General features: G+C 73.7%; 44 protein-coding genes and 3 pseudogenes (2 of these 47 cut by a window edge). 23 read left to right on the top strand and 24 right to left on the bottom strand.

Annotated elements, in window-relative coordinates; all coding sequences use genetic code 11:
• Positions 1-479: the 5' end (the start) of a helix-turn-helix domain-containing protein gene (locus IE286_RS02995; RefSeq protein WP_189795114.1), read on the bottom strand. 796 nt of this gene lie to the left of the window's left edge; only the first 479 of its 1,275 coding nucleotides appear in the window; the start codon lies at positions 477-479; its stop codon lies beyond the left edge, outside the window.
• A 333-nt stretch (positions 480-812) separates the two neighbouring features.
• Positions 813-2,447 (bottom strand): acyl-CoA dehydrogenase family protein, encoded by a 1,635-nt coding sequence (locus IE286_RS02990; RefSeq protein ID WP_189794987.1) that lies wholly within the window; start codon positions 2,445-2,447, stop codon positions 813-815.
• Positions 2,448-2,546: 99 nt separating this feature from the next.
• On the opposite strand from IE286_RS02990, the gene IE286_RS02985 reads away from it, so the two are divergent.
• The 4 genes from IE286_RS02985 to IE286_RS02970 all read left to right on the top strand — a co-directional run bounded on the left by IE286_RS02985 (position 2,547) and on the right by IE286_RS02970 (position 7,206).
• On the top strand, positions 2,547-3,737 hold the full coding sequence (locus IE286_RS02985; protein WP_189794986.1) for a YihY/virulence factor BrkB family protein: 1,191 nt from the start codon (positions 2,547-2,549) through the stop codon (positions 3,735-3,737).
• 509 nt (positions 3,738-4,246) lie between these two features.
• A complete protein-coding gene (locus IE286_RS02980) occupies positions 4,247-5,110 on the top strand; it encodes an isocitrate lyase/PEP mutase family protein (protein ID WP_189794985.1) in 864 nt (287 codons plus the stop codon).
• Positions 5,107-5,370 (top strand): hypothetical protein, encoded by a 264-nt coding sequence (locus IE286_RS02975; protein WP_189794984.1) that lies wholly within the window; start codon positions 5,107-5,109, stop codon positions 5,368-5,370. Before IE286_RS02980 ends, IE286_RS02975 begins: the two co-directional genes overlap by 4 nt.
• A gap of 219 nt (positions 5,371-5,589) precedes the next feature.
• On the top strand, positions 5,590-7,206 hold the full coding sequence (locus IE286_RS02970) for a carboxylesterase/lipase family protein (RefSeq protein WP_189794983.1): 1,617 nt from the start codon (positions 5,590-5,592) through the stop codon (positions 7,204-7,206).
• Positions 7,207-7,280: 74 nt separating this feature from the next.
• Here IE286_RS02970 and mmuM read toward each other — a convergent pair whose 3' ends face one another.
• Positions 7,281-8,219, bottom strand: coding sequence for a homocysteine S-methyltransferase (gene mmuM, locus IE286_RS02965; protein ID WP_189794982.1), 939 nt, complete (start codon positions 8,217-8,219; stop codon positions 7,281-7,283).
• 239 nt (positions 8,220-8,458) lie between these two features.
• Between mmuM and IE286_RS02960 the strand changes: the two are divergent.
• A pseudogene (locus tag IE286_RS02960) lies at positions 8,459-8,872 on the top strand (NUDIX hydrolase); the annotation flags it as partial.
• A gap of 79 nt (positions 8,873-8,951) precedes the next feature.
• Here the strand turns inward: IE286_RS02960 and IE286_RS02955 are convergent.
• The 4 genes and pseudogenes from IE286_RS02955 to IE286_RS02940 all read right to left on the bottom strand — a co-directional run bounded on the left by IE286_RS02955 (position 8,952) and on the right by IE286_RS02940 (position 13,347).
• A complete protein-coding gene (locus tag IE286_RS02955) occupies positions 8,952-9,719 on the bottom strand; it encodes a hypothetical protein (protein ID WP_189794980.1) in 768 nt (255 codons plus the stop codon).
• Positions 9,720-9,791: 72 nt separating this feature from the next.
• Positions 9,792-11,198 (bottom strand): prenyltransferase/squalene oxidase repeat-containing protein, encoded by a 1,407-nt coding sequence (locus tag IE286_RS02950; protein ID WP_189794979.1) that lies wholly within the window; start codon positions 11,196-11,198, stop codon positions 9,792-9,794.
• Positions 11,199-11,365: 167 nt separating this feature from the next.
• Positions 11,366-11,990: pseudogene (locus IE286_RS02945) on the bottom strand (TetR/AcrR family transcriptional regulator).
• A 112-nt stretch (positions 11,991-12,102) separates the two neighbouring features.
• Positions 12,103-13,347, bottom strand: a complete 1,245-nt coding sequence (locus tag IE286_RS02940; RefSeq protein ID WP_189794978.1) for an FAD-binding protein — start codon at positions 13,345-13,347, stop codon at positions 12,103-12,105.
• Between the two features lie 278 nt (positions 13,348-13,625).
• Between IE286_RS02940 and IE286_RS02935 the strand changes: the two genes are divergently transcribed.
• Positions 13,626-14,972, top strand: coding sequence for a radical SAM protein (locus tag IE286_RS02935; RefSeq protein WP_189794977.1), 1,347 nt, complete (start codon positions 13,626-13,628; stop codon positions 14,970-14,972).
• Positions 14,973-15,065: 93 nt separating this feature from the next.
• Here the strand turns inward: IE286_RS02935 and IE286_RS02930 are convergent, their stop codons facing one another.
• The 8 genes and pseudogenes from IE286_RS02930 to IE286_RS02895 form a co-directional block, all read right to left on the bottom strand.
• On the bottom strand, positions 15,066-16,151 hold the full coding sequence (locus IE286_RS02930) for a lytic polysaccharide monooxygenase auxiliary activity family 9 protein (protein ID WP_189794976.1): 1,086 nt from the start codon (positions 16,149-16,151) through the stop codon (positions 15,066-15,068).
• Between the two features lie 201 nt (positions 16,152-16,352).
• A pseudogene (locus IE286_RS02925) lies at positions 16,353-17,138 on the bottom strand (GH12 family glycosyl hydrolase domain-containing protein); the annotation flags it as partial.
• A gap of 396 nt (positions 17,139-17,534) precedes the next feature.
• A complete protein-coding gene (locus IE286_RS02920) occupies positions 17,535-18,419 on the bottom strand; it encodes a hypothetical protein (protein ID WP_189794974.1) in 885 nt (294 codons plus the stop codon).
• A 43-nt stretch (positions 18,420-18,462) separates the two neighbouring features.
• Complete coding sequence (locus IE286_RS02915; RefSeq protein WP_189794973.1) at positions 18,463-19,197, bottom strand: hypothetical protein; 735 nt, start codon at positions 19,195-19,197, stop codon at positions 18,463-18,465.
• Positions 19,198-19,278: 81 nt separating this feature from the next.
• Entirely contained in the window at positions 19,279-20,178 is a 900-nt protein-coding gene (locus tag IE286_RS02910) for a hypothetical protein (RefSeq protein WP_189794972.1), read from the bottom strand.
• Between the two features lie 23 nt (positions 20,179-20,201).
• The gene (locus IE286_RS02905) at positions 20,202-23,960 is read right to left on the bottom strand and encodes a hypothetical protein (RefSeq protein WP_189794971.1); all 3,759 of its coding nucleotides are present in this window, start codon (positions 23,958-23,960) and stop codon (positions 20,202-20,204) included.
• A 2-nt stretch (positions 23,961-23,962) separates the two neighbouring features.
• A complete protein-coding gene (locus tag IE286_RS02900; protein WP_189794970.1) occupies positions 23,963-26,398 on the bottom strand; it encodes a hypothetical protein in 2,436 nt (811 codons plus the stop codon).
• 498 nt (positions 26,399-26,896) lie between these two features.
• A complete protein-coding gene (locus IE286_RS02895) occupies positions 26,897-27,244 on the bottom strand; it encodes a hypothetical protein (protein ID WP_189794969.1) in 348 nt (115 codons plus the stop codon).
• Positions 27,245-28,129: 885 nt separating this feature from the next.
• Here IE286_RS02895 and phzG point away from each other — a divergent pair.
• The 3 genes from phzG (at position 28,130) to IE286_RS02880 (ending at position 30,917) form a co-directional block, all read left to right on the top strand.
• The gene (phzG, locus tag IE286_RS02890) at positions 28,130-28,765 is read left to right on the top strand and encodes a phenazine biosynthesis FMN-dependent oxidase PhzG (protein ID WP_189794968.1); all 636 of its coding nucleotides are present in this window, start codon (positions 28,130-28,132) and stop codon (positions 28,763-28,765) included.
• A 224-nt stretch (positions 28,766-28,989) separates the two neighbouring features.
• A complete protein-coding gene (locus tag IE286_RS02885; protein ID WP_189794967.1) occupies positions 28,990-30,390 on the top strand; it encodes a bifunctional transcriptional activator/DNA repair enzyme AdaA in 1,401 nt (466 codons plus the stop codon).
• Entirely contained in the window at positions 30,390-30,917 is a 528-nt protein-coding gene (locus IE286_RS02880; RefSeq protein ID WP_189794966.1) for a methylated-DNA--[protein]-cysteine S-methyltransferase, read from the top strand. The genes IE286_RS02885 and IE286_RS02880 overlap by 1 nt, the downstream gene beginning before the upstream one ends.
• A gap of 72 nt (positions 30,918-30,989) precedes the next feature.
• Here the strand turns inward: IE286_RS02880 and IE286_RS02875 are convergent, their stop codons facing one another.
• Entirely contained in the window at positions 30,990-32,006 is a 1,017-nt protein-coding gene (locus IE286_RS02875) for a helix-turn-helix domain-containing protein (protein WP_189794965.1), read from the bottom strand.
• A 927-nt stretch (positions 32,007-32,933) separates the two neighbouring features.
• On the opposite strand from IE286_RS02875, the gene IE286_RS02870 reads away from it, so the two are divergent.
• Positions 32,934-34,676, top strand: coding sequence for a pyruvate dehydrogenase (locus IE286_RS02870; RefSeq protein WP_189794964.1), 1,743 nt, complete (start codon positions 32,934-32,936; stop codon positions 34,674-34,676).
• A 184-nt stretch (positions 34,677-34,860) separates the two neighbouring features.
• Complete coding sequence (locus IE286_RS02865) at positions 34,861-35,349, top strand: ATP-binding protein (protein ID WP_189794963.1); 489 nt, start codon at positions 34,861-34,863, stop codon at positions 35,347-35,349.
• 123 nt (positions 35,350-35,472) lie between these two features.
• Here the strand turns inward: IE286_RS02865 and IE286_RS02860 are convergent, their stop codons facing one another.
• Together IE286_RS02860 and IE286_RS02855 are read right to left on the bottom strand one after the other, a co-directional pair.
• Positions 35,473-36,516, bottom strand: coding sequence for a DUF2637 domain-containing protein (locus IE286_RS02860; RefSeq protein ID WP_189794962.1), 1,044 nt, complete (start codon positions 36,514-36,516; stop codon positions 35,473-35,475).
• 424 nt (positions 36,517-36,940) lie between these two features.
• On the bottom strand, positions 36,941-37,765 hold the full coding sequence (locus tag IE286_RS02855) for a (2Fe-2S)-binding protein (RefSeq protein WP_189794961.1): 825 nt from the start codon (positions 37,763-37,765) through the stop codon (positions 36,941-36,943).
• Positions 37,766-37,930: 165 nt separating this feature from the next.
• On the opposite strand from IE286_RS02855, the gene IE286_RS02850 reads away from it, so the two are divergent.
• Positions 37,931-38,752 (top strand): GntR family transcriptional regulator, encoded by an 822-nt coding sequence (locus IE286_RS02850; protein ID WP_189794960.1) that lies wholly within the window; start codon positions 37,931-37,933, stop codon positions 38,750-38,752.
• Positions 38,753-38,948: 196 nt separating this feature from the next.
• Here the strand turns inward: IE286_RS02850 and IE286_RS02845 are convergent, their stop codons facing one another.
• A complete protein-coding gene (locus tag IE286_RS02845) occupies positions 38,949-39,857 on the bottom strand; it encodes a helix-turn-helix domain-containing protein (protein WP_267969202.1) in 909 nt (302 codons plus the stop codon).
• Between the two features lie 263 nt (positions 39,858-40,120).
• On the opposite strand from IE286_RS02845, the gene IE286_RS02840 reads away from it, so the two are divergent.
• Complete coding sequence (locus IE286_RS02840) at positions 40,121-40,882, top strand: SDR family oxidoreductase (protein ID WP_189794959.1); 762 nt, start codon at positions 40,121-40,123, stop codon at positions 40,880-40,882.
• Between the two features lie 50 nt (positions 40,883-40,932).
• On the opposite strand, the gene IE286_RS02835 is transcribed toward IE286_RS02840, so the two are convergent.
• A complete protein-coding gene (locus IE286_RS02835) occupies positions 40,933-41,700 on the bottom strand; it encodes a hypothetical protein (RefSeq protein ID WP_189794958.1) in 768 nt (255 codons plus the stop codon).
• Positions 41,701-41,935: 235 nt separating this feature from the next.
• Positions 41,936-43,636: a PucR family transcriptional regulator gene (locus IE286_RS02830; RefSeq protein WP_189794957.1), complete on the bottom strand. Its 1,701-nt coding sequence runs from the start codon at positions 43,634-43,636 to the stop codon at positions 41,936-41,938.
• Between the two features lie 398 nt (positions 43,637-44,034).
• Here IE286_RS02830 and IE286_RS02825 point away from each other — a divergent pair, with 398 nt between their 5' ends.
• From IE286_RS02825 to IE286_RS02815, 3 genes are read left to right on the top strand one after another with little or no spacing between them, the layout of a single operon-like run.
• Positions 44,035-44,925 carry an FAD binding domain-containing protein gene (locus IE286_RS02825; protein ID WP_189794956.1) on the top strand — a complete coding sequence of 297 codons (891 nt, stop codon included), beginning with the start codon at positions 44,035-44,037 and terminating at the stop codon, positions 44,923-44,925.
• On the top strand, positions 44,925-45,464 hold the full coding sequence (locus IE286_RS02820) for a (2Fe-2S)-binding protein (RefSeq protein WP_189794955.1): 540 nt from the start codon (positions 44,925-44,927) through the stop codon (positions 45,462-45,464). Before IE286_RS02825 ends, IE286_RS02820 begins: the two co-directional genes overlap by 1 nt.
• The gene (locus IE286_RS02815; protein ID WP_189794954.1) at positions 45,461-47,884 is read left to right on the top strand and encodes a xanthine dehydrogenase family protein molybdopterin-binding subunit; all 2,424 of its coding nucleotides are present in this window, start codon (positions 45,461-45,463) and stop codon (positions 47,882-47,884) included. Before IE286_RS02820 ends, IE286_RS02815 begins: the two co-directional genes overlap by 4 nt.
• Before the next feature lie 124 nt (positions 47,885-48,008).
• Here the strand turns inward: IE286_RS02815 and IE286_RS02810 are convergent, their stop codons facing one another.
• From IE286_RS02810 to IE286_RS02800, 3 genes are all read right to left on the bottom strand, one after another.
• A complete protein-coding gene (locus IE286_RS02810) occupies positions 48,009-48,812 on the bottom strand; it encodes a type 1 glutamine amidotransferase (protein ID WP_189794953.1) in 804 nt (267 codons plus the stop codon).
• 31 nt (positions 48,813-48,843) lie between these two features.
• Complete coding sequence (locus IE286_RS02805) at positions 48,844-49,284, bottom strand: SRPBCC family protein (RefSeq protein ID WP_189794952.1); 441 nt, start codon at positions 49,282-49,284, stop codon at positions 48,844-48,846.
• A 72-nt stretch (positions 49,285-49,356) separates the two neighbouring features.
• A complete protein-coding gene (locus IE286_RS02800) occupies positions 49,357-50,121 on the bottom strand; it encodes a polysaccharide deacetylase family protein (protein ID WP_189795112.1) in 765 nt (254 codons plus the stop codon).
• Between the two features lie 199 nt (positions 50,122-50,320).
• Here IE286_RS02800 and IE286_RS02795 point away from each other — a divergent pair, with 199 nt between their 5' ends.
• The 7 genes from IE286_RS02795 to IE286_RS02765 all read left to right on the top strand — a co-directional run.
• Positions 50,321-51,283, top strand: coding sequence for a UDP-glucuronic acid decarboxylase family protein (locus tag IE286_RS02795; RefSeq protein ID WP_229861924.1), 963 nt, complete (start codon positions 50,321-50,323; stop codon positions 51,281-51,283).
• Between the two features lie 255 nt (positions 51,284-51,538).
• Positions 51,539-53,176 carry a carbamoyltransferase family protein gene (locus IE286_RS02790; RefSeq protein WP_189794950.1) on the top strand — a complete coding sequence of 546 codons (1,638 nt, stop codon included), beginning with the start codon at positions 51,539-51,541 and terminating at the stop codon, positions 53,174-53,176.
• Entirely contained in the window at positions 53,173-54,228 is a 1,056-nt protein-coding gene (locus tag IE286_RS02785; protein WP_189794949.1) for a glycosyltransferase family 2 protein, read from the top strand. The genes IE286_RS02790 and IE286_RS02785 overlap by 4 nt, the downstream gene beginning before the upstream one ends.
• Positions 54,225-54,839 (top strand): D-glycero-alpha-D-manno-heptose-1,7-bisphosphate 7-phosphatase, encoded by a 615-nt coding sequence (locus IE286_RS02780; protein WP_189794948.1) that lies wholly within the window; start codon positions 54,225-54,227, stop codon positions 54,837-54,839. Before IE286_RS02785 ends, IE286_RS02780 begins: the two co-directional genes overlap by 4 nt.
• Complete coding sequence (locus IE286_RS02775; protein WP_189794947.1) at positions 54,836-55,831, top strand: glycosyltransferase family 9 protein; 996 nt, start codon at positions 54,836-54,838, stop codon at positions 55,829-55,831. Before IE286_RS02780 ends, IE286_RS02775 begins: the two co-directional genes overlap by 4 nt.
• A complete protein-coding gene (locus IE286_RS02770; protein WP_189794946.1) occupies positions 55,828-56,781 on the top strand; it encodes a glycosyltransferase in 954 nt (317 codons plus the stop codon). The genes IE286_RS02775 and IE286_RS02770 overlap by 4 nt, the downstream gene beginning before the upstream one ends.
• A protein-coding gene (locus tag IE286_RS02765; protein WP_189794945.1) for a glycosyltransferase crosses the window boundary here: on the top strand, positions 56,778-57,671 show its 5' portion. 330 nt of this gene lie beyond the right edge of the window; 894 of the gene's 1,224 nt are visible here — the first part of the coding sequence; it begins with the start codon at positions 56,778-56,780; its stop codon lies off the right edge, out of view. Before IE286_RS02770 ends, IE286_RS02765 begins: the two co-directional genes overlap by 4 nt.

The following is a 57,671-nucleotide window of genomic DNA, read 5'->3' as shown; positions in this document are numbered from 1 at the left end:
ACGAAGTGCTCGGCGGCGAACACCTGCACGGGCCGGCCCACCACCGCCACGGTGCCGACGCCGTTGGTGCCGACGACCTCCTCCCGCCAGTCCGCCCCGGGTTCGAAGCCGAGCCGGTCGGCCCGGCGCAGCACCGACGAATGCCCCTCCCGCCACAGCACCCGGCCGTCCTCGTCCGCGACCACCATGATGTGCCGGGCGAGGTCCGCGACCGACAGCAGACCCTGGCGCAGCACCGGCAGCACATGCCGCAACGGCGTCGCGGCGCGCCGCTGTTCCACTTCCTCCCGGCTCAGCGGCCGCGTGTGCGCGTCGCGTTCGGGGTCGACACCGCTGCGCCGCACCCGCTCCCAGGACTGCCCGATCACCGGGCGCGGAGCCCGGCGCGTGCGCCGCCCGTCCAGCGCTGCCGCGCGCACCTCGCTGAGCTCCCGCGCCGCCCGCGCCGTGTCGACGGCGGCCAGCCGCCTGAAGTCCATCGACGCCATCGCCACTGGATCCTCCCCCCTCCGAGCGGCCCGCCGGCGACCGGTTCCACCTGCCCGGTCGTCTGCCGGGGCCGCGACCACTGTCCGGTTCATAGTGCCGTCGGTCGCCGTCCCGGCGACACGGTCCCGGCGTACCGGGAGGCGCGTTGCAACCTGCGCGCAACCCTGGTGAACGACCGGCGGCCGGCCCAGACTTGGCCCCAGTGCCGCCCCGTGCGGCGGTCCTGGCCCGCAACGGGCCGGCCACCGGGGGTGGTGCCGTGTCGGCGCGGCACCACCCCTGCGCCGGGCCCGCTCACCTCCGCCGCGACCGGACCGGCCGGCTCAGGCCACGGGCCGGGCCCGCTCCACCACCGACGCCAGGTCCAGGGTGTGCGGCAGGGTGCCGAAGGTGGGACCCCAGTCGCCGCCCAGCCGGGAGGCGCAGAAGGCGTCCGCGACCTCGGGCGGCGCGTGACGCACCAGAAGCGCGCCCTGGAGCACCAGGGCCAGCCGCTCGGCCAGCCGGCGGGCCCCGGCCTCGGCGCCCTCCAGGTCGGCCAGCGCGGTCAGCAGGTCCCGGATCGCCCGATCGAGCCGGTGGTCGGCGCCGCGCGCCGCGCCCACCTCCCGCAGATACGCGTCGAACGCCCCCGGTTCGCGCCGCAGCGCCCGCAGCACGTCCAGCGCCTGGATGTTGCCCGCGCCCTCCCAGACCGAGTTCAGCGGCGACTCGCGCACCAGGCGCGGCATCCCCGACTCCGTCACATACCCGTTGCCGCCCAGGCACTCGGCGGCCTCCACCACGACCGGCGCACACCGCTTGGTCACCCAGTACTTGGCGGCCGGCACCGCGATCCGCAGCAGGGCCCGCTCCTGGTCGCCGCCGTCGTCGCAGGCGGCCGCCAGCCGCATCGCCAGCGTGGTCGCCGCCTCCGATTCCACCGCCAGGTCGGCCAGGACGTTGCGCATCAGCGGCTTGTCGACGAGCGGGCCGCCGAACGCCTCGCGGTGGGTGCAGTGGTGCACCGCCTGCGCCACGGCCTGCCGCATCAGCCCGGCCGACCCGAGCACGCAGTCCAGGCGGGTCGCCGCCACCATCTCGATGATGGTGCGCACCCCGCGGCCCTCCTCGCCGACCCGGCGCGCCCAGGTCCCGTCGAACTCGACCTCCGCGGAGGCGTTCGACCGGTTGCCCAGCTTGTCCTTGAGCCGCTGGATCAGGAACACGTTGCGGGTGCCGTCGTCCAGCACCCGCGGGACCAGGAAACACGTGAGCCCCTGCGGCGCCTGCGCCAGCACCAGGAAGGCGTCGGACATCGGCGCCGAGCAGAACCACTTGTGGCCGGTCAGCTCGTAGGTGCCGTCCTCGGTGAGCGGCCGGGCGACGGTGGTGGTGGCCCGCACGTCGCTGCCGCCCTGCTTCTCGGTCATGCCCATCCCGAACAGCACCCCGGCCTTCTGGTGCGCCGGGCGCAGCCCGCGGTCGTAGACCATGGACGTCAGCCGCATCTCCCACGCGGCGGCCAGCTCCGGGTCGGTGCGCAGCGCGGGCACCGCCGCGTGCGTCATGGACAGCGGGCAGCAGGTGCCCGCCTCGGCCTGTGTCCACACCAGGAAGGCGGCCGCCCGCCGTACATGTCCCGCCGGGCGGGTCCAGGCCGCGGTCAGGCCCGCCGCGACGCCCTTGCCGAGCAGCCGGTGCCAGGCCGGGTGGAAGTCCACCTCGTCGATCCGGTGGCCGTAGCGGTCATGGGTGCGCAGCCGCGGCGGGTTGTCGTCGGCCTGCGCGGCCCACTCCCGCACCTGCGCGCTTCCCGCGGAGCGGCCCAGCCCGGACAGCTCCTCGCGCACCTCCTGCCGCAGGTCCTGCCCGACATGCCGGTCCACCGCCTCCACCAGGGCGCGGTCGGTGGCGAAGAGGTCGAGGCCGGTCAGCGGCGGGGGCTGATTCGTCACGATGTGCGTGCGGGCTGCCATGCCGTGGAACCTACCCGCTGGTACCGCGCCGGTCACCCGGGGACGGTGCGGGACGCCCCGGCAGCGAGGCGAGGGAACCCGCGGGGTTATTTTTTGGTCGTGCAGCAAGCCAGTGAGCTCCCCGACCACCCGTCCGGCCGTCTCCACCGGGCCCGCGTGCTCTACCGGAACGTCTCCAAGCGCAAGACCGCCTGGCTGCTGCTGAAGGACACGGTCAACTCCTGCATGGAGTACCGGATCCTCGGCCTGGCCGCCGAGGCGGCGTTCTTCTCCCTGCTGTCCGTGCCGCCGCTGCTGCTCAGCCTGATCGCGCTGCTGTTCTACGTGGACGGCTGGACCGGCGCGCACACCATCGACAGCCTCCAGCGCAACCTGCTGGACTTCTCCCGCACCGTGCTGTCCGACCAGGGTGTCGAGGAGATCACCAAACCGATTCTGCAGGACGTGATGAAGGGCGGCCGGCCCGACGTGATCTCCCTCGGGTTTGTCCTGGCGCTGTGGTCCGGCTCCCGCGCGGTCAACGTCTTCGTCGAGACGATCACCGTGATGTACGGCCTGGACGGGGTGCGCGGCATCGTCAAGACCCGGCTGATGTCCTTCCTGCTGTTCGTCGTGGCCCTGCTGATCGGCTCGGTCGCGCTGCCGCTGATGGTGGTGGGGCCGGACGCGGTGCTGCGGGTCGTGCCGTGGTCGACCACGGTGGTGCAGGTGCTGTACTGGCCGGTGGTGATCCTGCTGTCGATCGCCTTCCTGACCACGCTCTACCACGTGTCGGTCCCGGTCCGCTCCCCCTGGGTCGAGGACGTGCCCGGCGCGCTGGTCGCTCTGGCCATGTGGGTGGTGTGCAGCTTCCTGCTGCGCATCTACCTCACCAACACCGTGGAGGGGCCGACCATCTACGGCTCGCTGGCGGCACCGGTCGCGGTGCTGCTGTGGATCGGGGTGTCGGCGTTCGCCGTGCTCGTCGGGGCCGCGGTCAACGCCGCCATCGACCGGGTCTGGCCGGCCGCCGCGACGGCCGCGGCCCGCGAGGCCAACGAGCGGGTGCGCGAGGCGCAGATCGCCGAGTACGTCGCCTGGGCGGCCGCGGTCGCCCGGGACAACGACCCGGACGACCCCGACATGCCGTCGGAGTTCCCCGAGCGCTGGTCCCGCTTCCTGCCCCCGGAGGACGTGGCCGCCCGGCTGCGGGCGCACGCGAAGAACACCCCGCCCAGGCAGGGCGCGGACGGGGTGGCCGCCGAGGCGCGGCACACGGGCCGCGACGGGGCACCGCCGACCGCCCCCTGACCGGACCGGGCCCGGGCACGTGCGGGTGCCCGGGCCCGCGTGTGCGAGGGCCCCGGCCGCGGGCGACGGGGAGGCGCAGCCGGACCGTGCCGTGCTCGTCGGGCGCTGGCGGACGACCGGCGGGCCACGGGACGGCGCGGGGCGGACACCGGCCGCGTCGTGCCCGGGGTCCGGCGGGGGATGCCCGGCCCCGGGCCGGTGCGGCGCCAAGCGCCGCCCGCCACCGCGGTTCCGCGTCGGGCTTGCACTCGCCGGACGACACCCTCCAGCCGCCCCGACCTGCGCCGCTGCGGCGAACGGGTGAGGCGACACGCCGATCAGTGACGTTTCTCCGGTGACGGGGTTGCGCCGCCCGGGTGAGCAAAGCCCGGACCATGCGGACGTATTGCGCAGGTCTAGAGATCCTCTTGTCCTGGCAAAGGACGCGCCGGTGCGGGCGGCAGCGCACCGTCCGCGCACCGCCCCCTTCCGCGCCACGCGCCCGATCCCTCATCCCAAGGAGCCTTGCTGTGACGTACGGAAAGATGCTGCGCGAGCAGATCGCCGCACCAGGTACGACCCCGCTGATCGGCGTGTACGACATGTACTCGGCCTCGATCGCCGCCGCGCACTACGACGGCATGTTCGTCTCCGGGTTCGGCTTCGCCGCGTCGTACTACGGTCTGCCGGACATCGGCTTCATCGCCTGGCCGGACATGGTGGCCTTCGTCCAGCGGCTGCGGGGCGCCTTCCTGGGCCACCATCTCCTGGTCGACATCGACGACGGCTACGTCGACCCCGAGGTCGCCTGCCACGTGGTCAAGGGGCTGGAGCGGATCGGCGCCTCCGGGGTGATCCTGGAGGACCAGAAGCGGCCCCGCCGCTGCGGGCACGCCGACGGCAAGCAGGTGCTGCCGCTGGAGGAGTACCTGGCCAAGCTGGAGCAGGTGCTGGCGACCCGGCAGGACCTGGTCGTGGTGGCCCGCACCGACGCCACCGACGAGGCCGACATCCTGCGCCGCGCCAAGGCGCTCGCGGCCACCGACGCCGACGTGGTCCTCGTCGACGGGATCCGCAGCGTGGAGTGGATCCGCCGGGTGCGCGACGTCGTCGGTGACAAGCCGCTGCTGTTCAACCAGATCGCCGGCGGCAAGTCCCCGCGGCTGTCGCTGACCGAGCTGGCCGAACTGGGCGTGAGCGTCGCCATCTACAGCACCCCCTGCCTGTTCGCCGCCCACGAGGCCATGGACGCCGCGCTCGCCGAGCTGAAGCAGGCCGACGGCCGGCTGCCCCAGGTGGACGCGGACCGCGGCATCGGCGTGCAGGCCTCCACCCGCCTGCTGGAGCGCAACCTGGCGCGCCGTCGGCCCGAGCCGGCCGGAGCGGGCGCATGAACGCGCGCGTCCCCCGGCTGCGGACCGTGACCGCGGTGACGGCGGTGCTGCTGGCCGGCGCCGCCTCCCCGGCCGCGGCCGGCACCGGCAGCCTGATCACCGTCGTCGACAACTCGCACGCGGACTCCATCCTGGAGGTCGACCGCACCGCCAACCTCCAGACCGGCAGCGGCACCGCCGGCAGCGACCACGACGGCAGCGCCGTGGACCTGATGGAAGCCCTGGTGGAGGGGGCCCGGGGCGGGGCCGACGGCGACTGAGCACCCCCGCACGGTCCCGGCCGTCCGCGTGCCGGGGCCGTGCCGGCGCCCGGCAGCCGAGCACCGCACGGGGGCCGCGCACGGACGACTGGGGCGCACCGGGGCACACCTGCCCGGCCCTGCCGCGGCCGTGCGTGCCGGAATACGAGGCCCTCTTGTGGTGCTCCGGTGTCACCGGGTGCGATGGTGCACGAACGCGGTGAAGGGCTGGTGGCATCCATGGCGGAAGATCGGACGGATCCCGTGGTCGGCACGCCGTACGGGGCGGTGCGCGGCAGATACGAGCACGGGGTGGCCGCCTTCCGCGGCATCCCCTACGCCGCACCGCCCTTCGGCCCCCGCCGGTTCCGGCCCCCGCAGCCGCCCGAACCCTGGGACGGGGTCCGCGACGCGGGCGCCTTCGGCCCGACCGCCCCCAAACCCCCGTACTCCGAGGCCTTCGCCCGGTACCTGTCCGACCCCGACGTGCCCGGCGACGACTGCCTCAACCTCAACGTCTGGACCCCCGACCCGAGCCCCGGCGCCCGGCTGCCCGTCCTGGTGTGGCTGCACGGCGGGGCGCTGACCCGGGGCTCCTCGGCCGTCCCGGTGTACGCCGGCCACTCCTTCGCCCGCGACGGCGTCGTCCTCGTCTCCGTCAACTACCGGCTGGGCGTGGAAGGCTACGGCCTCTTCCCGGACGCGCCCGCCAATCCCGGCCTGCGCGACCAGCTCGCCGCGCTGCGCTGGGTGCACGAGGCGATCGAGGCCTTCGGCGGCGACCCCGGCCGGGTCACCCTGTGCGGGCAGTCCGCCGGCGCCATCAGCGTCGGCGCCCTGATCGCCGCCCCGCAGGCCCAGGGACTGTTCCGGCGGGCCGTGCTGCAGAGCGGGCCGCCCGAGGTCCTCGACCGGGGCAAGGTGCGGCGCATGGTGCGCCGGATGGCCGCCCGGCTGAAGGTGCCCGCCACCGCGGAGGCGTTCGCCGCCGTCGACCGGGACCTGCTGCTGCGCACCCAGGCCGAGGTGGGCCGGCTCAGCGGCCCGGTGCTCGGCGGCCCCGCCTTCGGCATCGTCGCCGACGGCGACCTCGTGCCCCGCGACCCGCTGCAGGCCCTGGTGGACGGGGACGCGGCCCGCGGCGCCGACCTGCTGATGGGCTGGACCCGTGACGAGCACCGGCTGTGGCTGGTGCCCGGAGGTCTCCTCGACCACGTCGACCGGCTCGGCCCCGTCGCCCTCGCCGGCGCGATGGCCCGCTGCCGCTGCGGGCCCGAGGTGGTCCGCGGCTACCGGTCCCTGCGGCCGGGCGCCGGCGCCGCCGACATCGTCGGCCAGATGGTCACCGACCACCTGCTGCGCCGCCCCCTGCACCGCCTGGCCGACGCCCGCCCCGGCAGCTCGTACGTCTACGAGTTCGCCTGGCCGTCCCGGCTGCCCGGCCTAGGCGCCTGCCACGCCCTCGAACTCGGCTTCGTCTTCGACACGGGTGACGTCCCCGAGTCCCGGAAACTCGCCGGCGAGGGCGCCCCGCAGCAGCTCGCCGACCGGATGCACGCCGCCTGGGTCCGCTTCGCCACCGAGGGCGACCCCGGCTGGGAGGCCTGGGACGACACGCACCCGGTCCATGTCTTCGGCGACGGTCCCCCGCACACCGTGCACGGGCCGCGGGACGCGGAACTCGCCCTGTGGACGGCGCGCTCCGCGGCGTCCGCAGCGCCCGGCGGAACCTCGCGCCCCGGCACGGCGACCGGTCCGGACGGCGGCGCACCCGAGGGCACGCCCGCGCCCAGGGCGGCGGAACTGCGCGCCGTGATCCGCCGTCTGAGCCGCTCCACCGGGGTGCGCGGAGCCTGACCACGTCCGGCCACGCGCCGGCTCCCGCCCCTGGGAACCGCCCGTCGTTCTCTCCTCAGGGGGCACGGGGCTGCTCAGGAGCAGCCCCGTGCCCCCTGAAGGATGCGTGCGATGTGCGCGATCACGTCCGGCCCCACGCGGCAGCAGCCGCCGATCAGGCGGGCCCCCGCGGCGTGCCAGCGCGCGACCTGATCCGCGGCGAAGGCGGGCCGGCCGCTCCAGGAGCCGGTGCGGGCGTCCCAGGACTCACCGCTGTTCGGGTAGACGACGACCGGTTTGCCGGTGACGCGGGCGGCCGTCGCCACGGCGGCCTCCGCGTCCCGCGGCGCGCAGCAGTTGACGCCTACCGCGATCACCTCGGGGACGTCGGCCGCCAGGGCGAACGCCTCCCGCAGCGGCTGTCCGGCGCGGGTGTGAGCACCGTCGATCGTGTACGACAGCCAGGCCGGCACGCCCAGCCCGCGCACCGCGCGCAGCAGCGCCGCCGCCTCGTCGGTGTCCGGGACGGTCTCCAGCGCCAGCACATCGGGCCGGGCCGCGGCCAGCACCTCCAGGCGAGGCCGGTGGAATTGCTCCAGCTCCGCCACGGTGAGCCCGTACCGCCCCCGGTACTCCGAGCCGTCCGCGAGCATCGCACCGTAGGGCCCGGCCGACGCGGCCACCCACAGCGGCCGGCGGACACCCCGCGCCCGCGCCAGTGCCACCGCTTCCCGCGCCCGTGCCACGCTCGACGCCAGCAGCGCGGCGGCCTCCTCCCGGCCGGTCCCGCGCCGCGCGAACCCCTCGAACGTGGCCTGGTAGCTGGCCGTGATCACCACGTCGGCGCCCGCTTCGAGGTAGGCCAGATGGGCCTCGGTGAGCGCCTCGGGCCGGTCCGCCAGCAGCCGCGCCGACCACAACGCGTCGCCCAGGTCGTGCCCGGCCGCCTCCAGCTGGTTGGACAGGCCGCCGTCGAGCACCAGCGTCCCGGCGGCGAGCGCCTCGGCGAACGTGGGGGAGGTGTCGCTGGTCATGCGACGACCGTAGCCGCCCGCGCGGGGTGCCCGTCCGCCGGGACGGACCGGTCGGCCGGCGGCAGCGGGCCGCACACCCGCCCCGGACGGAGGCCCAGCCCGGAACGCGGCCCTCAGCTGCCCGGAATCAGACGTACCGCGCAAAGGGTACGGAACGTGGCGGCAGGCCCTGGTAGCGTGACCGACTCCCCGGGGTACCAGACACCCTGACCCATCACCGGCGAGGAACCGAGGGAGCCATGGACATGGAGATCCCCGGCGTGAAGCGGCTGGCCGCCGCCGTGGTACGGGACGAGCGAGGCCGGGTGCTCCTGGTGCGCCGCAGTGCACGCGAGCGGTTCCTGCCGCGGGTGTGGGGCGTGCCGTGCGGCAAGCTGGAGGCGGGGGAACTGCCCGCGGACGGCGCCCTGCGCGAGCTGAAGGAAGAGACCGGGCTGCTCGGCGAGGTCGTCCGCAAGGTCGGCGAGTCCTCCTTCGTCAGCGACTACCGCGGCCACGAGATCAAGAACTTCCAGGACAACTTCCTGGTCCGCCCGCTGACCCGGTCGGTCCACCTCCCCGAACCGGACCAGGCCTACGCCTGGCTGGCCCCCTCCGAGCTGACCTTGGTGGACATCGACGCCTACAACCTGGACGTCGTCCGGCAGGCGCTGCGGGCCTGCGGCACCGAGCAGGAGACGCGGGCCGTCCGGCTCGGGCACGCCGACCGTTCCGGGCGGACGAACCCCGCGCTCAGGCTCCGCTGAGCAGCCGCGCGAGCGAGTCCAGCGCCGCCAGGTACTCCGGGACGCCGAGCGGCACCTTCGGCACCGACCGCGGGTGCGGGCCCGCCGTCGTGAAGACGTCGGTGTGGGACCGCCGTCCGGCGCCCGTCTCCAGGAACAGCGTCACCGTCGGCGCGGCCGTGTCGCACCACGCCCGGTGCAGCGTGCGCGCGGGCAGGCCGTAGTCGCTGCCCGCCGCGTACCGTCCCGTGTGGGCCAGCCGCAGCCGCGCCCGGCCCACGGGCTCCAGCCGCCACTGCGCCGCCGGGCCCGGCCCCAGCGACTCCCGGTACCGGACCGCGCGGATCACACCGTCGTCCGGCTCGGGGGTGGCGCCCGGTTCGTCCGGCGCGCAGGGCTCGTGCTCGTACACCTCCATCGACAGCCGCCCGCACACCACGTACGAGGCCAGCGCACACCGGTGGTTGTGCACGTCCTCCGCGCCCGCGTCGCGCGCGCCGGGGTGCCACACATGGGCCCGCAGCATGTGCCGGGTGCCGTCCCGGAGCAGCAGCAGCTTGTCGAAACCGAGCACATGCCGGTACGACAGCCGCGCACACTCCTCCGCGTCCTGCCCGCCCGCGGCCAGCTCCGCGACCAGGTCCCGCAGCCGCTTTCGCGCCCCCAGCGCGACGACCACCGAGCGTGCCGCGGCCACCCGCTCCGTCTCGGACAGCGGGCCGTCCAGTGACCTCGTCAGCAGCCCTCTGGCCGCCGGCACCTGCCGGCCGTCCATCACCGCCCCCTCCGCCTCGCTCCCGGCCCGCCCGCCGCTTCACCGGCCGCCCGGCGGCGGGGACCGGCCCGGTCAGTGGCCCGGCCGGTACATGGATACGGCATGCGCCCGCAGCGCCGAAAGGCCCTGATAGGTCATCCACAGCGGCTGCCGCGGCGCCCCCTGCTCGCCCGGCCCCCAGGTCCAGATGCCGCCCGACTGCCCGGCCCACACCGCCGCCACGGCACCGGCCAGCCGCTCCCGCCAGGCCGCCTCCAGCCCGTCGGCGCGGGCCACCTGACCGGCGGTCGGCGTCAACAGCGCCCGGACCACCCAGGCGGCCGTGAAGTGCCGCACGTACAGCACCTCGTGACGCGTGGGGTCGTCGGCGCGGGGACGGCGCACCTCCTCACGCAGGTGCGCCAGGTCCCCGCACACGTCGTGACGCGGCTCCGGGCAGGCCAGCAGCCAGCGCACGCCGTCCTCGCGCGCCGCCCGTGCCGCCGCGTTCTCCCCGAGCACGCGCCCGGCCCGGTCCAGGGCGACCACCGCCTGCGCGGTGTGCACCGGCGACGGCGGCCCGTACGGCGCCCGCAGCCGGTAGCCCCAGCAGCGCAGATGGTCCCGGCCCGGATCGTCGAGCGCGCCGTCCACCACCGCCTCGCGCAGCTCGGGCAGCAGCGCGGAACCGGGCGCGGCACGCAGCAGCCCGCGCAGCACCGTCGTCACCACATGCACCGACGCCCACCCCGCCGGATCCTGGTCCAAGGTGAACCCGGCCACGCAACGGGCCACTTCCGGCGCGAGCCGGTCCTCGGACACGCCCGCCCGGGCCAGCGCGCCCAGCACCAGCGCGGTGATCTCGGGACGGGCCTGCAGCCCCTGGGAACGCGCCGACCAGCCGCCGTCGGGCAGCCGCAGCCGCCACAGGGTGTCGACCAGGTCACCGGCGCGCAGCCGGCCGTCGGGCACACCGAGGTCGAGCACGATGTGCAGGCCGTAGGCGGTGCCGACGGGGGTGGGCCGGGGCGGGACGGTCTCGCCCAGCGAGTGCGCCCAGCCGGTGAGCCGCCCCAGCTCCGGGTCGTCGACCACCGTCACCTGCTCGGCGAGCGCGCCGTAGGCGTCGTGGCACACCTGCGGCAGAGCGGCCGGCACGGCCGGCGCGGGGGCGGAGCCGGATACGGTGCCGTACGCCGGACGGCCGGCGCGGGCCCGCAGCAGCGCGGCGGCCAGCCAGCCCGCCGCCGCCGTCCCCAGCCCGCTGACGCCCGCGATCAGATACTTCGCGAGCTGCCCGCTCAACGAGTCCGGCAGCACCTCGAACAGGAACTGGAACATCCCGTACCCGGCGGCCGCACCGCCCAGGCCGCCCAGCCAGCCGACGAAACGCGCCGGAGGCGAGGGGGCCGGAGTGCTGCCGCCCGGTCCCGCCGGCTCGGGATGCGGGCCGGGGCCCGCGGCGTGCAGGGGGCCGCTTCCGAGCTGCTGCGAGGACAACAGGCGCTCCCTCCCCCCGAGGCGACACCGGGCGTCCACCGCCCGGTGCGACGAGGCCACCGTGTGGAACGGGTCTCCCTCTCACCGTTCGTACCGCTGTTTCCGCCCCTTCACACCCGCCCGGAGCGGCCGGACCGGCCCCGGCAGCGGTGCCGGCCGACGGCGGCTCACGGGCGCCCGGCGGTGTCCTCGCAGGGGGTGCCGCGGGAGTTCTCGCGCGGCCAGTTCAGCAGGGTGATGTGCAGCGCCTCGACCGCCTTGTCCCAGGACGCCCGCACATCGCGGGGCGCGGCGAAGCCGCCGGCGGCCTCCAGGGCGCAGTAGCCGTGGAAGGTGCTGCGCAGCAGACGCACGGCGTCGGTGAGGTCGGGCTCCTGAAGGCCGTAGGCGCGCAGCATGCCGTAGGTGATCGCGGCGGTGCGCCGCAGTGCGGGGGAGCCGGCGGCGAGGGAGGGGGCGACACGTGTCTGTGTGGCCGCGTACCGCCCCGGATGCCGGAGGGCGTACTCCCGGTAGGCGCCCGCGAACGCGGCCGGCGCGTCCTTCCCGGCCCGCCCCGCCACCGCGTCCGCGATCCGCTCGATCATCTCCGCCCCGGCGAACAACGCGAGACGGGTGCGCAGTTCCCGCAGGTTCTTGATGTGCGAGTAGAGGCTGGCGTCCATCACCTAAGCGGCGGGCCACACCGGAGACGGTGACGTTCTCGAAGCCTTGCTCGTCGGCGAGTTCGGCCGCCGCCGCGACGATCCGCTCGACGGTCAGCCCGGCACGGGGCGTGCGGTGCTCCTGCACTGGGGTGTCCGGCCGGAGACGGATCCTACGGACTCGCCTCCCGGCGCCGCGCGCCCGCCGGACCCCCGGTGACACCCGGTCCTGGGACCTCGCCGACGGGCGACCGTGCCGGTCAGCCGTCCAGCAGGTCCCGCAGGAAGGCGTTGGTGAACTTCCCCGACGGGTCCAGCTCGCGGGCCAGGGCCCGGAAGTCCGCGAGCCGCGGGTACCGGGCGCGCACGGCGGCGGCGGACATCGTGAACACCTTGCCCCAGTGGGGCCGCGGGTCGAAGGCGTCCAGCGCCTCCTCCAGACGCCGCACCACCGGCAGCACCGCCTCGGTGTCCTTCACCCAGGTGAAGTGCAGGGCCACGGTGTCCCGGCCGTGACTCGGGCCCAGCCACTGCTCGTCGGGGGCGACGGTGCGGACCTCGCAGGTCTGCAGCACGGGCGCGACGGTGTCCCGGATCCGGTCCACGGCGTGCAGCGCGTCGAGGGCGTGGGCGCGCGGCAGCAGGTACTCCGACTGGAGTTCGGCGCCGCTGCTCGGGGTGAACTCCGCCCGGAAGTGCGGCAGCCGCTCGTGCCAGGGGCCCGGCACCCCGAACTGCTGCGTGCAGTTCTCCGCGGGCATCCCGGGCACCGGGTGCAGCGCCACGGTCGCCGGCGCCGCCCACGGGAAATCGGGCAGCTCCTGATCGGTGCGCCGCTTGAGCCACACCTGCCGGAAGCCGGGCCTGCGCCAGTCGGTGAACAGGCTGACGCTGTACGCGGCGGCGGCGACCGTCTCGAAGTCGAGCCCCTCCAGGGGCAGCTCCGTGAACAGGTGCTGCTCGACCTCGAAGGCGGGCTCCAGGTCCAGGGTGAGCGCGGTGACGACGCCGAGCGCGCCGAGGGAGGTGACCGCCCCGTCGAAGCGGGCGTCACCCCGGGCTATGCGCACCTGCGAGCCGTCCGCCGTGACCAGCTCCACCTCGCGCACGACGGACGCGAGGGGGCCGTTGGTCACCCCCGAGCCGTGGGTGCCGGTCGCCACCGACCCGGCCACCGAGATGTGCGGCAGCGACGCCATGTTGGGCAGGGCGAGCCCGTGCGCGTGCACCACGCGGGCCAGTGCGGCGTAGCGCACGCCGCCGCCGACACGGACCGTGCGGGCCGTGGTGTCCACGTCGGTTACGGCGGGCAGCGCGTCCAGGCGCAGCAGGACGCCGTCGGGACCCGGGTCGGCGATCTCGTTGAACGAGTGCCCGCTGCCCAGCACGCGCACCCGGGCACTGCGCGCGACCACGTCCGCCAGTTCCCCGGCGGTGGCCGGCCGGTGCACCTCCTTGGCGGTGTAGGTGATGTTCCCCGCCCAGTTGGTCACGGCTGTGCTCATGCCGACACCCCTTCCTCCCGTGGCACCCGGGCCACGTGTTTCCGAGGCGAACCTACCCGACGCCACCGGCGGCCCGGACACGCCCGCCCGCCTCCCCGCCGCCTCGCGACACGCCCGCCCGCCTCCCCGCCGCCTCCCGCGTATCCGGACAGCCGCCCGCCCCTCGGCCGGGCCCGAGCACCCGGCATCGCGCGCCGAGCGGGGACCCGGCACGGCCGGCCGGTGAGCGGGGGCATACGGTGGAAGGCCGAACGTCGAGGCCGGGAGGAGAGAGGCCGATGGGCAGCCGTACCGCGCTGGTCGAAGATCTGATGGAGCGCTTCCCCCACGTACCGCGGGAGGCCGTCTTCAAGGAGGACCTGCTGCGTGGTGGTGTGGCCTTCGACTCGTCCGCGCTCAGCGACACCGCCAACGAGGCGGCCGGCGAGGTCAAACCGAAGTCGTACTTCATCTTCTCCTTCGACCACGGCACCCTGCCGGAGCTGGGCGAGGCCGCGCTGCGCCGCCCGCCGGAGGAGATCGTCCTCACCGGCGGACCGTACGGCCTGCGCCGCACCGTGGTCTCCGTCCGGGTGAACCCCCGCTCGCCCTACCGGGTGGCCGCGGACGACGAGGGGATGCTCGGGCTGTACCTCGACGGGAAGCGGATCGCGGACGTGGGTGTGCCGCCGATGCCGGAGTACTACCGGCACACCCTCGCCAACGGCAAGTCCGTGATGGAGGTCGCCCCCACCATCCAGTGGGGCTACCTGATCTACCTCACCGTCTTCCGGGTGTGCCAGTACTTCGGCGCCAAGGAGGAGTGCCAGTACTGCGACATCAACCACAACTGGCGCCAGCACAAGGCCGCCGGTCGGCCCTACACCGGTGTGAAGGACGTCGAGGAGGTCCTCGAGGCCCTGGAGATCATCGACCGGTACGACACCCAGAAGGCGTCCACCGCCTACACGCTGACCGGTGGCGCCATCACCTCCAAGGTGGCGGGCCGGGACGAGGCCGACTTCTACGGCCACTACGCCAAGGCCATCGAGGAGCGCTTCCCGGGCCGGTGGATCGGCAAGGTGGTCGCCCAGGCGCTGCCGAAGGCGGACGTGCAGCGGTTCAAGGACTACGGCGTGCAGATCTACCACCCCAACTTCGAGGTGTGGGACCGCCGCCTGTTCGAGCTGTACTGCCCCGGCAAGGAGCGGTACATCGGCCGCGACGAGTGGCACAAGCGGATCCTGGACTCCGCCGACGTCTTCGGCGCCCGCAATGTGATCCCCAACTTCGTGGCCGGTGTCGAGATGGCCCAGCCGCACGGCTTCACCACCGTCGACGAGGCCATCGCCTCCACCACCGAGGGCCTGCGGTTCTTCATGTCGCACGGCATCACGCCCCGCTTCACCACGTGGTGCCCCGAGCCCACCACGCCGCTCGGCAAGGCCAACCCCGAGGGCGCGCCGCTGGAGTACCACATCCGGCTGCTGGACGCCTACCGCTCGACCATGGAGGACTTCGGCCTGTCCTCGCCCCCCGGCTACGGCCCGGCCGGTGCCGGACGCGCCGTCTTCTCGGTCAGCTCCTTCATGGACAGCCTCCCGGCCGACGACGAGGCGAAGGAGACCGCGGGCACGGGCGACTGAGCCCGCGGGCATCCGCCGTGCGCGTGTGCCGTGCCGCCCCGCCGGGCTGACGGGACGGCACGGCACACCTGGGCGGTCACCGCTGAGGGGATGTCAGCCCGCGGTGCAGGTGACCGAACCCACCGGGTAGTCGTTGCCCGTGGACGAGGCGGTGAACCCGAACGTCACACTGCCGTCGGCGGGCACCACCGCGTTGTGGTCCACGCTCCTCACCGTGACCGTGCCGTCGTCGGCCGTGGACAGCGTGCCGTTCCAGAGACTGTTGATCTTCGTGCCGGTGCCCGGCTGCCAGGACACGGTCCAGTTCTTCAGCGGAGCCGTGGAGTGGTTCATCACCTCGACGGAGCCCTGGAACCCGCCGGTCCAGGAGTTCTCCACGGTGTACGCGGCCATGCACGAACCGGCCTGCGGGTCCGTCGGCGTGGGCGTCGGGGTCGGCTCCGGGCTGGGCGTCTGCGAGCCGGAGCCGCGGATGCCGGTCACCTCGCCGTGGCCGCCGTCGAAGACGACGTCGGAGCAGGAGAAGAAGTTCTCCTGGCTGTCCGAGCGGACCCACTGGATGAAGATCAGCGCGTCACCGGAGCGGCCGGAGGGCAGCGTCAGGTTCCAGTAGTAGTGACCGCCCTCGGTGCCCGGCGAACCGGTCTGCGGAGGGTCGGTCACCGTCTGGATCAGCTCCAGGTCGTCCCAGCGCAGCGGGGACGTCGGCGACCAGCCCGGCTTGGTCAGGTAGACCCGGAAGTCACCCGGGTGCGCCGCCCAGTTGCTGTACTGCACCTGCAGCGTGCCGCCGGAGGTCAGGTGGGTGCGCGGCCAGTCGTCGCGGGCGGCGTTGTAGGCGGAGAAGTCGTACGGGGAGCGGTCGCCCGCGCTGCACAGGGTGCCGTCGGGCACATAACCCGGGCCGCGGCCACCGGCGTTGGAGTCGAGCACCGCGAACCAGTTGTACAGAGCGGTGGCGCCGCTCTTCGCCAGGGCGTCCCGGCAGGCGGGGTTGGTCGGGTCCAGGCTGCCGGTGGCGGTACGGGCGTCCAGGTAGCACAGGTAGGTGCGCGAACCGGGCAGCATCGCCACCCCGTGCGCCTCGGCACGGCCCTGACCGAGGAAGGTCAGGCCCAGGGCCGTCAGAAAGGTGGCGAACGCCGCCGCCACCGACATGAGTCTGCTGCGTCGTGTCACAGCACGGTCCTTTCTGCTGTCGGAGCCGGTACGTGTGCGGTGCGGTACAGGTGCCGTCCGGCGGGCGCCGCGTCCGGTGCGGGATGCGCGCCGTCCGGCGTCCGCGGGGCGTCGTCCGTCCGGACGTCCATGCCGTACGTCCGTGCCGGAACGCCCCCGCCGAAACGTCCCTGCCGTGCGTCAGGCCGTTCCGCGCGCGGCCGTGCCGCCGGTGCGCACCTCGGAGGAGAACGACGTCACGGCGAGCCCGGCGCCGTTCTGCCAGGGCTCGAAGCCCGCCTGCACGCTCGTCAGATACCAGTCGTTCCCGGCCATTCCCCGGGAGACCGCCTGGCGGACGAAGTCCATGACGTCGAAGCTCCAGCTGCCGATCGCCGAGGGAGCGACGAACGACAGGACGTCGTTGGCGCCGTTGTTGCCGGTCCACACCTGCCAGGTGCGGCCGGCCACCGTGGCCGTGCCGGTCTGCGAGCCGACCGGCTGGACCGGCCCGGCCTTGTTGAACCAGATCATGATCTCGGTCCGGTTCACGCCGTCGGTGCGGGGCGTGGGGTCCAGCCAGATGTCGTAGGCGGCGTCGTAGACCGCGTCACCCACGTAGCTGTAGGAGATGCCGGTCGGCGCGCCGGAGACGGAGCCGAGCCGGGCCGGAAGCACCGTGCCCGGTGAGCAGTTGCCGTAGTGGCAGCCGTAGTAGACGGACGGGTACGCCTTCGGGGCACCGTCGGTGGGCACCGACCCGTCGGCCCGGCTGACCCGGAAACCGGAGTTTGTGACGGTGACGCACTGGGCGGCGTCGGTGCCCCAGCGGTTGTTCTGGACGACGTAGCGGCCCTGGATCGTGGTCCAGCCGAAGGCGTCGCAGATCTCGGTGCCGGCCCGGGCCGGCGGGGCGGCCACTGTGACGGCGGCGACCAGGGCGAACGCCGCGAGCAGGGCACCGAGCAGCCCGCGGGCGGTGTCGATCCGGTGGGACAGCGGTCGCATGGGGACCTCTTCGACGAAGGAACGACTGTGGGGGGAGTGGGGCACTCCTGGCGCGCACCCAATGCTTGGGAGCGCTCCCATGGGTGTGGGACGGACTGTAGGAGTCGTGCATGCTCCTGACAAGACTCTGTGCGCGCACCTGTCGGAAACGGCCGGAAAGCTGCGGCGCCGGAGACGCCATGCCCAGGGTCCTGGCTGTACGAGGCCGCACTGCCGGCTCGACGGTGCCGACCTGGTCGATGTCGCAAGCTGGTGCGGTCGTCACGCGGCCCACGCGTCGAGGGAAGCAGTATGCGGTATGCGGCAGCTCCAGGCGTCGACCCTCACGAGACCGACGGCCGCCGGCGTCCTTCCTGCCCGGATGTGGCAACAGAACCCGCACTGCCGGACGCCGACTCAAAATGGGGTGTCATCGGGATTGCTTTTGAGTCCATGAAATCCTGCGTCATGGAAGCAGGTTGCGCATTGGAACTCGTCTGGTGGCATGCGCGGGCTGAACCTCTTGCATTTGGCCCCACATCCTCCGAAGAAAAGGCACATAGTGGGAAAGACCGGCGATGCAACCTCGAAAACGACGCGAGCATGCGCGAGATCCACATCGTTCGTGTCGAAAGTGTGCGTGAACCGTCTCGAATGCTCCGAGCGTCCTGGACGCAGAGGGTCGCACAGGACGGTAATACCTCCTACGTCGTGAGGGTCGATCGATTCGGGACGTGCGTGGATGATGCAGGGAGAGCTCTCTCCGCCCAACTGTGAACCGGTCAGGTCCGCGATGGTCAAGCGTTCGGTGCCCACGTTGCGGACAGGGATGGAGTGGAAGGATTCTGTTTCCGATCCTTCTAGTCGACGTTGCTGTGCGAACTCTGCCCAGGGCTGGCGGGTCTCGTCCTCGTCGTGCGAGATGAATCCGGCGAACTCCAGCGCTTCTGGATCGTTGTTCCTGATCTGCAGAAGCCATGGGCCGGATGGTGCGCCGTGATGGATGGTGACCAGGTAGGTGTCTATGTCCTCAGCGGTCCGGTGGCATTCGGCTGTTGCCACTGGCGTGCCACTGCTTCCAGGGATGTCGACCGGTTCGGCACCTTCCTCCACGGGCGTCGGGTCGCCCAGTCCTGCCTTGATGAAGAATGTTGGCGGCGCTCCACCCAGGACGACGCCGGGTTCGAAATGCGCGATCGTCCGAAGGAACGTCTGCTGGGCACCCAGCAGTACGACGAACTCGATCGGGGAGCTCATCTCGTTCTCGGTCAGACGGGCCGTCCGGAATGGTTCGAATACCATGATGCGCTTGTCCTTGCCAACGCGTTCAGAATTCGTTCGCCTGTCAGAGCGGGTCGGCGATGATCTCCAGGGCGGCATGGTCCGTTCTGTCGTCATTGGTTGCAAAAGTGTGCTGGAGGACCATGCGGCTGCGGACCTCCCCGCAGTCGAATGCCAGGTGATCGACACCGTGCGGGGCGATCTCCGCCGGACGATGGACGAGGACGACGGGGGAATCCTGCCCTCCGATCGGCGAACCCAGGGAGTCATCGATTGTGAGCGTTCCGGTCCCCCAGTTCCGCACGGTGACGAAGCCGACCCTGCCCCTGCCGACGTCGGGCCTGCTCCTGCCGACGATCGACAGCGGCTGGTCCAGTGCCATCCAGGGTTGAAGCGTGTCGCTCTTGACATTGGAGTTGACCCAGACGAAACGCAGCGTCTGGTCGGCCGTGTTCCTGATGCGCAACTGCCAGGTGGGTTTCGACTCCGTATGGTTGACGACCGTCAGGAGATAGAGGCCATCGGACAGGCGTCGGCAGCTCGCCGACCCTCCGCCCTTCGGGCCTGGGATGCCGACCTCGGTGCCGTCCGCGGCAACCGTGGTGATGAGACCCTCGCCCAGCTTGATCCCGAACCTCGGATCGGCGTCCCCGAGTGGCGTGTTGTCGGTCCACAGAGCGACGAACCGCAGGAACATCGGGATGGGTTCGATCGGCATGTCGAATTCCACCAGGGGGCCGGTCTGACCGGGCGCCAGCGCCAACGGCTCCTCTGAGGGGAAGATCTGGATCACGCTCATCGCACATCTCCTGTTCTCGCGCCATGGGGGAGGGGCCCGTGCGGGACGTCGCGGCAGTCGTCCGTGCCCCATGACGCCGCCCTAGACGTTGCGGTGGTCGGGCGGGACGTCCGAGTGGTGGGCCGCACGGTGCCCGCAGGCCGCGCACGGACCGCCGACGCCGACCGGCGGTGCCACGTAGTCCGGGCACCGCCCGCAGGCTCGGCAGAAGGCCCATTCCTCGTGCATGTCGTACCGGAGAGAACGAGGCAGGACCTCGAACAGCAGGGTCGTGTGCGGGCGGTGCACGTCGTTGGTGTCGAAGGTGTGGCTGAAGCGATCCGTGTAGTGGACCTGCCCGCACTCGACCACCAGCTCGTCCGCGTGGTGCGGTGCGATGGGCGCCGGCCGTCGCAGAAGGACCACCGGCGATCCGTCCGAACCCAGTCGGCTGCCCGGCGGATCGTTGATGATCAGCGGCGCAGTCCCCAGGTTCCGGACCTTGATGGCGGTCTCTGGGGTATCACTGTGCAGCGCCAGCAGACCGTCATGGACGGCGGTGGCGCACTCGAGCGCCATCCAGGGCTGCCGTGTCATCTCCTCGCTGTACGAGGCGACGCAGGTGAACCGCAACGTCTCCGCATCGTTGTTGGTGATACGCAGGTGCCAGGGCCCGGTGCGCTCCTCCAGTCCGGCCAGGGCGATGAGATAGCTGTCCCCGGGCAGGCGATCGACCTCGGCCAGGGCCGCGATCTCGCCGTCGGCTCCGGGGATCTCGATCTTGCCCCTCCCGGCGTCCACGGCCGTGAGCCGGCCGTCACAACCCGACTTGAGTTCGAACGTCGGGGCGCGCCCCACGAGCGGCAGGTTGTCGCGCCAGAGAGCGATCACGCGGAGGAACATCCCGGTCGCCTCGATGGGCACGGTGAACGGCACGAGTGGCCCGACCGCGCCCCCGCGGAGTTCGAGCGGCTCCGTCTGCGGCAAGAGTTGGAAAACCATCGTTTTTCCTCAGGGCATGACGGTCACGTGAGTTCGGCGATGTCGGCGTAGACGGGGCACGCCGGCTCGCCCGCCGCTCCGGGAGCGGACTCGGTCTCGGTGACGGCGATACGCATGGGCCGCCCGTCGGCGGGCCGCAGGTCGAGCACGAGGGTGTCCCCGAGACGCCCGGTCGCCTGGGCCAGGGTGGTCCAGGCGGACGGCCCGATCAGCCCGTCCCGGGCCGCGCGCCGGTCACCGGCGAAGGCCTGCAGTTCGGCCCGGACCGTGGTGAAGGGAGGTCCGCTCGGCCCCGGACCGCTGAGCACGACACTCGCCCGGCCGACGGCACGGGTGATGACGAGTTCGCGTGGTGGGAGGAGCCGGATCGGCTCGGTCACCAGTGGCGGGGACAGCCGCTGGCCGGGGTCGGCGGTGTTCTCCTGGTAGCGGGCCAGCGCCAGCCGGACGAACGGGCGGTACGAGGCCGCGGCAAGGGGAGCAAGGTCGAGGTCGGCGAACCAGCAGTCGGCACCCTCGTCGTAGTTCCTGCCGACGTCCAGGCGGACGGCCATCGCCACGACCGGGACACCCCCCAGCTCCGGGGATGTCACCGGCGCCGAGACCTCCGCGTGCAGGTGGGTTTCGTCGAGGACGACGCTCGGCGTGGCAGTGGCCTGCAGCGGGTCGCGGCCGGCCAGGCTGAGGAGGCGTCGTTGGCGGTCGGTGGGCGAGGCGGACGACCGCGGCCAGACCAGGACGGCCAGCGCCTCGTCGGCTCCCGTGACGAACCACGGCCGTTCGAGCATGACACGCAGGCCGCCGCCGCTGCGCCGCGACCGGATCACTGTTCCGCCGCTTTCGACGGACCGGGTCCACCGGACGCTCGGCACGAGATGGCGGACGTGTGGCAGCGGGGGCCGGCTCGTACTCGCCACGTCGGTGACCTCGAGCCTCCCGGTGACCGTGCATGCCTGCGGATCCCGCGCGATGACGCGACCGAAGTATTCGCTGAAGCGGGAGATGGCGGTGACCGTGTAGCGGACCTTCCGCCGCCGCGTGTCGCCGAACTCGTGGCGCATCGGCGGAAACGCACCGTGGGGTGGCCTCAGCAGGGGTGGCTTGTGCGCGATCTCGAACGAGCCGGCATGGGCGACGACCCGCCTCGACACCGGTCGGCCGGGTGCGATGTCCTCGACGTCGTCCCATTCCGCCTGGACGTCGATCCGGCCGGTGCTGCGCACGTCGATGGAGAACTCCGACGTCCTCATCTCGGCGTCCGTGTCGCCCATGTGCCGCTCGGCGAGGAACCGGCCGGCGGGGTGGGCCAGGGGGCGTTGCACCGCGTGGACCATGGTGACGGTGCGCGGCGGGCTCACCAGGGGGTTGCGGCCGTACTCCGCGGCGACGTTCACCGGGTTGCTCGTATCCTGCGTGGCACCGGCCCAGTGGGGGATGCCCAGATCCGGGACGGTGAGCATGGAGGGACACGAGGGGATGTCCACGGTGACCTGCTCGGCCGGTCCCAGCGACACCGTGAACGTGCGGGGGCCCGGACCGGGACTGCGCCTGATGGCGCATCCGCGGACAGCCGGCTCGATGCGCAGCTCGAAGGGCACCATGTCGGGCCAGGTCCCCCGCCACGGGCTCTGGGACTGCTCCGAGTCGAACCCGTCGGCCTTCCCCGGGTTACCGGTGTCCGGATCGATCGGCCGCGGCCGGCTCCGGAGATTGACCCAGATTGTTCCCGGGTCGACGAGCCACGCGGGTTTCGGGAACGGGGGGTCGGAGGGGACCACCACATAGGTGCCCGAGCCGTCCGGAACGTTCTCGAGCCGGGCCCCTGTGATGTCCGCGACGTCTTTGTCCGCGCGGGTCGCGATCTCGAACTGCTTGCGGACCTCGTCCATACCGACACCAGGTCCGAACGCGGTGCTGAAAGCGTCGCCGTACTGCAGGGCCAGTTCGAGCGAGCTTTTCGGGGGGAACAGGTAGCGGAGCTCGGCGGCCGGGTAGCCGTGCGCTGCGGCGTAGGCGGCCGCGCCGGTGCCGCGCTCGGTTCGTACGACCATGCGGTCCGGCCCGGCCCCGTCGACATAGGCCGCGGTCGGCACCAGCTCCGGTGGGGGATGCGGCTCGAACCGCCGGTGGACGATCTCCTTCGTGGCGTCCTCCGCGCCAGGCTGGTCGCGCCGCAATCCGCCGCCGGCGAGGTCGACCAGGCGTGCCCGGAACCGGTAGGTCGTGCCGAACGTGAGCCGGGGCAGCGACCCGTCCACGACCTTGGCAGCCACACCGAACGGAGGCGGCGGCCCGGCCGCGGCCGGATCGACCACTCGGTCGGGCCGGGGCACCACCTGGCTCCAGCCGTCCCAGCGGGCCACGGTTTCGTGGATGAACAGCGGAGCGCTGGGTTCGGCGCTGGATGTCACCGCCGAACCGACGGGAACGAAGCCCTCGTCCGGCAAGCCCGGTCGACCGGGCTCCGAGGGGAGCACGACTCCGCCGACGGTATAGCGGACCCATCGCTGACACAGCGAGTGCCACCGCCCGCCGGCGAAGACGTCGAGCCGGTATCCCGCGAGCAGGTTCTCCGCGGTCAACGGTGAGCCCTGGAGTTTCTGTGCCGTGTCGCGGTCGGCTGCTCGCCGCGTCCGCGCGGTGTGTTCGTCGCGGCGGCCGCGTTCGATCAAGGCGAACCCGGTGGAACGCAGTGCGGGCAGGCCGGCGGCGTCCGCCGCCTCGGACGGCACCCGACCCCGGTCCGACCGGGCGACGCTGACCATCCGCAGGGCCGCACCGTCGACATCGAACGGCATGATCGTGTAAGGGGACGTCGTGGGTGTGCCCGCCAGAGCGACCTTGGCCAGAGGCAGCATCCCCTGGGGGCGTGCGGTCCCCGCCGCCGGAGGCATGAGCGGGACGAACCGGGAGCCGGCCAGCGAGTAGGCGGTCGTCGGCCGCAGATCGTCCTGGTGGGCGTCGGCCCAGCCGGACGGGGCACCTGGATCGGGAACGGGCCACGAAGGTTCCAGGCGGAGGTGTGCGGGGCCGTCGGTGGAGGCCAGCTCGGCCACAGGCACCGCGAAGTCGATCACCAGGCCCAGAAGGCGCAGCAAGAGGGGGTGGCCGGCCAGCCGGGCGACGACGTCATGGAAGTCCGGAGTGCGGGTCTCGTCCTCGACGAGCGGCGTCGCGAGGCCGGGGTCCTGCCGGCGGTAGAACTCGTAGGCCCGCACCAGTGGGGGAGTGCTGCCGGCGTCGATGCTGCGATCGGACGGCGTGGCCGCGGCCTGCCAGGACCGTGCGATCTCCCGCAGCATCTCCTCTCGCTGCGCGCGCTGCCGCCGATCCCGTGCGTCGGTCAGGGCGAGGGCACGCGTGGCCCGGGTGTACGCCTGTCTGATGTCCGTGCTGGCCTCGTCCGCCGGAAAGTCGACAACCTCGCGGTCTCGGTAGGTGGTCGGTCGATAGGGCCGGACGGGCAGGGACGCGGGGAACATCGCGCGCCACGCGGACAGCTGCTGGTCCGGTGTGCACAGTGGCTGACCGTCCTCGCTGACGGGGCGCATCCGGGTGAGAGTGAGCCGCTGGTCGCCCCGGTACGCGGCGAAGCCCATGGCTTCCAGGCGGGAGGGCCAGCTCTGCATACCGAACTGCCCGACGGTCCGGGTGGTCCCCGGCGGGGCGAGCAGCCGCGGAGTCAGCACGACGGAGAACAGGGCCCGCCGTCCTCCGCTGGTTTCCGCGCGACCGCTGGGTATCACCGTCCAGACGAACTGGCGTGTGAGAGCGAGCGCCATGATCACTCCCGCGGGAATGCCTTGCAGTAGGTGTGCCAGGGGAACGACGCTCCGACCGGACCCCACGCGTGCTGTACCGAGGACGGATGCGCGGCCGTGAGCGCGACCCCGGCGCGGGGGTGCACGGCCTGGTCCGAACCGGTGAACGTCTTCTTACAGGTGATCTCGACAGAGGTGGACCAGAAGGTGAGATCCACCGCGAGCACGAGCCGGGCCTCGCCCCGCAGGACGTTCGGTTCGACGAAGGTGAGACTGATCGTGAGCTCGATGGAGACGGAGATCAGCCCCAGGACCCGGACGGATCCGCCGATACGGAGGTAGCCTGCGATCTCGACCTTGCTGCCCAGTTTGGTGAACACGACGCCGCCGAAGACGTGCACCTCGCCGCGGGCGACGCCGAAGTCCATCGCCACGGCGGCCCCGAACTCGATGCCGCCGACCAATCGCTGCAGGCCGGAGTCGTCGCCACCGGCCCGGATGCCCAGCTCCAGGTAGCCGCCGCCACCGAACCCCATCACGGTCACCAGGAACGGCCGGTCCCGGGTTGCGAAGGCGAAGTCGACCGTCACCGGGTCGTCGCCGAACGACAGGGTGATGCCGGCCTGCACCACCAGGTTCTGCAGGACGAACACGCCGAGTTGCGGCGGTGGTGAGACGGCGAGCGTGTAACGGACGCGCACCTCGCGGGCGCCGACGTCGACGGTGGGAGCCTTGGCGCCGATGCCGGGGAGGTAGCTGCTGAGCTGCTGGACGAATCTCAGCTGCTGCCCGAGTCGCGCCGAGTCGATCACCAGCGTGGTCTCCGGGAGTTCGCCCGGTTCGGCGTGGAACTTCAGTGCGGGAAATCCGAGTTTGATCAGATACTTTTCCTCGTCGGGAGCGGGGATGCCGATCGCGAAGTCGGTGACCGTGCCGTCGGTCGTGCTCCGCGGCTGGCCGTCGATCAGCTCCGTCCGCACGTCCAGGGTCACCTTGCAGTCGGTCAGGGGCTGGAAGGGGCCTCGTACGCGGGTCAGGGACTCGGTCCAGTGCAGGGTGGCCCGCGGCGTGGGGGTGCGCGACCACGTGATCGTCGGACGCCCGGTGATCCGGTCGATGATCTCCACCAGAGGGACGACGCCGAGCAGCTTGGACCCGCGGTCGAACAACTGGGCCGGGTCGGTGGGCAGGTCCGCCACCGTGGGACCCAGCACGCGGTGAATACAGTCCACCGTCATGGACGGCGCGGCCGCGACGGCGGCCCGGGCGGCGGCGAAGTCCACATGAGGCTTGTCGGGAAGCTGAAGCAGGACTTTCGGCACATCCCCGGTCCCCGCGGCATTCACCACGTCCGGCGCCAGCGTGGCGCGGAGAGTCTGGTGCCGGCCCAGCAGCTGCTGCACAGCGGGGAGGGTGACGTCGAGCCCGGCGATCCGGGGATGGAACGCGGTACCGCTTCCGACCCTGGTGGCCGCGAGGGTGAGCGACCGGACGTGCTGTTCGGTGCGGTCCACCGCCTCCACGATGCCGTCCGCCCGACGGCGCACCACCAGCGGAATGGTGCGCTCGATGACGGCCGTCGGTGGTGCGGGGACGGCTTCGGGGTTGTCGCGCGGCCCGCCCGCGTACAGGGAGTTGAGGTACCCGACATCGGTGCCCTTCTCGGCGAAGATCAGGGGCAGGTGCAGGGGGACGACGTCGCCGGCGGAGGAGGCGTGAATGGTGAACATCACCGGGTGGCGGTCCCGTGTCAGCCAATGGGCGCGGGCGCCGGGTGCAGGCCGGTCGAGCGGGGTCACCAGCACGGGGTCGATCGCCACCCGATGGAATGGGAACTCACGTTGGTGTGCTGCCTCGATGCCGTAGTCCAGGACGGGCTGCGTCACGACCAGCGTGAGGGTGCGGTGCAGTCCCGCCACCCCGGTGACCGGGTCGATCTTCCGCTCGGTCACCTCCACGGTGGAGGCCTCGTTGCCGAAGGGGAACAGGACGCCACGTTGCAGCAGGCGGACGTAGACGTCGCGCCCCAGGACAATGCGGTGGCTCCATTCCAGGTCCGGGTAACTCACCGACCCGGAGAACCACGCGCCGCACGCAGACAGGACGAGCGTGTCGACGGTGACCGGCGTATCCGGGTTGTCGCGGCCCCGGGCGGCGATCTTTTTGACGCCGTCCCCGAGGGGGGTGCTGTCGGCGAACGGCGTTTCCATCGGCAGGCAGGCGAAGGGGAAGACGGCCGAGTACGCGTCCGAGGACGGGGCCAGGATCCGTGTGTGCCAGAGCGCGGTGACGCCGTCGTCACTGGTCGCGGGCCGCTGGGGGTGCTGGCAGCGAGCCCTGTGCTGGAGGGCGAGCAGCAGTCGCCACGGCAGTTCGAGTGTGCTGGACTTTCCCTGCTCTCGTGGCGTGCCGACCAGCTCCAGATCGTTCGCCGCGGCGAGCACACCCTCGGTGGTCAACGGGATGACACGACCGGCCGGCACAGTGAAGTGCAAGCTGGTCGGCCCTGCCGGTCTTCCCTGCACGGACGGTGCACCCACCACACTCTCCGCGACATGCTGCGGAGGCAGGTCCAGGATGAGACGGCCGTCCGCCACGGCCACCCATTCTCGGACCCCAGCGCTGCCGACTCGCTCCAGCAGGCCTGTCGAGCGCACCGTCAGTGACACGAGGTCGCTCGGACGAAGAACTGCGTATCGTTCCGTGGCACTCATGACCGACCTCAGGACTCGGTCGAATCGCCCGGATCCGCTTCTGTGAACCCATCCGCCGCAGCATGCGGTAAACGGTGGCAACTGCGGTGGGATGTGCGTGGTTTCCAGTGCCACACGTGGTCGCTGGGGCCCAGGTCTCTCGTTTTTTCATTGTGCGCCGCGAGACAACGTCCCGCATCCGGAGAGGAGGCGGGACGTTGCGGATGACCGGTCGGGCCGGCCGGAGCCCGTCCGTCAGGGGACCTAACTGAAGTCGAACGAGTAGTACCTCGTGCTCGGGTCGTACCACGAGTAGCCCGGAGAGAGCTTGGCATCGGGCGCGCCTCCGCACACGCGGCTGTACTTGTAGAGCCAGACGGTCCGGCCCGTGTGGTTGTAGCCCTTCACCGCGCCGTAGGGCATCGGGTAGCAGTAGTACGTGTCCGGATTGCTGACCACTCGCGAGTCGTCGTACTCGTCCCAGTACATGACGTAGCACGTCTCGCCAGGGTTGCAGGTGGGTGCCGCCTGCGCCGTACCGGCCAGCGCGGGAACTCCCAGCGCCGTTCCGGCGGCGATCGCGAGGGTGAAGGCTGCCTTTCCGTGCCGCATGGCAGAGCTCCTCTCGCCGCTTGTGCTGAAGCCTCGGCCAGGATGACACCGGCCTGTCGGCGGTGCTCGTGTCAGCAGCGTGACCGCCCGGTCACACGACAGCCCGGAAGCCATGTGCCGACAGGGCGCGGACCGGTCGCGCCGGATACGGTGAACATCGGCCGTTCGGGTGAATGACACCTGGGTGAGGCGCCCTGGCAGGTCCAGGCGTGATGTCGTCGGTCCGGGCGCCGGCCTGATCACGGAGGCGGCTCGCCGTGCGGCCCGGGGCCCGCGGCTGGGACGACGCGCGCACACGTCCGCCGGTATGAGGCGGAGACGGCGGCACCCGTGACACTCCTGCCCCTGTTCCCGGGGCCTCTTCAGGTCATGAGCGGCGTCACCCTGTGGGACCGGCGTAGCGGAGTGCGGCAGGAAAAAGCGCCCGTCCCGAGGACGGCAGGCGGGAGTGCACCACGCGCGGAGGCCGTCCGGAGGGCGTCGGATCGCTGAGGTTACGTCAATTGGCTTGTTCTAATCGCCGTTGCAGGGATGCGGCAGAAGCCGACCCGTGGTGAGCACCGCCTGATACGGTGCTGCGTGCCCGGTGAGTGGCCCGTGCACCGACGGGCGCATGGCCATGACCGGCCCTCTTACAGGCCGTTCGTTCGCCTTCTCCCCAACGGCGTGGCTGCGGGCACTGGCGGCCACCGCACCGGTTCTTCTGGAACACACGGACCCTCCGGCCTCCGCGCGCGCCCAGGAGGAACGTCACCCCGCCGCAGCGCCTCCTGCGCGGGCGGGCTCGGCACCGTCCGTCCATGACTCGAGGACGCCGAGGACCGTCAGCACACCTGAGCCGAAGCGACAGCGAACAACGGAGAACGACAGAACAGGAGCAGGCCCATGCATCCCCCGCAACAGACGCTCACCGGTGACACCACGCTGCACCTTCCGGAGTTCGACGCTCCGCCGGAGCGTCCCGAGGGGCTGTTGCGGCGGTGGCTTCTGGAGGCGGTACGGCGCGGAGTGCGCGAGCCGTACGCCATGGTGCTGGCCACGGCCGACGCGTCCGGGCGGCCCTCCAGCAGGGTGCTGATGCTGAAGGACCTCGACGACCGGGGGCTGCTGTTCACCAGCTCCCGCGGCAGCCGCAAGGGCCGCGACCTGGCCGCGACACCCTGGGCGTCGGCCACCTTCTACTGGCGCGAGACGCTGCAGCAGATCACGGTGGCCGGCCGCGTCGACCCGCTCGGACCCGAGGAGTCCGACGCCTTGTTCGAGACCCGGCCGCTCGCCGCGCGCGCCACCACCGCGGCCTCGCGGCAGAGCGAACCGCTGCTCGACGAGGAGGAACTGCGCGCCCGGGCCGGTCGGCTGGCCGAAAGCGGTGCTCCGGTCCGCCGGCCCGAGGAGTGGACCGGGTATGTCCTGTGGCCGGAGTCGGTCGAGTTCTGGTACGGCAGCCCGGACCGCCTGCACCGCCGGCTGCGCTACGGGCGGGACGGCGACGGCTGGCGGCACCAGCGGCTGCAGCCCTGACCGGGGAGAAAGACCGCCGCGGGGCCGACGGCCCCGGCGCACGCTGCAGCGCCGAGGCCGCCGAGGGGGCGGCCGCACACCGGACTCCGGTGGCGGCGCGGCGCCCGCCTCGCCTGCGCGGCCGGGCGGCCATGCGAGGACGGCCGCACCGCTGAGCCCCCGGAACGCCATGTCCGATTTCCGCCAGCGGAAGGGCGCCCCGCGGGCGGAGACTGGACAGCGTGATGGACGACGACACCCGGTACGAGGCCGTCCGCAGCCGGGACGGCCGGTTCGACGGCATCTTCTTCTTCGCCGTCACCACGACCGGGATCTACTGCCGCCCCAGCTGCCCGGCCGTCACCCCGCGCCGGCAGCATGTGCGCTGCTTCGCCACGGCCGCCGCCGCCCAGGGCGCCGGCTTCCGGGCCTGCCGCCGCTGCCGCCCGGACGCCGTCCCGGGCTCCGCCGAGTGGAACGTGCGGGCGGACGTGGTGGCACGGGCCGTCCGGCTGATCGCCGACGGGGTGATCGACCGGGAGGGCGTGACCGGGCTGGCGGCACGGCTCGGCTACAGCACCCGGCAGGTGCAGCGGCAGCTCACCGCCGAACTGGGCGCCGGGCCGCTCGCGCTGGCCCGGGCGCAGCGGGCGCACACCGCGCGTGTGCTGCTGCAGACCACCCGGCTGCCGGTCACCGAGATCGCCTTCGCCGCCGGGTTCGCCAGTGTGCGGCAGTTCAACGACACGATCCGCGCCGTGTACGCCGCGACCCCGAGCGAGCTGCGGAACGCCGCGCCCGCCGCCCGGCACCGCGGTGCGGCGGCGGCGACGTACGCGGCGGGGATACCGCTGCGTCTGGCCCATCGGGGCCCGTACCACTCCGCCTCCGTATTCGACCTGCTCCAGCGCCAGGCCGTGCCCGCGGTGGAGGAGGTCACCGGCAGGCCCGGACGGCGCACCTACCGGCGCACCCTGCGGCTGCCGTACGGCACCGGGATCGCCGCCGTCCACGAACGCCTCCGCGCCCCGCGCACCGGGCGCGGGACACGGACCGGCGGCTGGCTGGAGGCCAGGCTGCACCTGACCGACCCGCGCGACCTGACCACGGCCGTGCAGCGGCTGCGACGCCTGTTCGACCTCGACGCCGACCCGTACGCCGTCGACGAGCGGCTCGGCGCGGACCCCCGGCTGGCCCCGCTGGTCGCGGCCCGCCCCGGACTGCGGTCGCCCGGCGCCGTGGACCCCGACGAGGCCGCGATCCGCGCCCTGGTGGGCCCGGCGGCGGCCGGCGCACTGGTCCGGCGCCACGGCAAGGCGCTGGCCGCCCCCGACGGCACCCTCACCCACCTGTTCCCCGAGCCGGCCGTCCTCGCCGAGGCCGGACCGGACGGTACCCTGGGCGCCCTGGCCGCCGCCCTCGCGGACGGCACCGTGCGGCTGGACCCGGGCGCCGACCGGGACGCCGCGCACCGCGCGCTGCGGGCACTGCGCGGCCTGGACGCCGCCACCATCGCCGAGATCCGCGTCCGCGCCCTCGGCGACCCGGACGTGGCCCCGCCCGGCACGCCCGCCCCCGACAGCTGGCGCCCCTGGCGCTCGTACGCCCTCGATCACCTGCGTGTGGCAGGGGAGTTGGAGTTGTGATGACGACCGCTGCAGGCCCCGCGGCCACGACCGCCACCGGCGATCCGACGACCTACTGGACCCGGCTGGACAGCCCGCTCGGCCCGCTGCTGCTCACCGCCGACGGCACCGGCGCCCTCACCTCCCTGTCCGTGCCCGGGCAGAAGGGCGGCCGCACCGTCCAGGACGGCTGGCGGCACGACCCCGGCCCGTTCCGCGCGGCCGAGGAACAGCTCGGGGCCTACTTCGCCGGAGAGCTGAGGGAGTTCACCCTGCCGCTGCGCGCGCACGGCACCGCGTTCCGCGAACGGGTGTGGGCCGCCCTCGACGGCGTGCCCTACGGGACGACCACGACCTACGGTGAGATCGCCGCCCGCGTCGGCGCCTCCCGCGCCGCCGTCCGGGCCGTGGGCGGTGCGATCGGCGCCAACCCGCTGCTGGTCGTCCGCCCCTGCCACCGGGTGATCGGCGCCGACGGCACCCTCACCGGCTACGCGGGCGGCCTGGACGCGAAGGTCCGGCTGCTCACCCTGGAGGGCGTGCTGTAGGGCACCTGGACATCCGGACAGAAGCTCACCGCAAGGGGCCCTGGGAGCGACGGAGAGGGTCCCCGCCCGGCGTCACACCTGCCGCCGGGGTGCGGCCCGGCCCACGGGACGCTCCCGGGTCACCCAGCCGCGCTCGTAGGCGTGCCAGCCCAGTTGCAGGCGCGTGGTCACGCCGGCCAGCTCCATCAGCCGTTTCACCCGGCGCTGCACCGTGCGCAGCCCCAGGTCCAGATGCTTGGCCACGCTCGCGTCGGTCAGCCCGGCCAGCAGCAGGGACAGCACCTCCAGGTCGGTGGCGTCGGGGGCGTCCGGGCCCTGTTCGACGACGCCGGACGCCCCCAGGCGCAGCGGCAGCGCCTGCCGCCACACCGACTCGAACAGCGCGGACAGCAGCTCCAGCAGCCCGCCGGCGTGCACCACCAGCGCGGCCGGCTCCGGGCTGTGCGCGGTCAGCGGCACCATGGCCAGCGTCCGGTCGGCGATCACCAGCTTGGACGGCACCTCGTCGAGCACCCGGACCTGCTCGTTCCGGCCGAGCGCGGCCGTCAGTTCGCGCATGGTCTCCGGTTTCTCCAGCCTCGCGCGCTCCACCACCACGCGGAAGCGCACCCCACGCCCGGCCGCCTGCTCCTCGGCATCGTTCTCCGCCCCGGACACGGCCAACGGGGGCCCGGTGACCAGCGCGCACACCTCCCGGGACGCGCCCAGCTGGGCCTGCAGGAAGCGCTGGGCGACCGCGGAGGCGCCGGTGACCACCTCCACCAGGTCGTGCACCGCGGGCTGAGGTGCCGCCGCCCGGTACTCCTCGGCGAGCAGCGCGGCGGCCAGCTCCGCCTTCTCCAGTTCGTGGCGCCGCTGGGCGAGCAGCGCGCCCAGCGCCACCCCCGGCGGAGCGGCCACCCAGCGGCCGGGGCTCGCCGAGGACCGGGCGGCGAGCCCCTGCCGTTCCAGGCCGCGCAGGGCGCTCTCGGTCTCCCGTTCGCCGAGCATCAGCCGCCGGGCGAGATCCGGCACGTCCGCGGCGCCCACGGACACCAGGGCCCGGTACGCCGACTCGTGTCTCTCGTCCAGTCCTATCGCTGCCAGCACCGGCTGCCGCCCTTTCCGTCCGAGCCCGGGACCGTCCCGGCGGTCCTGCGGCGGTGGCGGAAACCGGCCACGACGCAAACCCGCCGCCGGACATCATCGCCGTACCCCGGGTCGTCCTGACAAGGTGGGCTCGCCGAAGGACCGGCGGCAGGCCACAGCCCCGGTCCCCTGGGTGTGGCCCGCGCGGACGCCGGCGGCGTGCGGCCCGTGCCGCCGCCATGGGCGGCGGCGGCACGGGCCGGCGTGCGCGGAGCCGGGGTGGTTTTGCCGCTGCGGGACGGAGCGATGCCGCTGCCGAGGACGGCTCGAACGGCGGTGTCGGCCGTCGCGCACCCGGGTCACGGTCCTGTGGCGGTCTGCGCCCCGGACCGCGCACGGACCGGCCCGGGCGGGGCCACTCGGGTGCCGCCGGGCGGTTCTCCCGTGGGGGGTGGAACCGCCCGGCGGCATCCACGGCAGGGCGCCGTCCCCGAACGACCGCTTCGCCTCGGCGGCCGGCGCCGTGGGCACCCCGGCCGGCACGGTGGCGGAGGACCGGGGAGCGGACCGACGGACTCCCTCCCGCCGCGTCTGGCAGATCAGCCGGAACCGCCCCGCCCACCGGGGTCGTCCCGCCGTCCGCTCCGGCCCCGTCGCCCTTCTGTTTCCCAGCCTGTCCCGCCTGGCCGGGTGACACGCTGCCGATGTGCACCGACGGGCCGGCCGGGCGGCCGCGGACAGCGGGCGGGCTGCGCGCCCGTCCGGCGCGACGGCGGCCGGGGCACCGTCCGCCCGGTCCGGCCGCGTTCCTGGCAGATGTGCGGGTTCGCACCGAGGGATACGCCGACGACCGCACGGCGGTGGCCGTCCGGGAGGCGTGACCGCCGGGGCTGTGACTTCATGGACGCACAGGATTCCCGCCGGAGACCGAAGGGCAACCCTAGACCCATGGCCAAACAGAACATCGCAGAGCAATTCGTCGACATTCTCGTCCGCGCCGGGGTGAAGCGGCTGTACGGCGTCGTGGGGGACAGCCTCAACCCCGTGGTCGACGCCGTCCGCCGCAACTCCGCGATCGACTGGATCCACGTCCGCCACGAGGAGAGCGCCGCCTTCGCGGCGGGCGCCGAGGCACAGATCACCGGGAAGCTGACGGCCTGCGCCGGTTCCTGCGGCCCCGGCAACCTGCACCTGATCAACGGGCTGTACGACGCGAACCGGTCCATGGCCCCGGTCCTCGCGCTCGCCTCGCACATCCCCTCCAGCGAGATCGGCCTCGGCTACTTCCAGGAGACCCATCCGGACCGGCTGTTCCAGGAGTGCAGTGTCTACAGCGAGCTGATCTCCAGCCCGAAGCAGATGCCGCGGCTGCTGGACACCGCGATCCAGCACGCGGTGGGCCGCAGCGGCGTCAGCGTGGTGGCGCTGCCCGGGGACATCGCCGCCGAGCCCGCCCCGGAGAAGGCCGCGGAGACGGCCATCGTGACCTCTCGGCCCACCGTCCGTCCGGGGGACGCCGAGATCGACCGGCTGGCCCGGATGGTCGACGAGGCGGACAAGGTGACCCTGTTCTGCGGCAGCGGCACGGCGGGCGCGCACGCCGAGGTCATGGAGTTCGCCGGGAAGATCAAGTCGCCGGTGGGGCACGCCCTGCGCGGCAAGGAGTTCATCCAGTACGACAACCCCTACGACGTGGGCATGAGCGGGCTGCTCGGCTACGGCGCGGCCTACGAGGCAACCCACGAGTGCGACCTGCTGATCCTGCTGGGCACCGACTTCCCGTACAACGCCTTCCTGCCGGACGACGTGAAGATCGCCCAGATCGACGTCCGCCCGGAGAACCTCGGCCGCCGCTCCAAACTGGACCTGGCGGTGTGGGGCGATGTGAAGGAGACGCTGCGCTGCCTGATCCCGCGGGTGCGGGAGAAGACGAACCGGCGTTTCCTGGACCGGATGCTCAAGAAGCACGCCGACGCGCTGGAGGGCGTCGTCAAGGCCTACACCCGCAAGGTAGACAAGCACATCCCCATCCACCCCGAGTACGTCGCCTCCGTCCTGGACGAGGTGGCCGCCGACGACGCCGTGTTCACCGTCGACACCGGCATGTGCAACGTCTGGGCCGCCCGGTACATCTCGCCCAACGGGCGCCGCCGCATCATCGGTTCCTTCTCGCACGGTTCGATGGCCAACGCGCTGCCGATGGCGATCGGCGCGCAGTTCACCGACCGGAGCCGGCAGGTGATCTCGATGTCCGGCGACGGCGGGTTCTCCATGCTGATGGGTGACTTCCTGACCCTGGTGCAGTACGACCTGCCGGTGAAGATCGTGCTGTTCAACAACTCCTCGCTCGGCATGGTCGAACTGGAGATGCTGGTGGCGGGCCTGCCCTCGCACGGCACCACCAACACAAACCCCGACTTCGCCGCCGTCGCGCGGGCCTGTGGCGCGTACGGCGTGCGGGTGGAGAAGCCCAAGAACCTGGCGGGGGCGCTGAAGGAGGCGTTCCGGCACAAGGGCCCGGCGCTCGTGGACGTCGTCACCGACCCCAACGCGCTGTCCATCCCGCCCAAGATCAGCGCGGAGATGGTCTCCGGCTTCGCGCTGTCCGCCTCGAAGATCGTCCTGGAGGGCGGCGTGGGCCGGATGCTGCAGATGGCCCGGTCCAATCTGCGCAACGTGCCGCGGCCGTAGGCGGACGGCCGGGCACCCGGCGAGGCCGGAGCGCGGACGGCGCGGACGCCGCGCTCCGGACACCACGACCGCACATCCGTTCGCTGACAGCTTGTCAGGACTGGCCCAAGGTCCCATCGGGCAAACATCCCCGTGAACCTGTTCGAACTGGCAGAGATCCGACAACGGGACGCGGGCGGGGGAGATGACGAGTCAGGCACGAGGGGGTGGCCCCGTCACGGCCGGGGCATCCGCGGCGAGAGGGCCCGTCGACGGGGTGAACGGCACGGCTCACGGACCGCAGCAGGTGCGCCGGCTGAGCCGCCGGCTGGGCCGGGCCGATCTGAAGGCGGTGCCCGAGGTGCGCCGGGCCGTGCGCGAACTGCTGCGTCACTGGAGGCAGCCGGAGGAGTCGGACGTCGCCGAGCTGCTCACCAGCGAACTGGTCACCAACGCGCTCGTCCACACCGACGACGACGCGATCCTGACGGCCGTCGTGTTCCCGCACAAACTGCGCGTGGAGGTACGGGACTTCACGGCCCGCGGGCCGCTGCCCCGGGTCCCGGACGCCGGGGACGACACCGGCGGCAGAGGGCTGGTCCTGGTGGAGTCGCTCGCCGACGCCTGGGGAGTGCGCCCGCACGGGGTCGGCAAGTCGGTGTGGTTCGAGCTGGGTGACGCCCGGGCCGCCTGAGCGGACCGGGCCACGGACCGGCAGGCATGCCGGGGCGGGCGCCCAGCCGGAACGGACAGGGGCGCGGCCCGTACGGCTCGCGCCCCTGTCCGACGACGCAGCTCGGCTGCGTACCCTCGCGGTCTAACCGAACTGCTGCTCCAGGTCCTTCAGCTTGCGCTCCAGCGAGTCCAGCCGGGGCAGGGCCTGAGTGTCGTCCTCCGCGGTCAGGTCCACGGTGACCGGGTCAGAGGACCCGGGGCGGACGGGCTGGAGCGAGGCGCGGGAAGCGGGCACCGGAAGCTGGTCCGACGACGGCGCTATGGCAGGCTCCGCGGCCGCCTGGCCGGGGCCGGCCTCCAGGGCCTGCGTCTCACCGGTGCGGCCACCACGGCCCGGAAACCGGTGGCCGCGGCTGATCGCCTTCAGCTGGGCGCGCTCCACGCGCTCCCGCTCACGGCGCAGCCGGCGCTTCTCCTCCTTCTGGCGCTTGTCCTCGCGCACCTCCTCGACGGCCTCGTCCAGGCTGCGCACACCCTCCAGGAGCATCAGCGACCAGGCACGGTAGGTCTCACGGGGAGCACGCAGCCAGCGCACCACACGGATCTGCGGCAGCGGGCGCGGCACCAGGCCCTGCTCGCGCAGGGCGGCCCTGCGGGTCTGCTTCAGCGCACGGTCGAAGAGCACCGCCGCCGACAGCGACATGCCGGCGAAGAACTGCGGCGCTCCCGCGTGGTCGGCACCCCTGGGCGCGTGCACCCAGTTGAACCAGGCCGCCGCGGCGGCGAACAGCCACACCAGGATGCGGGAGCCGAGGGCGGCGTCACCGTGGCTGGCCTCGCGCACCGCGAGCACGGAGCAGAACATCGCGGCGCCGTCGAGGCCGAACGGCACCAGGTACTGCCAGCCGTCGCTCAGGCCGAGGTTCTGCTCGCCGAAGCCGACCAGACCGTGGAAGGACAGTGCCGCGGCCACCGCCGCACAGCAGAACAGCAGAACGTAGGAGGCGACGCCGTAGATGGCCTCCTTGCGCCGGCGGCGCTCCTCGCTGCGCTCCCACGAGTCGTCGGCGCTCGTGTTCCCTTTGGACCGCTTGCTGCGCGCGAGCACCGCCACCGCCACCAGCATGCCCAGGAGCAGCACGGCGCCCGGAAGCAGCCAGTTCAGCGATATGTCGGTCAGTCTCATCTGGGGTCCCTTGCGTGGGGATAGGGCGTAACGCCCGCCATGGTGGCCCAATCCCGGCGGCCCTCAGGGGGTTTCGGGGCAAGAGGCCGCCAAGGAGACGCGAGGGGCTGCCCAAGACGGCGTTCCGCTCGAACTGCCGCATGAGGGGCGGGAGTTGAGTTCGACGTCAGATTACCCGTACGGGTGGTTCGGTGGAAACTCGCTGCGTCGGGTGGGGAAGTTGTGAAGTCCCGCCCACGCACAGCGATCCGCCGACGGATGATCTTAAGGGATGCCGGCCGGCGGGACGGGTTCCTCGGTACGGCTTCGGCCACGCCCGCACCTTTGCCCGGCCACGGGTTGTCGGCCCGCGCGTCGACCCGCGGGCCGGGCGGACGGCGCTGGGCAAGCGCCGGCGCTCCGTCCGGCGAACGGCCGGACGTCCCTACGCCGCAAGGGCCTTGGTCACGCGGTCCGCGTCCCGGGTGCGCGGGCAGGTGGCGCAGGTGTCCTGGGGGCGCACCGTGTAGAGCATGCAGCAGCTGACCCGGTCCCGGGTGGGCAGGCACTCGCCGTTCGGCCCGGTCAGCTCACGGAAGGCGGCCGCGCCGGCATAGGGCCGGGTGGCGCCGGGCAGCAGCAGCTCCAGCTCGCGCCTCGCCCGCTCCTGTTCGCCGAGGAGACGGGCTACGTACCACAGGCCCTCGACGATCTCGTCGGTCGCCATGCCCCACAGGGCGCGGTCGCGCCGGCGCATGCGCGGGCCGAAGGCGGCCAGAACGGGCGTCAGATGCTCGGCGACGGCGGCGCGCAGCTCGGCGCGCAGCGCCTCCTCGCCGGGCACCACCCGGGCGCCGGGCAGCGCGGCGGCGGGGTCGCCGGGCAGGCAGGCGAAGGAGAGGGGGCGCACGGCGGCGCGGCCCGTGGTGCGGTGGTAGCCGACCTGGCCGGCCGGCAGCCGGGGCACGCGCCGGTGCAGGAACCAGGGCACGGTGAACAGCAGGCACACCGGCCAGGCGTAGCGGTGCAGGCCGAAGCCGGCCACCACATCGGGGCGGGCACGACTACCGTAGTCGCGCAGCACCTGCGCCTCGTCCCAGGCCAGGAACGCGTCCAGGGCCGCCCCGCCCTGTGCGAGCGCGGCGCCGTCGACCCAGCCGTCCCCGCGCGGCATCCGTTCGCCGGGGCCCAGCTCGGTCACGGTGAGGTGCGGGTACACCTCGGTGAGCCGGGCGTAGGCGTCCGCTGTGGCCGACGGGGGCACGGGCATGCGACACCACCGATCCAGACGCGACGAACGGGCATTTGAGGTAAGCCTTACCTTACCCTGATCGGCCGGGATGTGAACCCCGGGGCTGCGTGCGCCTAAGGTGCTTGACGGGCAAGTGACAACCCGCCCCCAATACCCCAAGCACCCCAGGCCCGGAGGAGAACGGTGAAGCAGGGCGCGCGAGACTCCACGGCGGCCACCGGAAGGGACGTTCCGCCGGCCTGGCCGGGCGGCGGCACCCCGCGCGTGCCCCGGCAGCCCCGGCCCGAGCGGGCCCCGAGGGAGACCGGCGCCCCGCCGGCGGACGGCGCCCGCGGCGAGCACACGCACGGCGAGCAGCCCCCCGCCCGCCCCCGTGCCGCCGTCCAGCGCCCCTCCGTGCGCGGCCAGGTCCTCGACGCCCTGCGCGCCGCACTGGTCGAGGGCGAGCTGCGGCCCGGCGAGGTGTACTCGGCGCCCGCCCTGGGCGAGCGGTTCGGCGTCTCGGCGACCCCGGTGCGCGAGGCCATGCAGCAGCTCGCGCTGGAGGGTGCCGTCGAGGTGATGCCCAACCGCGGCTTCCGGGTGGTCCGGCGCGACGCCCGCGAACTGGCCGAACTGGCCGAGGTGCGCGCTCTGATCGAGGTCCCGGTGGTGCTGCGGCTGGCCCGCACCGTGCCGGTCGAGCGGTGGGCGCAGCTGCGCCCGCTCGCCGAGGCCGCCGTGCGCGCCGCCGCCTGTGGACGCCGGGCCTCCTACGCCGAGGCCGACCGCGTCTTCCACCGCGCGGTGCTCTCCCTGTCCGGCAACGAACAGCTCGTCCGGATCGCCGACGACCTGCACCGCCGCACCCAGTGCCCGCAGCCCGGCACCGCCTACGGCCCCGCCCGCACCGCGCTGCTCGCCCAAGCCGCCGAGCACGGCGCCCTGCTGGACGCCCTGATCGCACAGGACCTGGACGCGATACGGGACGTGCTGCGCAGGCACTACGGCGAGGCCGGCCGCTGAGGCCTTTCGTGTGGATCACCCCGGCTGCGAGGTGCGGTGCCTCTCGAACGGCCCGAGCGGGTTTCGGTGCGTGCAGCCGCAAGGCGGAGGAGGGAGTCGACGCGGAGCGTCGGCGAGTGACGACAACGCGGCGGATGCGCGTGCCAGGCCCCGCGACGCCGGGATGATCCGAACGACAGGCCCTCGATGTGTCGGATCAGGCCGGGCTCGCCGGCCCCGGCTGCCGGGCGTCGTCCGCCGGCCGGCCGGGGGCCGGACCGGCGGGTCCGGGCTCGGCGAGCGAGGCGAGGAGCCGCAGTTTCTCGTCGCTCTCGCTGCCCTTGTCGGGGTAGTAGACGACGAGGAGGACGTCGCCGAGGGGGAGTTTGTCCCGGTGCAGCCGCAGGTCGCCGACGACGGGGTGGTGGACCGTGGTGGTGCCCCCGTCGAGCGGGCGGACGTCGTGACGGGCCCACAGGGTGCGGAAACGCTGACTGGCCAGGGCGAGTTCGCCGACCAGCTCGACGAACCGGGGGTCGTCGATGTCGTCGCCGATGGTGCTGCGCAGCGTGGCGACGGCCTGGGCGGTGGCCGTCTCCCAGTCGTCGTGGAACGCCCGCTCCTCGGGGTCGAGCAGCAGGGACCGCAGCCGGTTCCGGCCCGGCCGGAGACGGGGGGAGAGGGCGACGGCCAGGGCGTTGGACGCCAGGACGTCGAACGCGCGCCCCTCGACGAACGCGGGGATCTGCAGGTGGGCGAGCAGCTGGTGGGCGCGGGCCGGCACGTGTTCGGGCCGCTTGCGGCGCGGGGCCCTGGGGCGGGCCGAGGCGAGCCCCAGCAGATACGTCCGCTCGACGTCGTCGAGCTGCAGCACGCGCGCCAGCGACTCCAGGACCTGAGGTGACGGATTCCTGTCCCGTCCCCGCTCCAGGCGCAGGTAGTAGTCCGGACTGATGCCGGCGAGCAGGGCCACCTCCTCACGGCGCAGCCCGGGCACGCGGCGCCTTGCGCCGGACGGCAGACCCACCTGCGCCGGCGAGACCAGATCACGCCGGGCCCGCAGGTAGCGGCCGAGCCGGTTGCCGGACTCCTCGTCGCCCACGCCGGTGCCGTCCTCGTCCTTCATGCCGGCTCCCTCCTTCCGCCGACGCATCCGCGTCGTCCGCCCGCGTATCCGCCCGCGTCCCTGTGCCGCCACCGTAGACGCGGCACGGGCCCGGCAGGGGGGCCCTGTCAGGACCAGGGAAGACGAGGGCACTGCCGCCGCCGGGACCCGCGGCCGAGACTGCGAGCGCTGTCCGGGAACAGACAGCGACACCCGCTGTGCGCCGCGGCCCGCACGCCGCCGCGCCCGTAAGACGCGCCCCTCGCACCAGAAGGGAAGAACTCGTGGACCTCTCCAACCGCACCGTGCTCGTCGTCGGCGGGACCTCCGGCATCGGGCGCGAACTGGCCCGGCGGTTCGCCGCCGCGGGCAGCACGGTCGCCGTCGGCGGCCGCAACCCGGAGGCACTCGCCCGGCTCGCCGAGGACGGCTTCGGCACATTCCGCATCGACGTCACCGACGCCGCCAGCGTGGCCTCGTGCCGTGACGCCGTGATCTCCCGGTACCCCGAGCTGGACACGGTGGTGGCGATGTCCGGCGTCATGCTGCTGGAGGACGTGCGCGACCCCGCGCACTTCGAGACGGCGCGGACGACGATCGACACCAACCTGTACGGCACCATCAGGGTCGTCGACGCCTTCACTCCGCACCTGCTCGAACGCGGCGCCGGCACCTTCATCACGGTCTCCTCCGGCATCGGCTTCCTGCCGTTCCCGCCCATGCCCAGCTACGGCGCCTCGAAGGCCGCGGTGCACGCCTACTCCGAGGCGCTGCGCGCGCAGCTGGACGGCACCGGGGTGGAGGTCGTCGAGCTGGTGCCGCCGGCCGTCGCCGTACCCGGCCGGCAGATCCCGAACCCGCACGCGCTGCCGCTCGAGGACTTCGTCACGGAGGTCATGGACCTGCTCGCGGCCGAGCCCACCCCGCGGGAGATCCTGGTCAAGGGAGTCCGGATGCACCGCTGGGCGGAACGCGACGGCACCTACGACGAGCTGATCGCTCAGCGCTCCAAGGCCCTGCCTCTGCTCCCCGGCCGCCAGGTCTGACCCGCGCCCGCCCCCCCAGGGGCGGGACGAGCACGGCGGGAGCGGCGCGGTCAGGCGGTCGCCGCGTCCGGGGCCGGCGGGGTCAGCTGCCGGGCCAGCCAGGTGGGGACGCCCCCCAGCAGCCGGAACAGCCGGCGGGCCTCCTGCCGCAGCCGTGACGCCTCCGGCTCGGACTCCGTGTCGGCCAGCGACACCAGCGCGGGCGCCGTGCCGACCAGATAGCCCAGCTCCTCCCGGATCCGCAGCGACTCGGCGAACCCGTGCCGGGCCTCGCTCACCTCGCCCTCGCGCAGGGCGATCCCGGCCAGGTGCCGCCAGGTGAAGGAGAGCAGGAGCCGGTCGGAGTGCGCGGTGGCGCCCGCGTGGGCACGGCGGTAGGCGGCGCGCGCCGCCTGCGGGGAGCGGCCCAGGTTCTCGGCGATCAGCCCGCGCCGGAAGTCCAGCAGGGCCCGCTGCGGTGCCCCCGGCGGGATCAGCGCCGCCGCCCGGCCCAGCGCCGAGCGTGCCTCGTCCGCGCGGTCGCGCACCCCGTGCAGGGTGGCCGCGTAGGCCAAGTACCCGCGTTCACAAGCGGCCGTGCCGCGTTCCTCGTCGGTGTGCGCGAGGGCCTCCGCGGCCCGCAGCGCGTCCTCCGCGTCCTGCCAGCCGTCCTCCGTGTACAGACAGCGCTCCACCAGCAGCGTGGTCCGCTGCAGCGCGCCGGCCGCGGTGCCCGACGGCAGCAGGTTCGCGGCGTCGGTCCAGCAGGCGCGGGAGCGCAGCCGCCATACCGCGGTCTGGAGAGGATCGTCACCTGCGGTCGTTCCGTTACCAGACATCTCGACAGGCCCCACGTTGCCCTCCCCTGGCACGCCATCGAGCTTCGGTGGTGGCGGCATCTCAGCACGAACCGGGCGGCCCGGCCAAGAGGGCGGGTGAAAGATTTCACAAACTCGTGTGACGCGCGGCGGGCGGCGTCGCGCCGCGGCGCGCACGGCGGCGCACCTCACGGCCGGGGGAGCGGCGCCGTCCGCCGCCGGGCCTCAGCTCATGCGCAGGGCCGGCCGCCCGGCCTCAGCTCATGCGCAGGGCCAGGAAGAAGTCCAGCTTGTCCTCCAGCCGGGACAGGTCGCGCCCCGTCAGCTGCTCGATCCGCCCGACCCGGTAGCGCAGCGTGTTGACGTGCAGGTGGAGCCGGGTCGCGCAGCGGGTCCAGGAGCCGTCGCAGTCGAGGAAGGCCTCCAGGGTCGGTATCAGCTCGGCACGGTGCCGGCGGTCGTACTCCCGCAGCGGGTCCAGCAGCCGGGCGGTGAAGGCGCGGCGCACGTCGTCCGGGACGAACGGCAGCAGCAGCACATGGGAGGCCAGCTCCTGGTGGCCGGCCGCGCACACCCGCCCGGGGCGGGCCGCGGCGACCCGCCGGGCGTGCCGGGCCTCCTCCAGCGCGCCGCGCAGCCCCTCCGCCGCGTGCACGGTCGCGCTGACGCCGACGGTGAGCCGGCCGCCGTCGCCCAGGCCCGCCGACAGCGGGCCCTCCACGGCGGACAGCAGCGCGTCGGCGAGGATCCCGGACTGCCGGCCCTCCGCGTCGGCGGCCACGGACGGCAGCGGCACCAGGGCGACGGCCTCGTCCCCGAGGTGGGCGACCGCGATGCGGTCGGAGGGCTCCGGCCCGGTGGAGAGCGGATCGACCAGGATCTCCTCCAGCAGCGCCTGCGCGGCGGGGCCGGTCTCCGTGTCCCGGCCCTCCTGCTCCAGGCGGGCCACCACCACCTGCCAGTGCGGGGCGGTGCCCAGCCCGGGCAGCAGCACCGGTGCCGCGACCCGCAGCCGGGCCGCGATCTCGGCGGGCGGCGCGCTCGTCTGGACCAGCTCCAGCACCTCCTGGGCGAGCCGGCGGCGCACGGTGCGGGCGGCGTCGCGGCGGTCGCGTTCCACGGCGATCAGCTGGGTGACGCCGTGCAGCAGGTCCAGCCGCTCCTCCGGCCAGTCGCCGGCGTCGGCCTCCACGGCCAGCACCCAGTCCGCCAGCGCCGCCCCGGCCGCCTCGTCGGCACGCTGTGCGGCCGGGGCCGCCTGGGCCGCCTCCGGGCCGCGGCCCGCGCTGCGGACCGGGAAGAGGGAGTACGTCGTGTTCTGCACGGTGACGCGGTGCGGGCCGCGCCGGGGAGCACGGCCGGCCGCCTGGTGCTCGGTGGCCAGCGTCACGCAGCGGTCCGCGGGCAGCGCCGCACCGTTCACGGTGGGCCCGGCGATGAGCCGGCCGGTGCAGGACAGCACCCAGGCCCGCAGGTCCAGGTCGGAGCCGAGCAGGTCCAGGATCACCTCGGGGCCGCCGCCGGCCGGGCCGCCGGTCATCATCCGGCGGTGGCGTTCCACCACGGCCGCGAGGTCGCCGGCCCGCTCGCTCGACACCTGCCGTGCAACATGCTCGGTGATCGTGGCGAACGCCACCGACTCGTGCACCGAGAACAGCGGCAGCCGGTGCCGGGCGCAGGCCACCACCAGATCGTCGGGCACCTCGCCCAGCTCGGCCTCGCCGGCCGCCAGCGCCGCCACCCCGGCCTGCACCAGGATCCGGACGAACGGCTCGGAGTCCGCGGCGTCCCGGCGCCAGGCCAGCCCGGTCAGCACCAGTTCACCGCCGGAGAGGTAGCGGCTCGGGTCGCGCAGGTCGGTGGTCATGACACCGCGGACTGTGCGGTCCAGTTCCTCCTCGCCGCCGAGCAGCTTCAGGCCCAGCGCATCGGTGTCCAGCAGTGCGCGCAGCCGCATCTGTCGTCGCCGCCGTTTCTGTGTCTCGAGAACTACGGGGTACTACGGGTCGGGGGCCGGGGCTGCGGTCGACGCGACCGGTCGGCGGATCCGTGCGAGCGGCCCGGTCCGCCGGGGCCCGGTTCGGTCCTGAGCCGTGACCTCCGTTTCCCGTGACCCCTGTTGTCCAGCCGGGAAGCGAAGAGGTGACCGACGGCCTCCTTTCATACGAATCTACAAGATGACCATCATGGCCAGCCAAACCCTTCATGGGTTCGGTGACTGACCCCACCGGAGCAGCGGCGGTGTACTGAAAGCGCTCCCCGTGAACACCACAGCAACGAGCCCGGCCCGCCGCTCCCGCAGCGGCTCGGCAGGGACGCGCCCGACGAGCTTCGACACGGAGGAGGGAGCCGGTCATGGACTTCCTCCGCCCCGCCGGCTGGGAGGAGGCGCTCGCCGCGAAGGCCGAGCACCCCGGCGCCGTGCCGATCGCCGGCGGCACCGACGTGATGGTCGACCTCAACTTCGGCCGGCGCAGGCCCGCACACCTCCTCGACCTGACCCGCATCCGCGACCTGTTCGAGTGGGAGGCCGGTGAGGAGAGCGTGCGGCTGGGCGCGTGCGTGCCCTACACCACGATCCTGGAACGGCTCCGCACCGAGCTGCCCGGCCTCGCGCTCGCCTCGCACACCGTCGCCTCCCCGCAGATCCGCAACCGCGGCAGCATCGGCGGCAACCTCGGCACCGCCTCCCCGGCCGGCGACGCCCACCCCGCGCTGCTCGCCGCGGGCGCCGAGGTGGAGGCCGAGTCGGTGCGGGGCGTGCGCCGCATCCCCGTCGACGCCTTCTACACCGGGGTCAAGCGCAACGCGCTCGCCCCGGACGAGCTGATCCGCGCCGTGCACGTGCAGAAGGCCGACGGTCCGCAGCAGTACGCCAAGGCCGGTCCCCGCAACGCGATGGTGATCGCCGTGTGCGCCCTCGGCCTGGCGCTGCACCCCGCCACCCGCACGGTGCGCACCGGCATCGGCTCGGCCGCCCCCACACCGGTGCGGGCCGCGGCCGCCGAGGAGTTCCTGAACGCGGCCCTGGACGAGGGCGGCTACTGGGACAGCGGCGCAGCCCTCGACGCGTCCGTCGCCGGGCACTTCGCCGAGCTGTGCGCGGCCGCCTGCGCGCCGATCGACGACGTCCGGGGCACCGCGCGCTACCGCCGCCACGCGGTGGGCGTGCTCGCCCGCCGGACGCTGATATGGGCCTGGGAGTCGTACCGCGGCACGGGCCGCACCACCGAGGGAGCCTCGTGATGCGTGTCACCTTCACCGTCAACGGACGCACGCGGCAGGCCGACGACGTCTGGGAGGGCGAGTCCCTGCTGTACGTGCTGCGGGAGCGCCTCGGCCTGCCCGGCTCCAAGAACGCCTGCGAGCAGGGCGAGTGCGGCTCGTGCACGGTACGCCTGGACGGTGTGCCGGTGTGCGCCTGCCTGGTGGCCGCCGGGCAGGCGGAGGGCCGCGAGGTGCTCACCGTGGAGGGCCAGGCCGCCCACGCCGCGCGCCGCTCCCGCGACCGGGACCAAGACCCCCGGCAGCACGAGGACACGCCTAACGCCGCGCTGTCCCCCGTCCAGCAGGCGTTCGTCGACGCCGGTGCCGTCCAGTGCGGCTTCTGCACACCCGGCCTGATCGTCGCGGCCGGCCATCTGCTGGAGCACAACCCGGACCCGAGCGACGAGGACATCCGCGAGGCGCTGTCGGGCAACCTGTGCCGCTGCACCGGCTACGGGACGATCATGGACGCGGTCCGCCTGGCGGCCGCCCGGAAGTCCGAGGAGGTCCGGGCATGACGTCACCCCGCCGCGCGACCACGCCCGCGCCGGGCACCGCCCCCGCCGGCGCCCCCACCAGGCTCGTCCAGGGCGCGCACACCAGCGGCGGCATCGGCGCGTCCGTGCTCCGCCCGGACGCCGGCCTGAAGGTCACCGGCCGGTTCGCGTACTCCTCCGACCTGTGGCACGAGGACATGCTGTGGGGTCACACCCTGCGCTCCACCGTCGCCCACGCCGAGATCGTCTCCGTCGACATCTCCGAGGCCCTGGCCACCCCAGGCGTGCACGCCGTGCTGACCTGGGACGACCTGCCCACCGAGGTGCGGCACTACGGCCTGGAGATCCAGGACACCCCGGTCCTCGCCCACGGCAAGGTACGCCACCACGGCGAACCGGTCGCGCTGGTCGCCGCCGACCACCCGGAGACGGCCCGCCGCGCCGCCGCCAGGATCGAGGTGGAGTACCGGGAACTGCCGGTGGTGACCGACGAGACATCCGCCCTCGCACCGGACGCCGTCCTCCTCCACGAGCACCGCACCGACCCCTGCAGCGGCCGCGTCCCGCACCCCAACATCGTCCACCGCCAGCCCGTGGTGCGCGGCGACGTGGCCCGGGCCCGCGACCGGGCCGACGTCATCGTGCGGGGCGAGTACCGCTTCGGCATGCAGGACCAGGCCTTCCTCGGCCCGGAGTCCGGCCTCGCGGTGCCCGAGGAGGACGGCGGCGTCCACCTCTACATCGCCACCCAGTGGCTCCACTCCGACCTGCGCCAGATGGCCCCGGTGCTCGGGCTGCCCGAGGACAAGGTGCGGATGACGCTGGCCGGTGTCGGCGGCGCGTTCGGCGGCCGCGAGGATCTGTCGATGCAGATCCACGCCTGCCTGCTCGCCCTGCGCACCGGCAGGCCGGTCAAGATGGTCTACAACCGGTTCGAGTCGTTCTTCGGCCACGTCCACCGCCACCCGGCCACGCTCCGCTACGAGCACGGTGCCACCCGGGACGGCAGGCTCACCCACCTGACGTGCCGGATCGTCCTGGACGGCGGCGCCTACGCCTCCTCCTCACCGGCGGTCGTCGGCAACGCCGCCTCGCTGGCGGCCGGCCCCTACGCCGTCGACCACGTCGACATCGAGGCGCTCGCCCTGTACACCAACAACCCGCCCTGCGGCGCCATGCGCGGCTTCGGCGCGGTCCAGGCGTGCTTCGCCTACGAGGCGCAGATGGACAAGCTGGCGAAGGAACTCGGCATGGACCCGGTGGAGTTCCGTGTGCGCAACGCCATGACGCAGGGCACGGTCATGCCCACCGGGCAGGTCGTCGACTCCCCGGCGCCGGTCGCCGAACTGCTGCGCCGCGTCGAGGCGAGGCCGCTGCCGCCGCAGCGCCCGTGGGAGTCCGGTGAGGGAGCGGACCTGCGGCAGCTGCCCGGCGGCCTGTCCAACGCCACCCACGGCGAGGGCGTGGTGCGGGGCGTCGGCTACGCGGTCGGCATGAAGAACGTGTGCTACTCGGAGGGGTTCGACGACTGCTCCACCGCCAGGGTGCGACTGGAGGTCATGGGCGGGGAGCCCGTCGCCACCGTGCACACCGCGATGGCCGAGGTGGGCCAGGGCGGTGTCACCGTCCACGCCCAGATCGCCCGCACCGAGCTGGGCGTGGCCCAGGTGGCGATCCACCCCGCCGACACCCGGGTGGGCTCGGCCGGCTCCACCTCGGCCTCCCGGCAGACGTATGTCACCGGCGGCGCCGTGAAACACGCCTGCGAGCAGGTGCGCCGGAGAGTGTTCGAGATCGGCCGTCGCAGGTTCGGCACACGTCACCCCGCATGGGACGGTGCCCGGCTTCTGCTGGAGAACGGCAAGATCGTCACCGAGGACGGCGAGGTGCTCGCCGGGCTGGCGGAGGTCCTGCGGGACGAGGTGGTGGAGGTCGTACAGCAGTGGCGGCACCGGCCCACCGAGCCGTTCGACCCGCACACCGGGCAGGGCAACGGGCATGTCCAGTACGCCTTCGCCGCGCACCGCGCCGTCGTCGACGTCGACACCGAGCTGGGCCTGGTGAAGGTGGTCGAGCTGGCCTGCGCACAGGACGTCGGCAAGGCACTCAACCCGCCGACCGTGGCCGGGCAGATCCAGGGCGGCACCGTGCAGGGCCTGGGTATCGCCGTCATGGAGGAGATCGTCGTCGACCCGGTGACGGCACAGGTGAGGAACCCGTCCTTCACGGACTATCTGATCCCCACCATCCTCGACACCCCGGACATCCCCGCCGACGTGCTCGAACTCGCCGACGAACACGCCCCCTACGGGCTGCGCGGCGTCGGCGAGGCACCCACGCTGTCGTCCACGCCGGCCGTCCTGGCGGCGATCCGGGACGCCACCGGGCTGGAGCTGACCCGCACACCGGTGCGGCCGGAACACCTGACCGGAACGGAGTGACCGGCCACCGGGAAACCCTCCGGGCGGCACACCGGGCACGGCACACCTGCCGCGCCGCCCGGGACGCTTCAGGTGTGTCCGCTCGCACGCCACGTCCCGGCCCGCGTGCGCACCTTCAGGTGTGTCACCCCGGCCGCCGCCCGGCCCGCACCAGCAAGGCGAACCGCCGGGCCACCGTCCGCCACACCGGTGCGGCGGCCGCGTCGTCCCGCAGCGCCGCCCGGTGCAGCACCTCGCGGTCCACGCCGTGGCGCGCCAGGCGCTCCTCGTACCAGCCGGCGATGCGCTCCGGGTCGCCCTCGGGATGGAACTGCACGCCCCAGGCCGCGTCACCGACCCGGAACGCCTGGTACGGGCAGCGCTCGCTGGAGGCCAGCCACCGGGCGCCCGCCGGCAGCCGCACGATCGCGTCCACGTGGTTCTCGATGGCCGGTACCCGCCCGGGAAGCCGCGCGAACAGCGCATCACCGGCGGCCTCCTGGCGCAGCGTCAGCTGCGTGCTGCCGAACTCCGGTTCCCCGTGGTCCCGTTTCACCGCGCCGCCCGCCACCTGGGCGAGCATCTGACCGCCCAGGCAGATGCCGAACACCGGGACGCCGGTGTCCAGCGCCTGCCGCATCAGGGCCCGTGTGGGTGCCAGCCACGGCGCCCGTTCGTCGTCGTCCGGGAGCAGGGCACCGCCCAGCACGATCAGCCCGCCGTGTTCCTCCAGCCGGCCGGGCAGCGGCTGCCCGAGGTCCCCGCGGACGACGTCCACCCGCACACCGCCCTCGGCCAGCCACCCCTCCCACCGTCCGGGACCCGAGTGGGCGCTGTTCTGCACCACCAGCACGGCCGGCGCGGGCGCGTCGCCGTCGTGTCCGGCGGACGGCGCGGAAAGGCTCCGTGGGTCCGTCACGGCGTGCGAGGGTGCGGGCCGTGTCTCCATGGGCCGATCGTAGCGGCGGCGCGAGCGGCGATCACGGGGTGCGCAGCAGCCGGTTGACCACCCGTCCGAACAGTGTCAGGGCGGCGCGGCGCAGCAACGGGTCGGCCGCGGACGGCAGCCCGCGCACCCGCAGTTCCTCGCGCCAGCGCACCCTGCTGCGGCCCCCGGGGCCCGGAACCACCTCCAGTTCCGCCCGGCCCAGCACCACACGCCCCCGTTTCTCCAGCCGGCACAGGCCCGGCTCGCCGTCGGCCGGCGGACGCCACAGCGTCACCTCCATCGGATCGGCGAAACCCAACGGCCCGATCCCCGTGCGCGCCACGAAGCGTGTGCCCACGCCGGTCGGTCCCGGCGTCGACACGGTGATCCGGGTCAGCGGCACGGCGTCGCCGTGCCGCTCCCACCGGGTGAGGCGCCGCCAGGCCTCGTCGAGCGGGAGCGGTGCCGTGCGTTCGAGGAAGAAGTCGACCACGGGATGATCGTAGGCACGGCATGCCCGTCGTGGACCCGTTCACACGCGGCTCACCGGTGCGGCCGGCGACGGCTACCGGTACACCGCGCCGGGCTGCGGCTTGCCCGGAGCGAGCAGCTGAGGCACCGTCACGAAGGTGTAGCCGCGCTCCTTGAGCGCGTCGATGATGCCGGGGACGGCCGGCACCGTGCCCGGGTAGATGTCGTGCAGCAGGATGATGCCGTCGCGGTCGACCTGGTCGAGGACCCGCTGGGTGATGAGTGCGGAGTCGTTGGTCTTGTAGTCCTTGGCCGTCACGCTCCACAGGACCTCCGACATGCCCATCTCCTCGCAGATCCTCTGCACGGCGTCGTTGGTCCGGCCCTGCGGCGGACGCATCAGCACCGGCGTGCGGCCGGTGAGACGTTTGATCGCCTCGTTGGGGCGGCGCAGTTCGTCCCGTATCCGGTCGTCGGACAGCTTCGTCAGTATCTGGTGGTCCCAGGTGTGGCTGGCCACCTCGTGGCCCTCCGCAGCCATCCGCCTGACCAGGTCCGGGTACTTCTCGATGTGCCGGGCGCCGAGGAGGAAGAACGTCGCCGGGACCTTTTTCTCCTTGAGGATGTCCAGCAGCCTGGGGGAGTTCTGGCTCGGGCCGGCGTCGAAGGTGAGCGCGACGCACTTGGCGTGACGGCAGTCCACCGTGCCGAACGGGGCCGGTGCCCCCGCCGCCGCGTGCGCGCGGGCGTCGCTCGGCGAGGTGGTCACGACGCGCGTGCAGCCGCCGAGCGCGAGGGTCGCACCGACCGCCGCGGCCAGGGCCGCCCATCCGTGCAACCGCGTCCCCGATTTCTTCATCCTCTTGATCGCTTCAGGCATGCCGGGACTATACACGGCACGTATAGACGAAGTGTATAGAGGGGGAGTGCGTCCGAGCCGCGGGCGCCCTCGCGCATGTGCGGGCCAGCGGGCCGGTCCTGCCGCCTCGATGTGTGCCGCCCGATCACCGGGTTACTCAGGCCGACATGCATCTGTCGGCGAGAGGGAGGAGAGCCCCGTGAGCGGACGCATATGGCGCCGGGCCCTGGTCACCGGCGGAGCCGGCTTCGTGGGATCCCATCTGTGCGAACGGCTGCTCGAGGCCGGAACCGACGTCGTCTGCCTGGACAACCTGTCCACCGGCGCGTACACCAACATCGCCGCCCTGGAGCGGCGGCCGGGTTTCCGCTTCGTCCGGGCCGACGCGGCCGACACCCGGGCGATGCGCACCCTGCCCGGCCGCTTCGACCTGGTGCTGCACCTGGCCTGCCCCGCCTCGCCCGCCGACTATCTGCGCCTGCCGCTGGAAACCCTCGACGCCGGCAGCACCGGCACCCGCAACGCCCTGGAACGTGCCCGCACCGACGGCGCCCGCTTCCTGCTGGCCTCCACCTCCGAGGTCTACGGCGACCCGCTGGAGCACCCGCAGCGCGAGACCTACTGGGGCAACGTCAACCCCGTAGGACCCCGCAGCGTCTACGACGAGTCCAAGCGTTTCGCCGAGGCACTGGTCACCGCGCACCGCGCGGTCCACGGCACCGACACCGCCATCGTGCGCATCTTCAACACCTACGGCCCCCGGATGCGCGCCGGCGACGGCCGCGCCGTGCCCACGTTCATCTCCCAGGCCCTGGCCGGAGCCCCGCTCACCGTCGCCGGGGACGGCAGCCAGACACGGTCGCTGTGCTACGTGGACGACACGGTCGACGGCCTTCTCGCCCTGGTCGCCTCCGGCGAGACGGGGCCGGTCAACATCGGCGGCGAGGACGAGATCACCATGCTGGAGCTGGCCCGCCGCATCGTGGAGCTGACCGGGTCCCGCTCCCGGATCCGGTTCGTCGGCCGGCCCGTCGACGACCCCGGCCGGCGCCGCCCCGACACCCGGCTCGCCCGCGAGCGGCTGGGCTGGTCGCCCCGCGTGGACTGGGCGGAGGGGCTCCGGCACACCGTCGGCTGGTTCGCCCGCGCGGCGGCCGCCTGAGCCGTCCGAACACCCCGCCACGGGGGCCGCGCGCCCCGGTGCGCACAGCAGACCGCGGTGACCTGAACCGTACCGCCCCCGTCCCACCAGCATCTCTCACCGTGCGCGACCACCTGTGCGCCCTGCGCGCCGGTACGCCCCGCGCGGGCCGCAGTTGGCTTCACGTGTTTGAGACAGCCGCAGCGCGGCACCCAGATGCCCGAAGTGACCGACGGCCCTCCCGCCGGGCCACCGCCGAAGCGGACGGAGCCGCCCATGCGCATCCTCGGTGTCAACGCCCTGTTCCACGACCCGGCCGCCGCCCTCGTCGTCGACGGCCGCACGGTCGCGGCCGGCGAGGAAGAGCGCTTCAGCCGGCGCAAGCACGGCAAGCGCCCGGTGCCGTTCTCCGCGTGGGAGCTGCCCGAACTCTCCGCCCGCTGGTGCCTGGAGCACGCCGGCATCACCCCGGACCAGCTGGACGCCGTCACCTACTCCTTCGACCCCGCCCTGGCCCGCCCGGCCCGCGAGATGGGCCTGTCCGACCCGTGGGACCCGCTGCGCCTGGAGTACGCCCGGCGGGCACCCGGGTTTCTCGCCGAGGCGCTGCCCGGGCTCGACCCGGCCAAGGTCGTCTTCGTCCCGCACCACATCGCCCACGCCGCGTCCGCCGGCCCCGCCTCGCCGTACCCCGACAGCGCCGTCCTGGTGCTGGACGGGCGCGGCGAGGCCGCCTCCCACCTGGCCGGACGCTTCCACGACGGCAAGCTCGACGTGCTCGCCGCACAGGCCCTGCCGCACTCCCTCGGCCTGGTCTACGAGGAACTCACCGAGCACCTCGGTTTCCTGCGCAGCAGCGACGAGTACAAGGTCATGGCGCTCGCCTCCTACGGCACGCCCCGCTTCCTGCCCCGGCTGCGCTCGTACGTGCACGCCACCGGTGACGGCGGCTTCCGCGCCCACGGCGTCGACTGGGCCGCCTTCACCCCGCCGCGCGCCCCGGGCCAGCCGTGGACCCGGGAGCACGCCGACCTCGCCGCCAGCTGCCAGGCCGTGCTGGAGGAGGTGCTGCTGGACCTCGTGCACTGGCTGCACCGCGAGGCCGGCGGCGAGGCCCTCACCCTGGCCGGCGGCGTCGCCCTGAACTGCGTCGCCAACTCCCGGATCGCCGCGAAGGGTCCCTACCGGCACGTGTGGGTGCAGCCCGCCGCCGGTGACGCCGGCACCGCGCTCGGCGGCGCCCTGTACCTGACCGCGAGCGAGGGCGTCGTACCCCAACCCATGCCGGGCGCCGACCTCGGCCGCGGCTGGAGCGACGAGGAGCTGCGGCAGCGGCTCAAGGAGGCCGCCGTCCCCTACGAGCGGCCCGAGGACATCGCCGAGACGGTCGCCGAGGAACTCGCCCGCGACGGCATCGTCGCCTGGTTCCAGGGGCGCAGCGAGTACGGCCCGCGCGCCCTCGGCCACCGCTCGCTGCTCGCCCACCCGGGCCGCGCCGCCAACCTCGAACGCCTCAACCGGGTCAAGGGACGCGAGGAGTTCAGGCCGGTGGCCCCGATGGTGCTCGCCGACCGCGCCGCCGAACTGTTCGACGGCCCGCTGCCCAGCCCGTACATGCTCTTCGTGCACGACGTGAACGCCGCCTGGCGGGATCGCATCCCCGCCGTGGTGCACGTCGACGGCACCGCCCGCATCCAGACCGTCGACGAGCGCCGCGAACCCCTCGTCGCCCGGATGCTGCACGGCTTCGAGCGGCGCACCGGGCTGCCCGTCGTCGTCAACACCAGCCTGAACACCGCCGGCCGGCCCATGGTCGACGACCCGCGCGACGCCCTGGAGTGTTTCGGCTCCGCCCCCGTCGACCTGCTGGCGATCGGCCCCTTCGCGGTGCGCAGGGGGAGGGCGTACGCATGAACCGCACCGACCGCGACCGCCGCACGGCCGGCCCGCCCGACCGGACGGCCACCGGCCCCGCCTACGCCGTGGTGATCCCCACCCTGGCCCGGGACACGCTCGCCGACTGCCTGGCCGCGCTCGCCGCCGCCACCGGTCCGCGGCCCGAGGAGATCGTCGTCGTGGACGACCGGCCCGACCCCGACCCCGCCGCCCTGGAGCACCCGCTCAGCGTGCTCGGCGACCTGACGGACCGCACCACCGTGCTCACCAGCGGCGGCCGGGGCCCCGCCGCCGCCCGCAACACCGGGCTGCGCGCGGTCACCACGCCCTGGGTGGCCTTCCTCGACGACGACGTCCAGGTCGGCCCGCACTGGTGCGCGCAACTGGTGCAGGACCTCGCCGAGGCGAGCGGCGACACCGCGGCCGTGCAGGGCGTCATCGCCGTGCCGCTGCCCGGCGAACGCCACCCCACCGACTGGGAACGCGGCACCGCCGGCCTCGCCCGGGCCCGCTGGATCACCGCCGACATGGCCTACCGCACCGCCGCGCTGCGGCAGGTCGCCGGGTTCGACGAACGTTTCCGGCGCGCCTTCCGCGAGGACGCCGACCTGGCGCTGCGGGTCATGGACGCCGGCTGGCGCATCCGTCAGGGCCGCCGCACCACCCGCCACCCCGTCCGCCCGGCCGGCCGCTGGGTGTCGCTGCACGCCCAGCGCGGCAACGCCGACGACGCCCTGATGGTCCGTCTGCACGGGCCCGACTGGTGGCGCAAGGCGTGCGCCCCGCGCGGCCGCATCCGCGCCCACCTCGCGGTCACCGCCGCCGGCGCCGCCGCCTGCGCGCTGGCCGCCGCCCGCCGGCCCCGGCTCGCCGCCTTGGTCGGCCTGGGCTGGGCGGCCGGCACCGCCGAGTTCGCCTGGGCGCGCATCGCCCCCGGGCCGCGCACCCGGCACGAGGTGACCACCATGATCGTCACCAGTGTGCTCATCCCGCCCGCCGCGACCTGGTACTGGCTCAGCGGCCTGTGGCGGCACCGGGCCGCCCCCGCCTGGCAGGAGGTGGCGCCGTGAACCGGATCAGGGCGGTGCTGTTCGACCGCGACGGCACCCTCGTCGAGGACGTCCCCTACAACGGCGACCCCGCACGGGTCCGCCCGGTCGCCGGCGCCCGCGAGGCGGTCCGGCTGCTGCGGAACGCGGGCATCGGCACCGGCGTCGTCACCAACCAGTCCGGGGTGGCCCGCGGGCTGATCGGCACCGCCGACGTGCGCCGGGTCGACGAGCGCATCGACGAACTGCTCGGCCCCTTCGACGTATGGGCCGTGTGCCCGCACGGCCCCGCCGACGGCTGCCGCTGCCGCAAACCGCGGCCCGGCCTGATCCTGTGGGCGGCGGGCCGGCTGTGCACCGCGCCCGAGGACATCGTGGTGATCGGCGACATCGGCGCCGACCTGGAGGCCGCCCGCCGGGCCGGCGCCGAGGGCATCCTCGTGCCCACCGCGGCCACCCGCCCCGAGGAGAAGGCCGCCGCCCGCCACGTCGCCCCGAACCTGCCGGCCGCCGTCCGCGCCGTGCTCACCGGGCCCCCGCCCTGGGACTTCACCCGCCGCCACGACGAGGACTGCGCGGGGGCACCGGCCGGGTGCCCGCCGGCGTACGGCACCGGACGGAGGGTGCGATGAAGACGATCGTCACCCGCCTGGACAGCTTCGGCGACGTCCTGCTCGCCGGCCCCGCCGTGCGGGCCGTCGCCGCCCGCGCCGAGCACGTCACCCTGCTGTGCGGGCCGCGCGGCGAACCCGCGGCACGGCTGCTGCCCGGCGTCAGCGACATCCTGGTCTGGGACGCGCCCTGGGCCGGGTTCGAACCGCCGCCCGTCGACCGCGGCGGCGTCGACAAGGTGGTCGACGCCCTCGCCGCCCAGGAGGCCGACAGCGCGCTGGTGCTGACCTCCTTCCACCAGTCACCGCTGCCCACCGCGCTGCTGCTGCGCCTGGCCGGCGTCGGGCACATCGCCGCGGACAGCGAGGACTACCCCGGCTCCCTGCTCGACGTCCGCCACCGCCGCGCCCCGCACGCCCACGAGGCCGAGGCCGGACTCGATCTCGCCGGCGCCGCCGGGTTCCCGCGCGTCGACGACGGCCGGCTGCGGGTGCTGCCTCCGCCCGCGACCACCCGGCTCACCGGCCCCGAGCCGTACGTCGTGCTGCACCCGGGCGCCAGCGTCCCCGCCCGCGCCTGGAGCCCCTGGCGCTGCCGGGAGGCCGTGCGCGCACTGACCGCCGCCGGGCACCGCGTGGTGGTCACCGGCGGCAGGGGAGAGCGGGACCTGACCGCGCTCGTCGCCGGAGAGCTGGCCTGCGACCTCGGCGGCCGCACCGACGCCGCCGAACTGGCCGGTGTGCTCGCTGGGGCCCGCGCCGTGGTCACCGGCAACACCGGCCCCGCCCACCTGGCCGCCGCCGTGGGCACCCCGGTCGTCTCCCTGTTCGCCCCGGTCGTGCCCGCCGAACGCTGGCGGCCCTACGGCGTGCCGCACGTGCTGCTCGGCGACCAGAACGCCCCCTGCGCGGACAGCCGCGCCCGGATCTGCCCGGTGCCCGGGCACCCCTGCCTGGAGTCGGTGACCGCCGAGGACGTGCTCGCCGCCGTGGAGAAGGTGATGACGGCATGAGGATCCTCATCTGGCACGTGCACGGCTCCTGGACCACCGCGTTCGTCCAGGGCCCGCACACCTACGTCGTGCCCGTCACCCCCGGCCGCGGACCCGACGGCCTCGGCCGCGCCCGCACCTTCGACTGGCCCGCGTCGGTGATCGAACTCCCGCCGGAGGAACTGCGCGACGCCGGCATCGACGTCGTCGTCCTGCAACGCCCCCACGAGTACGACCTCGTCCGGCGCTGGCTCGGCCGCACCCCGCCGATGGTGTACCTGGAGCACAACGCCCCGCACGGCGACGTGCCCGACACCCGGCACCCGGTCGCCGGCCTGCCCGGTGACATCCCGCTGGTCCACGTCACCCACTTCAACCGGCTGATGTGGGACGCGGGCGGCGCCGAGACCGTCGTCATCGAGCACGGCATCGTCGACCCCGGCCCGCTGTGGACCGGCGAGCTGCCGCACGCCGCCGTCGTCGTCAACGAGCCGGTCCGGCGCGGCCGCACCACCGGCACCGACCTGCTGCCCGCCTTCGCCCGGGCCGCCCCCCTCGACGTGTTCGGCATGCGGACCGACGGCCTGGCCGGCCGGCTCGGCCTGCCGCCCGAGCGGTGCCGCAGCCACGAGCTGATCCAGCGCGACCTGCACCGGGCCATGGCCCGGCGCCGCGTGTACGTCCACCCGGTGCGCTGGACCTCCCTCGGGCTGTCCCTGCTGGAGGCCATGCACCTGGGCATGCCGGTCGTCGCGCTCGCCACCACCGAGGTCGCCGAGGCGGTACCGCCGGGCGCCGGGGTGGTCTCCAACCGCGTCGACGTCCTCACCGACGCCGTACGCGACTTCGTCGCCGACCCGCTGCTCGCCCGCACGGTCGGCGAGGGCGCACGCACCGCCGCGCTCGCCCGCTACGGGCTTACCCGCTTCCTGGACGACTGGGAGCGGCTGCTGAAGGAGGTGACCCGATGAGGATCGCCATGGTGTCCGAGCACGCCAGCCCGCTCGCCGTCATCGGCGGGGTCGACGCCGGCGGCCAGAACGTCTACGTCGCCCGGCTCACCGAGGAACTGGCGCGGCGCGGGCACGAGGTCACCGTGTACACCCGGCGCGACGACCCCCGCCTGCCGGACCGGGTGCTGCTGCCCGGCGGCGGCGTCGTGGAGCACGTACCGGCCGGGCCGCCCACGGTGCTGCCCAAGGACGAGCTGTTCCCGTACATGCCCGACTTCGGCGCGTACCTGGCGCGCGCCTGGCGCCGTGAGCGGCCCGACGTGGTGCACGCCCACTTCTGGATGTCCGGCATGGCCTGCCTGCTCGGCGCGGGACCGCACGGCATCCCGGTCACCCAGACGTTCCACGCCCTGGGCACCGTCAAGCGCCGGCACCAGGGCGACGCCGACACCAGCCCGCCCGAACGGATCGCCGTGGAGCGGCAGATCGGCCGCACCTGCGACCGGGTCCTGGCCACCTGCACCGACGAGGTCCACGAACTCGCCGACATGGGCGTCTCCCCGCGCCGGGTGTCCGTGGTGCCCTGCGGCGTGGACCCCGTCCGCTTCCACCCCGGCGCCGACCCCGCCGGTGCGCCCGCGCCCCGCCGCACCCGCCGGCACCGGCTGCTCGCCTGCGGCCGGCTGGTCCCCCGCAAGGGCTACGACCTGGCGATCCGGGCCCTGACCCGGATCCCGGACACCGAACTCCTCGTCGCCGGCGGCCCGCCGCCCGCACAGCTGGACGGCGCGCCCGAGGCCCGGCGGCTGAGGGCGCTCGCCGAGGAACACGGCGTCGGCGACCGGGTGCGTCTGCTCGGCGCCGTCGACCCGGAGCGGATGCCCGCCCTGATGCGCAGCGCCGACCTG

Origin of the sequence: Streptomyces thermodiastaticus (assembly GCF_014656135.1) — a bacterium.
In the GTDB taxonomy this organism is placed as follows: Bacteria; Actinomycetota; Actinomycetes; order Streptomycetales; family Streptomycetaceae; genus Streptomyces; species Streptomyces thermodiastaticus.
Note: the sequence above shows the minus strand (reverse complement) of the source record. Positions and strands in the feature narration are given on the sequence as shown.

Excerpts from the sequence above, each read along its gene's own strand:
- IE286_RS02990 (WP_189794987.1), bottom strand. The coding sequence starts at position 2,447 with ATGGCAGCCCGCACGCACATCGTGACGAATCAGCCCCCGCCGCTGACC.
- IE286_RS02975 (WP_189794984.1), top strand. The coding sequence starts at position 5,107 with ATGAACGCGCGCGTCCCCCGGCTGCGGACCGTGACCGCGGTGACGGCG.
- IE286_RS02970 (WP_189794983.1), top strand. The coding sequence starts at position 5,590 with ATGGCGGAAGATCGGACGGATCCCGTGGTCGGCACGCCGTACGGGGCG.
- mmuM (WP_189794982.1), bottom strand. The coding sequence starts at position 8,219 with ATGACCAGCGACACCTCCCCCACGTTCGCCGAGGCGCTCGCCGCCGGG.
- IE286_RS02955 (WP_189794980.1), bottom strand. The coding sequence starts at position 9,719 with ATGGACGGCCGGCAGGTGCCGGCGGCCAGAGGGCTGCTGACGAGGTCA.
- IE286_RS02940 (WP_189794978.1), bottom strand. The coding sequence starts at position 13,347 with ATGAGCACAGCCGTGACCAACTGGGCGGGGAACATCACCTACACCGCC.
- IE286_RS02935 (WP_189794977.1), top strand. The coding sequence starts at position 13,626 with ATGGGCAGCCGTACCGCGCTGGTCGAAGATCTGATGGAGCGCTTCCCC.
- IE286_RS02920 (WP_189794974.1), bottom strand. The coding sequence starts at position 18,419 with ATGGTATTCGAACCATTCCGGACGGCCCGTCTGACCGAGAACGAGATG.
- IE286_RS02915 (WP_189794973.1), bottom strand. The coding sequence starts at position 19,197 with ATGAGCGTGATCCAGATCTTCCCCTCAGAGGAGCCGTTGGCGCTGGCG.
- IE286_RS02910 (WP_189794972.1), bottom strand. The coding sequence starts at position 20,178 with ATGGTTTTCCAACTCTTGCCGCAGACGGAGCCGCTCGAACTCCGCGGG.
- IE286_RS02905 (WP_189794971.1), bottom strand. The coding sequence starts at position 23,960 with ATGGCGCTCGCTCTCACACGCCAGTTCGTCTGGACGGTGATACCCAGC.
- IE286_RS02895 (WP_189794969.1), bottom strand. The coding sequence starts at position 27,244 with ATGCGGCACGGAAAGGCAGCCTTCACCCTCGCGATCGCCGCCGGAACG.
- phzG (WP_189794968.1), top strand. The coding sequence starts at position 28,130 with ATGCATCCCCCGCAACAGACGCTCACCGGTGACACCACGCTGCACCTT.
- IE286_RS02885 (WP_189794967.1), top strand. The coding sequence starts at position 28,990 with ATGGACGACGACACCCGGTACGAGGCCGTCCGCAGCCGGGACGGCCGG.
- IE286_RS02880 (WP_189794966.1), top strand. The coding sequence starts at position 30,390 with ATGACGACCGCTGCAGGCCCCGCGGCCACGACCGCCACCGGCGATCCG.
- IE286_RS02870 (WP_189794964.1), top strand. The coding sequence starts at position 32,934 with ATGGCCAAACAGAACATCGCAGAGCAATTCGTCGACATTCTCGTCCGC.
- IE286_RS02865 (WP_189794963.1), top strand. The coding sequence starts at position 34,861 with ATGACGAGTCAGGCACGAGGGGGTGGCCCCGTCACGGCCGGGGCATCC.
- IE286_RS02860 (WP_189794962.1), bottom strand. The coding sequence starts at position 36,516 with ATGAGACTGACCGACATATCGCTGAACTGGCTGCTTCCGGGCGCCGTG.
- IE286_RS02855 (WP_189794961.1), bottom strand. The coding sequence starts at position 37,765 with ATGCCCGTGCCCCCGTCGGCCACAGCGGACGCCTACGCCCGGCTCACC.
- IE286_RS02845 (WP_267969202.1), bottom strand. The coding sequence starts at position 39,857 with ATGAAGGACGAGGACGGCACCGGCGTGGGCGACGAGGAGTCCGGCAAC.
- IE286_RS02835 (WP_189794958.1), bottom strand. The coding sequence starts at position 41,700 with ATGTCTGGTAACGGAACGACCGCAGGTGACGATCCTCTCCAGACCGCG.
- IE286_RS02830 (WP_189794957.1), bottom strand. The coding sequence starts at position 43,636 with ATGCGGCTGCGCGCACTGCTGGACACCGATGCGCTGGGCCTGAAGCTG.
- IE286_RS02825 (WP_189794956.1), top strand. The coding sequence starts at position 44,035 with ATGGACTTCCTCCGCCCCGCCGGCTGGGAGGAGGCGCTCGCCGCGAAG.
- IE286_RS02820 (WP_189794955.1), top strand. The coding sequence starts at position 44,925 with ATGCGTGTCACCTTCACCGTCAACGGACGCACGCGGCAGGCCGACGAC.
- IE286_RS02815 (WP_189794954.1), top strand. The coding sequence starts at position 45,461 with ATGACGTCACCCCGCCGCGCGACCACGCCCGCGCCGGGCACCGCCCCC.
- IE286_RS02810 (WP_189794953.1), bottom strand. The coding sequence starts at position 48,812 with ATGGAGACACGGCCCGCACCCTCGCACGCCGTGACGGACCCACGGAGC.
- IE286_RS02800 (WP_189795112.1), bottom strand. The coding sequence starts at position 50,121 with ATGAAGAAATCGGGGACGCGGTTGCACGGATGGGCGGCCCTGGCCGCG.
- IE286_RS02790 (WP_189794950.1), top strand. The coding sequence starts at position 51,539 with ATGCGCATCCTCGGTGTCAACGCCCTGTTCCACGACCCGGCCGCCGCC.
- IE286_RS02785 (WP_189794949.1), top strand. The coding sequence starts at position 53,173 with ATGAACCGCACCGACCGCGACCGCCGCACGGCCGGCCCGCCCGACCGG.
- IE286_RS02775 (WP_189794947.1), top strand. The coding sequence starts at position 54,836 with ATGAAGACGATCGTCACCCGCCTGGACAGCTTCGGCGACGTCCTGCTC.
- IE286_RS02770 (WP_189794946.1), top strand. The coding sequence starts at position 55,828 with ATGAGGATCCTCATCTGGCACGTGCACGGCTCCTGGACCACCGCGTTC.